Annotated in this window: 54 protein-coding genes (1 of these 54 only partly in view); 14 read left to right on the forward strand and 40 right to left on the reverse strand. The window is 67.8% G+C overall.

The window, feature by feature from the left end; translation table 11 throughout:
• Positions 1-1,059, forward strand: a 1,059-nt coding sequence (gene metE, locus PO768_RS02665; protein WP_272644785.1) for a 5-methyltetrahydropteroyltriglutamate--homocysteine S-methyltransferase, incomplete at its 5' end; no start/stop codon positions are given.
• Between the two features lie 10 nt (positions 1,060-1,069).
• Here the strand turns inward: metE and PO768_RS02670 are convergent.
• The 6 genes from PO768_RS02670 to PO768_RS02695 are packed head-to-tail and all read right to left on the reverse strand — an operon-like array spanning position 1,070 to position 7,913.
• Positions 1,070-1,528 (reverse strand): PaaI family thioesterase, encoded by a 459-nt coding sequence (locus tag PO768_RS02670; RefSeq protein WP_272644786.1) that lies wholly within the window; start codon positions 1,526-1,528, stop codon positions 1,070-1,072.
• 6 nt (positions 1,529-1,534) lie between these two features.
• Complete coding sequence (locus tag PO768_RS02675) at positions 1,535-2,326, reverse strand: SDR family oxidoreductase (protein ID WP_272644787.1); 792 nt, start codon at positions 2,324-2,326, stop codon at positions 1,535-1,537.
• A 31-nt stretch (positions 2,327-2,357) separates the two neighbouring features.
• The gene (locus PO768_RS02680) at positions 2,358-4,187 is read right to left on the reverse strand and encodes an acyl-CoA dehydrogenase (RefSeq protein ID WP_272644788.1); all 1,830 of its coding nucleotides are present in this window, start codon (positions 4,185-4,187) and stop codon (positions 2,358-2,360) included.
• A 13-nt stretch (positions 4,188-4,200) separates the two neighbouring features.
• Positions 4,201-4,623: a PaaI family thioesterase gene (locus tag PO768_RS02685; protein ID WP_272644789.1), complete on the reverse strand. Its 423-nt coding sequence runs from the start codon at positions 4,621-4,623 to the stop codon at positions 4,201-4,203.
• Complete coding sequence (locus PO768_RS02690) at positions 4,620-5,795, reverse strand: acetyl-CoA C-acyltransferase (protein ID WP_272644790.1); 1,176 nt, start codon at positions 5,793-5,795, stop codon at positions 4,620-4,622. The genes PO768_RS02685 and PO768_RS02690 overlap by 4 nt, the downstream gene beginning before the upstream one ends.
• A 24-nt stretch (positions 5,796-5,819) precedes the next feature.
• The gene (locus tag PO768_RS02695) at positions 5,820-7,913 is read right to left on the reverse strand and encodes a 3-hydroxyacyl-CoA dehydrogenase NAD-binding domain-containing protein (RefSeq protein ID WP_272644791.1); all 2,094 of its coding nucleotides are present in this window, start codon (positions 7,911-7,913) and stop codon (positions 5,820-5,822) included.
• 287 nt (positions 7,914-8,200) lie between these two features.
• Here PO768_RS02695 and PO768_RS02700 point away from each other — a divergent pair, with 287 nt between their 5' ends.
• Positions 8,201-8,614, forward strand: a complete 414-nt coding sequence (locus PO768_RS02700) for a hypothetical protein (RefSeq protein WP_262969785.1) — start codon at positions 8,201-8,203, stop codon at positions 8,612-8,614.
• 134 nt (positions 8,615-8,748) lie between these two features.
• A complete protein-coding gene (locus tag PO768_RS02705) occupies positions 8,749-11,211 on the forward strand; it encodes a PAS domain-containing hybrid sensor histidine kinase/response regulator (protein ID WP_272644792.1) in 2,463 nt (820 codons plus the stop codon).
• A 19-nt stretch (positions 11,212-11,230) separates the two neighbouring features.
• On the opposite strand, the gene PO768_RS02710 is transcribed toward PO768_RS02705, so the two are convergent.
• The 7 genes from PO768_RS02710 to PO768_RS02740 form a co-directional block, all read right to left on the reverse strand.
• Positions 11,231-12,772, reverse strand: a complete 1,542-nt coding sequence (locus PO768_RS02710; RefSeq protein ID WP_272644793.1) for a TonB family protein — start codon at positions 12,770-12,772, stop codon at positions 11,231-11,233.
• Between the two features lie 168 nt (positions 12,773-12,940).
• Positions 12,941-13,645 (reverse strand): ABC transporter ATP-binding protein, encoded by a 705-nt coding sequence (locus tag PO768_RS02715; RefSeq protein WP_269838854.1) that lies wholly within the window; start codon positions 13,643-13,645, stop codon positions 12,941-12,943.
• Positions 13,642-14,430, reverse strand: a complete 789-nt coding sequence (locus PO768_RS02720) for an ABC transporter ATP-binding protein (protein ID WP_432767395.1) — start codon at positions 14,428-14,430, stop codon at positions 13,642-13,644. The genes PO768_RS02715 and PO768_RS02720 overlap by 4 nt, the downstream gene beginning before the upstream one ends.
• Positions 14,427-15,737 (reverse strand): branched-chain amino acid ABC transporter permease, encoded by a 1,311-nt coding sequence (locus PO768_RS02725; protein ID WP_272644794.1) that lies wholly within the window; start codon positions 15,735-15,737, stop codon positions 14,427-14,429. Before PO768_RS02725 ends, PO768_RS02720 begins: the two co-directional genes overlap by 4 nt.
• A gap of 1 nt (position 15,738) precedes the next feature.
• Positions 15,739-16,689, reverse strand: a complete 951-nt coding sequence (locus PO768_RS02730; RefSeq protein ID WP_440402511.1) for a branched-chain amino acid ABC transporter permease — start codon at positions 16,687-16,689, stop codon at positions 15,739-15,741.
• 164 nt (positions 16,690-16,853) lie between these two features.
• Positions 16,854-18,095 carry a branched-chain amino acid ABC transporter substrate-binding protein gene (locus PO768_RS02735; RefSeq protein WP_137944582.1) on the reverse strand — a complete coding sequence of 414 codons (1,242 nt, stop codon included), beginning with the start codon at positions 18,093-18,095 and terminating at the stop codon, positions 16,854-16,856.
• 80 nt (positions 18,096-18,175) lie between these two features.
• The gene (locus tag PO768_RS02740; RefSeq protein ID WP_272644795.1) at positions 18,176-19,822 is read right to left on the reverse strand and encodes a 3-(methylthio)propionyl-CoA ligase; all 1,647 of its coding nucleotides are present in this window, start codon (positions 19,820-19,822) and stop codon (positions 18,176-18,178) included.
• A 219-nt stretch (positions 19,823-20,041) separates the two neighbouring features.
• Here PO768_RS02740 and PO768_RS02745 point away from each other — a divergent pair, with 219 nt between their 5' ends.
• From PO768_RS02745 to PO768_RS02765, 5 genes are all read left to right on the forward strand, one after another.
• The gene (locus PO768_RS02745; RefSeq protein ID WP_269838850.1) at positions 20,042-21,586 is read left to right on the forward strand and encodes a methyl-accepting chemotaxis protein; all 1,545 of its coding nucleotides are present in this window, start codon (positions 20,042-20,044) and stop codon (positions 21,584-21,586) included.
• Positions 21,587-21,642: 56 nt separating this feature from the next.
• Positions 21,643-22,056 carry a peptide-methionine (R)-S-oxide reductase MsrB gene (msrB, locus tag PO768_RS02750; protein WP_272644796.1) on the forward strand — a complete coding sequence of 138 codons (414 nt, stop codon included), beginning with the start codon at positions 21,643-21,645 and terminating at the stop codon, positions 22,054-22,056.
• Positions 22,053-22,316 carry a BolA family protein gene (locus tag PO768_RS02755; RefSeq protein ID WP_137944578.1) on the forward strand — a complete coding sequence of 88 codons (264 nt, stop codon included), beginning with the start codon at positions 22,053-22,055 and terminating at the stop codon, positions 22,314-22,316. Before msrB ends, PO768_RS02755 begins: the two co-directional genes overlap by 4 nt.
• A 55-nt stretch (positions 22,317-22,371) precedes the next feature.
• A complete protein-coding gene (locus PO768_RS02760) occupies positions 22,372-23,175 on the forward strand; it encodes a peptidylprolyl isomerase (RefSeq protein WP_137944627.1) in 804 nt (267 codons plus the stop codon).
• 79 nt (positions 23,176-23,254) lie between these two features.
• Positions 23,255-23,812, forward strand: a complete 558-nt coding sequence (locus PO768_RS02765; RefSeq protein ID WP_272644797.1) for a DUF2062 domain-containing protein — start codon at positions 23,255-23,257, stop codon at positions 23,810-23,812.
• On the opposite strand, the gene PO768_RS02770 is transcribed toward PO768_RS02765, so the two are convergent.
• The 4 genes from PO768_RS02770 to PO768_RS02785 form a co-directional block, all read right to left on the reverse strand.
• Positions 23,803-24,318 carry a protocatechuate 3,4-dioxygenase gene (locus PO768_RS02770; protein ID WP_272644798.1) on the reverse strand — a complete coding sequence of 172 codons (516 nt, stop codon included), beginning with the start codon at positions 24,316-24,318 and terminating at the stop codon, positions 23,803-23,805. The genes PO768_RS02765 and PO768_RS02770 overlap by 10 nt on opposite strands.
• A 17-nt stretch (positions 24,319-24,335) precedes the next feature.
• Entirely contained in the window at positions 24,336-25,028 is a 693-nt protein-coding gene (gene pcaH, locus PO768_RS02775) for a protocatechuate 3,4-dioxygenase subunit beta (protein ID WP_272644799.1), read from the reverse strand.
• Positions 25,029-25,050: 22 nt separating this feature from the next.
• Entirely contained in the window at positions 25,051-26,217 is a 1,167-nt protein-coding gene (gene pobA / locus PO768_RS02780; protein WP_272644840.1) for a 4-hydroxybenzoate 3-monooxygenase, read from the reverse strand.
• A gap of 92 nt (positions 26,218-26,309) precedes the next feature.
• Positions 26,310-26,996, reverse strand: a complete 687-nt coding sequence (locus PO768_RS02785) for an ABC transporter ATP-binding protein (protein ID WP_137944574.1) — start codon at positions 26,994-26,996, stop codon at positions 26,310-26,312.
• A gap of 15 nt (positions 26,997-27,011) precedes the next feature.
• Here PO768_RS02785 and PO768_RS02790 point away from each other — a divergent pair, with 15 nt between their 5' ends.
• The gene (locus tag PO768_RS02790; RefSeq protein ID WP_272644800.1) at positions 27,012-27,656 is read left to right on the forward strand and encodes an arylesterase; all 645 of its coding nucleotides are present in this window, start codon (positions 27,012-27,014) and stop codon (positions 27,654-27,656) included.
• A gap of 5 nt (positions 27,657-27,661) precedes the next feature.
• On the opposite strand, the gene PO768_RS02795 is transcribed toward PO768_RS02790, so the two are convergent.
• Together PO768_RS02795 and def are read right to left on the reverse strand one after the other, a co-directional pair.
• Positions 27,662-29,509 (reverse strand): DUF6600 domain-containing protein, encoded by a 1,848-nt coding sequence (locus tag PO768_RS02795; RefSeq protein WP_272644801.1) that lies wholly within the window; start codon positions 29,507-29,509, stop codon positions 27,662-27,664.
• Positions 29,510-29,593: 84 nt separating this feature from the next.
• A complete protein-coding gene (def, locus tag PO768_RS02800) occupies positions 29,594-30,130 on the reverse strand; it encodes a peptide deformylase (RefSeq protein ID WP_272644802.1) in 537 nt (178 codons plus the stop codon).
• A gap of 49 nt (positions 30,131-30,179) precedes the next feature.
• On the opposite strand from def, the gene PO768_RS02805 reads away from it, so the two are divergent.
• Positions 30,180-31,142 carry an MBL fold metallo-hydrolase gene (locus PO768_RS02805; RefSeq protein WP_272644803.1) on the forward strand — a complete coding sequence of 321 codons (963 nt, stop codon included), beginning with the start codon at positions 30,180-30,182 and terminating at the stop codon, positions 31,140-31,142.
• A gap of 12 nt (positions 31,143-31,154) precedes the next feature.
• Here the strand turns inward: PO768_RS02805 and PO768_RS02810 are convergent, their stop codons facing one another.
• From PO768_RS02810 to PO768_RS02860, 11 genes are all read right to left on the reverse strand, one after another.
• Positions 31,155-32,786: a GGDEF domain-containing protein gene (locus PO768_RS02810; protein WP_272644804.1), complete on the reverse strand. Its 1,632-nt coding sequence runs from the start codon at positions 32,784-32,786 to the stop codon at positions 31,155-31,157.
• Between the two features lie 24 nt (positions 32,787-32,810).
• The gene (gene ntrC, locus PO768_RS02815) at positions 32,811-34,274 is read right to left on the reverse strand and encodes a nitrogen regulation protein NR(I) (protein ID WP_137944568.1); all 1,464 of its coding nucleotides are present in this window, start codon (positions 34,272-34,274) and stop codon (positions 32,811-32,813) included.
• Positions 34,275-34,304: 30 nt separating this feature from the next.
• Positions 34,305-35,399, reverse strand: coding sequence for a nitrogen regulation protein NR(II) (gene glnL, locus PO768_RS02820; protein ID WP_272644805.1), 1,095 nt, complete (start codon positions 35,397-35,399; stop codon positions 34,305-34,307).
• 33 nt (positions 35,400-35,432) lie between these two features.
• Positions 35,433-35,930 carry a hypothetical protein gene (locus PO768_RS02825; RefSeq protein ID WP_262969797.1) on the reverse strand — a complete coding sequence of 166 codons (498 nt, stop codon included), beginning with the start codon at positions 35,928-35,930 and terminating at the stop codon, positions 35,433-35,435.
• A gap of 120 nt (positions 35,931-36,050) precedes the next feature.
• Positions 36,051-37,466 (reverse strand): type I glutamate--ammonia ligase, encoded by a 1,416-nt coding sequence (gene glnA, locus PO768_RS02830; RefSeq protein WP_262969798.1) that lies wholly within the window; start codon positions 37,464-37,466, stop codon positions 36,051-36,053.
• A 252-nt stretch (positions 37,467-37,718) separates the two neighbouring features.
• Positions 37,719-38,525 carry a competence/damage-inducible protein A gene (locus PO768_RS02835; protein ID WP_272644806.1) on the reverse strand — a complete coding sequence of 269 codons (807 nt, stop codon included), beginning with the start codon at positions 38,523-38,525 and terminating at the stop codon, positions 37,719-37,721.
• Positions 38,522-39,403, reverse strand: a complete 882-nt coding sequence (locus PO768_RS02840) for an EI24 domain-containing protein (protein WP_272644807.1) — start codon at positions 39,401-39,403, stop codon at positions 38,522-38,524. Before PO768_RS02840 ends, PO768_RS02835 begins: the two co-directional genes overlap by 4 nt.
• A 49-nt stretch (positions 39,404-39,452) precedes the next feature.
• Positions 39,453-40,415, reverse strand: coding sequence for a sterol desaturase family protein (locus tag PO768_RS02845; protein WP_272644808.1), 963 nt, complete (start codon positions 40,413-40,415; stop codon positions 39,453-39,455).
• Positions 40,415-41,212, reverse strand: a complete 798-nt coding sequence (locus PO768_RS02850) for a polysaccharide deacetylase family protein (RefSeq protein ID WP_272644809.1) — start codon at positions 41,210-41,212, stop codon at positions 40,415-40,417. The genes PO768_RS02845 and PO768_RS02850 overlap by 1 nt, the downstream gene beginning before the upstream one ends.
• Positions 41,209-42,171 (reverse strand): YncE family protein, encoded by a 963-nt coding sequence (locus PO768_RS02855; RefSeq protein WP_272644841.1) that lies wholly within the window; start codon positions 42,169-42,171, stop codon positions 41,209-41,211. The genes PO768_RS02850 and PO768_RS02855 overlap by 4 nt, the downstream gene beginning before the upstream one ends.
• Before the next feature lie 128 nt (positions 42,172-42,299).
• The gene (locus tag PO768_RS02860; protein ID WP_272644810.1) at positions 42,300-43,112 is read right to left on the reverse strand and encodes a TIGR00266 family protein; all 813 of its coding nucleotides are present in this window, start codon (positions 43,110-43,112) and stop codon (positions 42,300-42,302) included.
• A gap of 70 nt (positions 43,113-43,182) precedes the next feature.
• Between PO768_RS02860 and PO768_RS02865 the strand changes: the two genes are divergently transcribed.
• The gene (locus PO768_RS02865; protein ID WP_272644811.1) at positions 43,183-43,989 is read left to right on the forward strand and encodes an IclR family transcriptional regulator domain-containing protein; all 807 of its coding nucleotides are present in this window, start codon (positions 43,183-43,185) and stop codon (positions 43,987-43,989) included.
• Positions 43,990-44,070: 81 nt separating this feature from the next.
• Here the strand turns inward: PO768_RS02865 and phbB are convergent, their stop codons facing one another.
• The 3 genes from phbB to phaC form a co-directional block, all read right to left on the reverse strand.
• Positions 44,071-44,811, reverse strand: a complete 741-nt coding sequence (gene phbB, locus PO768_RS02870; RefSeq protein ID WP_262969803.1) for an acetoacetyl-CoA reductase — start codon at positions 44,809-44,811, stop codon at positions 44,071-44,073.
• Positions 44,812-44,945: 134 nt separating this feature from the next.
• Positions 44,946-46,127 carry an acetyl-CoA C-acetyltransferase gene (locus PO768_RS02875; protein ID WP_262969804.1) on the reverse strand — a complete coding sequence of 394 codons (1,182 nt, stop codon included), beginning with the start codon at positions 46,125-46,127 and terminating at the stop codon, positions 44,946-44,948.
• A 40-nt stretch (positions 46,128-46,167) separates the two neighbouring features.
• The gene (gene phaC, locus PO768_RS02880; protein WP_442953165.1) at positions 46,168-47,865 is read right to left on the reverse strand and encodes a class I poly(R)-hydroxyalkanoic acid synthase; all 1,698 of its coding nucleotides are present in this window, start codon (positions 47,863-47,865) and stop codon (positions 46,168-46,170) included.
• Between the two features lie 113 nt (positions 47,866-47,978).
• On the opposite strand from phaC, the gene PO768_RS02885 reads away from it, so the two are divergent.
• The gene (locus PO768_RS02885) at positions 47,979-48,251 is read left to right on the forward strand and encodes a hypothetical protein (RefSeq protein ID WP_262969805.1); all 273 of its coding nucleotides are present in this window, start codon (positions 47,979-47,981) and stop codon (positions 48,249-48,251) included.
• Here PO768_RS02885 and pgeF read toward each other — a convergent pair.
• Positions 48,180-48,950 carry a peptidoglycan editing factor PgeF gene (pgeF, locus tag PO768_RS02890; RefSeq protein ID WP_272644812.1) on the reverse strand — a complete coding sequence of 257 codons (771 nt, stop codon included), beginning with the start codon at positions 48,948-48,950 and terminating at the stop codon, positions 48,180-48,182. The genes PO768_RS02885 and pgeF overlap by 72 nt on opposite strands.
• The gene (gene maiA / locus PO768_RS02895; protein ID WP_272644813.1) at positions 48,947-49,582 is read right to left on the reverse strand and encodes a maleylacetoacetate isomerase; all 636 of its coding nucleotides are present in this window, start codon (positions 49,580-49,582) and stop codon (positions 48,947-48,949) included. Before maiA ends, pgeF begins: the two co-directional genes overlap by 4 nt.
• A 39-nt stretch (positions 49,583-49,621) precedes the next feature.
• Between maiA and PO768_RS02900 the strand changes: the two genes are divergently transcribed.
• Positions 49,622-50,182 (forward strand): NUDIX hydrolase, encoded by a 561-nt coding sequence (locus PO768_RS02900; RefSeq protein ID WP_272644814.1) that lies wholly within the window; start codon positions 49,622-49,624, stop codon positions 50,180-50,182.
• A gap of 2 nt (positions 50,183-50,184) precedes the next feature.
• Here the strand turns inward: PO768_RS02900 and PO768_RS02905 are convergent, their stop codons facing one another.
• From PO768_RS02905 to PO768_RS02920, 4 genes are read right to left on the reverse strand one after another with little or no spacing between them, the layout of a single operon-like run.
• A complete protein-coding gene (locus tag PO768_RS02905) occupies positions 50,185-50,502 on the reverse strand; it encodes a type II toxin-antitoxin system RelE/ParE family toxin (RefSeq protein ID WP_272644815.1) in 318 nt (105 codons plus the stop codon).
• Complete coding sequence (locus tag PO768_RS02910) at positions 50,502-50,774, reverse strand: YlcI/YnfO family protein (RefSeq protein ID WP_272644816.1); 273 nt, start codon at positions 50,772-50,774, stop codon at positions 50,502-50,504. The genes PO768_RS02905 and PO768_RS02910 overlap by 1 nt, the downstream gene beginning before the upstream one ends.
• A 44-nt stretch (positions 50,775-50,818) precedes the next feature.
• Positions 50,819-52,729 carry a bifunctional diguanylate cyclase/phosphodiesterase gene (locus tag PO768_RS02915; protein ID WP_171018388.1) on the reverse strand — a complete coding sequence of 637 codons (1,911 nt, stop codon included), beginning with the start codon at positions 52,727-52,729 and terminating at the stop codon, positions 50,819-50,821.
• Between the two features lie 25 nt (positions 52,730-52,754).
• Positions 52,755-53,414: a transglutaminase-like cysteine peptidase gene (locus tag PO768_RS02920; RefSeq protein WP_137944551.1), complete on the reverse strand. Its 660-nt coding sequence runs from the start codon at positions 53,412-53,414 to the stop codon at positions 52,755-52,757.
• 159 nt (positions 53,415-53,573) lie between these two features.
• Between PO768_RS02920 and PO768_RS02925 the strand changes: the two genes are divergently transcribed.
• A complete protein-coding gene (locus PO768_RS02925) occupies positions 53,574-54,440 on the forward strand; it encodes an HDOD domain-containing protein (protein WP_137944550.1) in 867 nt (288 codons plus the stop codon).
• A gap of 17 nt (positions 54,441-54,457) precedes the next feature.
• Here PO768_RS02925 and PO768_RS02930 read toward each other — a convergent pair whose 3' ends face one another.
• On the reverse strand, positions 54,458-54,858 hold the 3' portion of the coding sequence (locus PO768_RS02930; RefSeq protein WP_137944549.1) for a DUF6152 family protein. 64 nt of this gene lie beyond the right edge of the window; only the last 401 of its 465 coding nucleotides appear in the window; its start codon lies beyond the right edge, outside the window; the stop codon is at positions 54,458-54,460.

Consider the following 54,858-nt stretch of genomic DNA (forward strand, 5'->3'; position numbering starts at 1 on the left):
GACCGCCGCCGCTCGCCCTTCCCGGCCCGCCAGGCGGCGCAGCAGGCGCGCCTGAAGCTGCCGGCCTACCCGACCACGACGATAGGCTCCTTCCCTCAGACCGCCGCGATCCGCGCCGCCCGTGCGGCCTTCAAGCGCGGCGAGCTCGACGCGGCCGGCTACCGGCAGGCGATGCGCGCCGAGATCGCGCTGGCCGTGGCCCAGCAGGAAGCGCTGGGCATCGATGTGCTGGTGCATGGCGAGGCCGAGCGCAACGATATGGTCGAGTATTTCGGCGAGCAGCTCGAAGGCTTTGCCTTCACCGCCAATGGCTGGGTGCAGTCCTATGGCTCGCGCTGCGTCAAGCCGCCGCTGCTGTATGGCGATGTCGCTCGCCCCGAGGCGATGACGGTGGACTGGACCGTCTATGCGCAAGGCCTGACCCCCAAACCGATGAAGGGCATGCTGACCGGCCCGATCACCCTCCTGCAATGGTCTTTCGTGCGCGACGACCAGCCGCGCTCGAGCACCGCGCTGCAGATCGCGCTGGCGATCCGCGACGAGGTGGCCGATCTCGAGGCCGCCGGCATCGCCATCATCCAGATCGACGAACCGGCCATCCGCGAGGGCCTGCCGCTGCGCCGCGCCCAGTGGCGAGAGTATCTGGACTGGGCCGCGCGCGCCTTCCGCATCTCGGCCAGCGCGGTGCGCGACGAGACCCAGATCCACACCCATATGTGCTATTCGGAGTTCAACGACATCCTGCCCGAGATCGCCGCGATGGATGCCGATGTGATCACCATCGAGACCAGCCGTTCGGACATGGAGCTGCTGCGCGGCTTTGGCGACTTCAAGTACCCCAACGAGATCGGCCCCGGCGTCTACGACATCCACTCGCCGCGCGTGCCGTCCAGCGCCGAGATGCTCAGGCTGATGCGCAAGGCCGCCGAGGTGATCCCGGCCCGGCAGCTCTGGGTCAACCCGGACTGCGGGCTGAAGACCCGGGCCTGGCCCGAGACCGAGGCCGCGCTGCGGCGCATGGTCGAGGCCGCGATGACACTGCGCGCCGAGCTGGCCTGAGCGCGCGCGCTCAGCTGCGCTGCAGGGTCTTCAGGCTGCGGCCGCGCCCCGGCAAGGCCTTCAGGTATTTGAAGGTGCCGGTGGCATGGGCGCAGAGCTTGCCGTCCTCGCCCAGCACCGAGCCTTCGCAGAAGGCCATCGTGGTCGAGCGGTGCAAGAGCTTGCCGATCGCGCGCAGCTCGCCCTCGCCGGGGCGCATAAAGGAGGTCTTCATCTCGATGGTCACGACGCCGGGCCCGAAGCCCGGTTGATCGCGATGGATGCTGCGCGCCGCATGGGCCATCGCCACGTCCAGCAGGGTCATGATGACCCCGCCATGGGCCACCTCCCAGGAATTCAGGTGCGCCTCCTTCAGGTCCACCCGCAGCTCGGCCTCGCCCTCGCCCATGCTGTGCAGCTCCAGCCCCAGCTGCTCGACAAAGGGGATGTGAACGGGGAATTGCAGCGGCGGCGGGGGCTTCGTAGTCATCGTCGATCAGGTTCCGTGAATGGCCGAGACACCGCCATCGACCGCCAGGATCTGGCCGGTGATGTGCTTGCCGGCGCGCGAGGCGAACAGCAGGGCGGCGCCCTTCAGGTCTTCATCATCGCCGATGCGGCGCAAGGGGGCGTGCGCGGCCAGGGTCTCCTCGCCGATGCTGGCCAGCAGGCCCTTGGTCATCTTGCTGGGGAAGAAGCCCGGCGCGATCGCGTTGACCGTGATGCCGTAAGGGCCCCATTCGCCGGCCAGCGCGCGGGTGAAGTTGACTGCCGCGCCCTTGCTGGTGTTGTAGGCGATGGTCTTCATCACCGAGGAGTTGCCCGACAGGCCGGCAATCGACGCCACATTGATGATGCGGCCATAGCGACGCGGAATCATGCTCTGCCTCGCGGCCTCCTGGCTCATCACGAAGAGGCTGCGGATGTTCAGGTTCATCACCTTGTCCCAGGCCTCGACCGGATGCTCCTCGGCCGGCGCGCCCCAGCTGGCGCCGGCGTTGTTGACCAGGATGTCGATCTGACCGAGCCGCTCCATGGTCTGCGTGACGATGCCGCGCGCCTGGGCTTCGTCGGCCGCGTCGGCGGCGATCCAGCGGGCGTCGATGCCACGGTCCTGCAGCAGGGCCACGGCCTCCTCGAGATCGGCGGCCTTGCGCGAGCTCAGCACGATCTTGGCGCCGGCCTCGCCCAGGCTCTCGGCGATCTGCAGGCCCAGGCCGCGCGAGCCACCTGTCACCAGGGCCACCTGGCCGCTCAGATCAAACAGTTCTTGGATGCGTTGTGTCATTGCTTGTGTCTCCACCAGGGTATCGCTTGAATCAGAACCAGCTGTCCCGCATCTCGCGGCACAGCGCCTCGCGGCTGCCGACCACGCCCAGCCAGGCCTCGATCTTGGGCAGCTCGTAGGCGTAGAAGTAGCGTGCGGCGGCGCGCTTGCCCTGGGCAAAGTCCGAGGGGCCTGCGGCGCTGAGGCTCAGGTCCAGCCACAGCCAGGCCAGCACCACATGGCCGAAGGCCTGCAGATAGGGCGTGGCATTGGCCAGCGCCTCCTCCGGCACACCGCTAGCCCAGGCATTCTTGGTGGCGCGGCCCAGCTTGGCGAGCGCGGCCGCCAGCTGGTTGCCCTGCTCGGCCAGCGTGGGCTGCTGCACGGCGGCCTCGATGGTGCTGTTGATGCGCGCGGCCAGCGCCAGCAGAGCCGCGCCGCCATTCATCACCACCTTGCGGCCCAGCAGGTCCAGGCCCTGGATGCCATGCGTGCCCTCGTGGATCATGTTCAGGCGGTTGTCGCGCCAGTACTGCTCGACCGGGAAGTCGCGGGTGTAGCCATAGCCGCCCAAGACCTGGATGGCCAGCGAGTTCGCTTCCAGACACCATTCGCTGGGCCAGCTCTTGGCAATCGGGATCAGCACCTCCAGCAGTTGCTTGGCTTCGGCCGCCGTCTCGGCGTCGGCGGTGTGCTGCTCATCGACCAGGCGGGCGCACAGCAGCTCCAGCGCCAGCCCGCCCTCGACATAGCTCTTCTGCGCCAGCAGCATGCGCTTCACATCCGCATGCTCGATGATGGGTCGCTGCGGCGAGGCAGCGTCCTTGCCACCAGGGCCGATGGCACGCCCCTGCGGGCGCTGGCGGGCATAGTCGAGACTGGCTTCGTAGCCGGCATAGCCCAGCATCACCGCGCCCAGACCGACGCCGATACGGGCCTCGTTCATCATATGGAACATGCACTTCAAGCCTTCGCCGGGCTGGCCCACGAGATAGCCGATCGCGCCGGACTTGCCGCCCGGCTTGAACCGACCCTCGCCGAAGTTCAGCAGGCAGTTCGTCGTGCCGCGATAGCCGAGCTTGTGGTTCAGGCCGGCCAGCGCCACATCGTTGCGCTCACCGGTCAGCTCCGCGCGCTCGTTGACCAGGTGCTTCGGGACGATGAATAGCGAGATGCCGCGCGTGCCGGGCGTCGTCTTGCCATCCGGGCCGGGGATCTTGGCCAGCACCAGATGGATGATGTTCTCGGTGATCTCGTGCTCGCCGGCCGAGATCCACATCTTGTGGCCCTTGAGGCGGTAGCGCGGACCCAGCGGGTCCTGCTCGAAGCCATCACCATCGGGCTCGGCCCGGGTCGCCACATCGGACAGCGAGGAGCCGGCCTGCGGCTCGGAGAGGCACATGGTGCCGAACCAGCGGCCGGCAAACTCGTTCCTGGCGAAGACCTCGCGCTGCAGCGCCGTGCCATGCGCCATCAGCAGATTGGCATTGCCATTGGTCAGCATCGCATAGCCGCCCATCGCGACACTGGCCTTGCTGAAAAAGGCATTGGCCGCCATCTCGATCACGCAGGGCAGCTGCATGCCGCCGAGCTCGTAGTCCTGCGCCGCAGCCAGCATGCCGGACTCGATATAGGCCTGCATCGCCGCATGGGTGCTCTCCGGCAGCCGCACGCGCTCGCCATCGAAGTGCGGCTCCTGCGTGTCGGCCAGCCGGTTGAAGGGCGCGAACTTCTCGCGGGCGATCTTCTCGCAGGTGTCGAGCACCGCATCGAAGGTCTCGCGCGAGTGCTCGGCAAAGCGCTGACGCGCGCTCAGCTCCTGGACCTTGAGCCAGTCGTAGAGCAGGAACTCCAGGGTCTGGCCCAGCGCTTGACTCTTCATCGCGCCCTCCTCGCTAATTGGCCTGGGTCACGGCCATCGTGCCCGAGGCCTTGACGCAGAGTTGGCGCTGGCCGTCGGCCGCCACCGCATAGACCTCGGCCTCGGTGAACATGATCTGCCGGCCGGGCTTGAGCACCCAGGCCTCGCAGACCAGCTTGTCGCCACGCGCGCCACGCAGCAGATTGGTCTTGAACTCGGCCGTCAAGATCCAGTGGCCGGCCGGCGTCATGGTCTGCGCGGCCGCGCCCATGCTGTGGTCGGCCAGCGAGGCCAGCACGCCGGCATGGACCACGCCGGTGTGCTGCAGATGGCGCGGCGCCAGCAGCAGCTCGGTCGTGACCCGCCCCTGCTGCACCGCCACCGGCTCGACACCCAGGTCCACCATGAAGGGTGCGCTGCGGAAGAAGCCGCGCAGGGTATCGAGGTCGATGTTCACAGCACCTCGAACACGCCGGCCGCGCCCATGCCGCCACCGATGCACATGGTCACGCACACCTTCTTGGCGCCGCGGCGTTTGCCTTCGATCAGCGCATGGCCGGTCAGGCGCTGGCCCGAGACGCCGTAGGGATGGCCCACCGCGATCGCGCCGCCGTTGACATTCAGGCGGTCCATCGGGATGCCCAAGGTGTCGGCGCAGTACAGCACCTGTACCGCGAAGGCCTCGTTCAGTTCCCACAGATCGATATCGGCCACCGTCAGGCCCAGCTTCTTCAAGACCTTGGGCACCGCGAACACCGGGCCTATGCCCATCTCGTCGGGCTCGCAGCCGGCCACCGCAAAGCCGAGGAAGCGGCCCAGCGGTTTCAGGCCATGGCTCTCGGCGTACTGCTCGCTGACCCCCACGCAGGCGCCGGCGCCGTCGCTGAACTGGCTGGCATTGCCGGCCGAGATCAGGCCGCCCGGCAGGGCCGAGCGCAGGTCCTTGATGCCGTCATAAGTCGTGCCCTCGCGCAAGCCTTCGTCGGCCGAGATCGTCACTTCCTTGCTCATCAGGCCCATCACCTTGTCGGCCACGCCCATGGTCGTCGTGACGCTGATCATCTCGTCGGCGAACTTGCCCGCCGCCTGGGCGGCGCAGGCCTTCTGCTGGCTGGCCGCGCCGTACTGGTCCATGCGCTCGCGGCCGATGCCGTAGCGCTTGGCCACCTGCTCGGCGGTCTGCAACATGCTCCAGTAGATCTCCGGCTTGTGCTTGACCAGCCAGGTATCGGCATACATATGGCGGTTCGCCTCGTTCTGCACGCAGGAGATGCTCTCGACACCGCCGGCCACATAGACATCGCCTTCGCCGGCGATGACACGCTGCGCGGCCATCGCGATGGTCTGCAGACCGGAGGAACAGAAACGGTTGACGGTGACGCCCGACACCGTGATCGGCAGACCGGCGCGCAGCACGATCTGGCGCGCGATATTGCCGCCGGTCGCGCCCTCGGGCGTCGCGCAGCCCATCAGCACATCCTCGATGGCGCCGGCCTCGATGCCGGCACGCTCGACGGCGGCCTTGACGGCATGGCCGCCCAGGGTCGCGCCATGGGTCATATTGAAGGCGCCCTTCCAGCTCTTGGCCAGCGGCGTGCGTGCGGTGGAGACGATGACTGCTTTGCTCATGATTGCAACTCGCTAGGAAGGGGGTTAGGAGAAGGACTTGCCTTCGGCCACAAGACGGGCCAGCAGCGGCGCCGGCTCCCAGAACTTCGCGTCGTCCAGCGGGTTCTTGGCAAAGCGCTTCATCGCCTGCACGACATTGAACAGGCCCACGGTGTCGGCATAGCACATCGGGCCGCCGCGCCACAGCGGGAAGCCGTAGCCGGTCAGGTAGACCATGTCCACGTCCGAGGCGCGCTGGGCAATGCCCTCTTCCAGCAGATGGGCGGCCTCGTTGACCAGCGCGAAGACCAGGCGATGCACGATCTCCTCATCGCTGATCTGGCGCGGCACGATGCCCAACGCCGCGCGGTGCTTGTCCAGCATCTCGGCCACCACCGGTGACGGGATCGCGTCGCGCTTGCCCGTCTGGTAGTCATACCAGCCGGCCTGCGTCTTCTGGCCGTAGCGGCACAGCTCGCAGAGCAGATCGGCGCTCTTGGAGTAGCGCAGATGCGGCTTCTCCTGGTAGCGGCGCTTGCGGATGGCCCAGCCGATATCGTTGCCGGCCAGATCGCCCATGCGGAAGGGGCCCATCGCAAAGCCGAACTTCTCGGCCGCCTTGTCGACCTGGGCCGGCGAGCAGCCCTCATCGAGCAGGAAGCCGGCCTGGCGGCTGTACTGCTCGATCATGCGGTTACCGATGAAGCCGTCGCAGACGCCCGAGACCACGGCCGTCTTCTTGATCTTCTTGGCCAGCTGCATCACGGTGGCCAGCACATCCTTGGCCGTGGCCGCGCCGCGCACGACCTCCAGCAGCTTCATCACATTGGCCGGGCTGAAGAAGTGCATGCCCACGACATCTTGCGGGCGCTTGGTGAAGTTCGCGATCTTGTTGACGTCCAAGGTCGAGGTGTTCGAGGCCAGGATCGCACCGGGCTTCATCACCTCGTCGAGCTGCTTGAACACCGCCTCCTTGACACTCAACTCCTCGAACACCGCCTCGATGACCAGATCGGCGCTGCCGATGTCGGCGTAGTTCAAGGTGGTGCTCAGCAGGGCCATGCGCTGCTGGTACTTGTCTTCCTTCAGCTTGCCCTTCTTGACCTGGGCCTCGTAGTTCTTCTTGATCGTGGCCACGCCCCGATCCAGCGCTTCCTGCTTGGTCTCCAGGATGGTGACCGGGATGCCCGCGTTCAGGAAGTTCATCGAGATGCCGCCACCCATCGTGCCGGCACCGATCACCGCGACCTTCTCGATCTTGCGAGCGGGCGTGTCCTCGGGCACATCGGCGATCTTGCTGGCGGCGCGCTCGGCGAAGAAGGCGTGTCGCAAGGCCTTGGATTCCGGTGTCAGCATCAGCGCGGCAAAGCCCTCGCGCTCGGCCTTCATGCCGTCCTCGAATTTCATCTTGACCGAGGCCGCCACCGCTTCCAGGCAGCGCAGCGGCGCCGGGAAGTTCCGGCTCTGTCCGCCAACCATATTGCGGGCGAACTGGAAGTAGGCCTCCGGGTCGGCATGGCGGGCTTTCAGCTCGCGCACCTTGGGCAGCGGACGCTTGTCGGCCACCTCCTGCGCAAAGGCGATCGCGCCTTCAAGCAGATCGCCCTCGATGATCTTCTGGAACAGCTGCTGCCCCGGCACCTGGGCCAGCAGCTCGCTGGCGACCGGCTCGCCACTGACGATCATATTCAGCGCGGGCTCGACCCCCAGCGCGCGCGGCAGGCGCTGCGTACCGCCGGCACCGGGCAGCAGGCCCAGCTTCACTTCCGGCAGCGCGATCTTGGCACCCGGCGAGGCAACGCGGTAATGGCAGCCCAGCGACAACTCAAGGCCGCCGCCCATGCAGACCGTGTGGATCGCGGCCACCACCGGCTTGCTGCAGTTCTCGACCACGGCGATCAGGCTCAGCAGGTTGGGCTCGGCCAGCGCCTTGGGGCTGCCGAACTCCTTGATGTCGGCGCCGCCCGAAAAGGCCTTGCCGGCCCCGGTGATCACGATGGCCTGCACGGCCGCATCGTTCTCGGCCTGCTCGATGCCGGCGGCGGTGGCCTTGCGGGTGTCATAGCCCAATCCGTTGACCGGCGGGTTGCTCAAGGTGATCACGGCGACATTGCCGCGGACTTCGTAAGTAGCTGTCATGCTGACCTCTTGCTCGGGGTGATCGGGGCTGGAATACAAATAGAACGGTCGTTCGATTCTAGGCATGTGCCCCGACGATGATCTGTCCCTGTCGTGACAAAGTGCTTTGGGGGCTTGCCGCGCCTGTGCTTACAATGCAGGCCGACGCCATCGAAACATCGACGACGTCACCGCCGATTTACCAACTACTTGCGGGCGGACTACAAATGCGGCTAAAGCGTTGCGGCTCCGCTGCCCCGGGACCGGCAAACGCCGGTGACACCCATGGGCAGCGGAGTTTTTTCGTCATGCATGAACTGGCCAGCTTTGATCGCCTGATCGCTCGCTCCCATCCGAGCCTGAGCCCCTTGAACAAGCCCGCCGCGCGCCTGCTGCGCGACCCCGAGGGTCAGGTCGTGAGCACGCTCGCCAGCGGCCCGGATCTGGCTCGCCGCATTCTGTTCGCCGCCCATCGCGTCGCCGCCGGCGACTGGCTGGGCCTGCTGGCCGACGAGAACCGGGCCCGTGGCCTGCAGCAGGCCTGGCGTCTGGCCCTGCTGCGCGCCGAGCGCCACGGCCAGCCCCGCACCCTGCGCGATGGCGGCCCGCTGTGGCTCAGCCCCGCCCTGCCCGGCCGCCCCGGTCTGGCCCCGGCCCTGCTGCGCCAGCAGGCCGAGGCGCTGGCGCTGCGCCAGCTGTGGCAGCAGGGCTGGCGCTGGTAAGCAGCGCTAGGGTATGTCCCGGGCTGGATCGGCGCAAATTACAACACCGCCTCCGAGCCTGCGAACGGCATCGCCAGGGTAGATTCAGGCATGGGCGACCCATGCGTCGCTCGCGGACTGGATGAACGCTAGCGATGAATGGCACTGTACCCAGCGATGTGGATCTGGCCCTGCTCGATGCCGCCTATGCCCGCAAGCCCTTGAATGTCGGCATGACGCTGGCCGTCACGCTGGCGATGGGGCTGCTGCTGTGGCCGGTGCTGGCGCCCCAGGCGCTGCTTGCGGGCTGTGCGGCTTTGCTGGCGAGCTCGCTGTGGGGGCATCTGGAATGCAGCGCCTATCGTCGCGCGGCGCTGGGCCTGTCGAATCTGCGGCGCTGGCAGCGGCTGTTTGCGCTGCAATCGGCTGCAGCCGGGCTGGCCTGGTCGGTCGCGCCGGTGCTGACGATGGCGACACGGCCCGACGGGGACAGCCTGGCACTGTTCGTCGGCATTTTGCTGGGGGTCAGTGCGGTCGCGATGAATTCGATGGCCGGGCAGCGCGCGGGCATGTTCGCCTTCCTGCTCGGCACGCTGCTGCCGACCGGCCTCGTTGCCGGCCTGGCCGACGCGCCGGCCCAGCGGCTGGTGGCCCTGGTGCTGGCCAGCGCCCTGCTCGCGCTGCTGGTGGTCGGCCACCAGTCGCATCTGGCGCTGCGCCGCCTGATCGAGACCGGGATGCGGCTGCAGGCCAATCTGGACGCCTCGCACGATGCCGTCGTGGGCATGGACGACGGTGGCCGCATCACCGACTGGAATCGCCGCGCCGCCGAGCTGTTCGGCTGGACTTCAGTGGAAGCCATCGGGCGCATGCTGGACAGCACCATCATCCCCGAGCGCATGCGCGAAGCCCACAGGCAAGGCCTGGCACGCTATCTGGCCACGGGCGTGCCGCGTGTCATGCACAGGCGCGTCGAATTGCCGGCGCTGCACCGCGATGGCCGCGAGTTCCTCGTCGAGATCGCGCTGAGCCCGCTGGGCAGCGGGCCCGCCCGCAGCTTCACCGCCTTCCTCACCGACATCTCCGAACGCAAGGCTGCGCAGGAGAGGCTGGCGCTGTTCCGGCGGGTGTTCGATGCCAGCACCCAGATGATCAGCATCGTCGACGGCGAGGGCTACGCGGTCTATCAGAACCAGGCACACCAGGCCGGCCTGGGCTATCGCGACGAGGAGATCATCGGCCAACACTTCTCGCTGACGGTGGCTCCCGAGGCCCTGGCCGCCTTTCGTGCCGAGATCGGCGTGGCGATGCGCAACGGCCTCAGCTGGACGGGCCAGTTGCTGCTGCAGCGCAAGGACGGCAGCCGCTTCATCGCCAGCAAGCACATCGGCTTCATCAAGGACGAGCAGGGCCGCGTGCAGTACGCCTTTGACATCTTCTACGACTTCAGCCCGGAACTGGCCCGGCGCGAGGAACTGGCGGGCGCCAAGGAGACGGCCGAGCGCGCCAGCATGGCCAAGTCCGACTTTCTGTCGAGCATGAGCCACGAGCTGCGCACGCCGATGAACGCGATCCTCGGCTTCGCCCAGATCCTCCAGTACGATGGCTCGCTGCAAGCCAGGCAGCTTGATCAGGTGCAGGAGATCCTGCGGGCCGGCCGGCATCTGCTGGATCTGGTCAACGAGGTGCTGGACCTGGCCAAGATCGAGTCCGGCCATCTGCAACTGGCGCTGGAGCCGGTCCCGCTGGCCGCCGTGGTCGACGACTGCGTGCAGCTGATGCAAGCGCTGGCCGCGCCGCGCCATATCGAGCTGGAGGCCCAGCTGCCGCTTGACGCCGAGCTGCATGCCGATCGCACCCGCGTCAAGCAGATCCTGCTGAACCTGCTGTCGAACGCCATCAAGTACAACCGCGACGGCGGCAGCGTGCGGCTGACGGCCGAGCCGGCGCGCCGCAGGCGCTGGCGCATCAGCATCAGTGATACCGGGCGGGGTCTGTCGACGCAACAGATCGACCAGTTGTTCCAGCCCTTCAACCGCCTGGGCGCCGAGCAGGGCAGCATCGAAGGCACCGGCATCGGTCTGACCATCACGCGCCGGCTGACCGAGCTGATGGGCGGCAGCGTCGGCGTGCAGAGCACGCTCGGCGAGGGCTCGACCTTCTGGCTCGAGCTGCCAAGCCGCTCACGGCCGACGCCGGCCACCACAGAGCCGCCTGCGGCAGCGGCCATGCCCGCCGTGCCGCTGCCCAGCCACAGCGTGCTCTGCATCGATGACAACCCCGTCAATCTGCGCCTGCTGGAGCAGCTGCTGACGCTGCGGCCCCAGATCCAGGTGCTGACGACCAGCAGCCCCGCCCAAGGCCTGGCGCTAACCTCGGCGCAGCGACCGTCGCTGATACTGCTGGACATCCACATGCCCGAGATGGACGGCTATGCGGTGCTGGCCGCGCTGCGCGCCGACCCGGATCTTCAATCCATCCCGGTGGTCGCCGTCAGCGCCAGTGCGATGCCGCAGGACATCGAACGCGGGCGCGCCGCAGGCTTCAACGACTACCTGACCAAGCCGCTGGATCTGGGCAATTTTCTGCATGTCGTCGACCGCTGGCTGAGCCGATAGCCATCCCCGCCGGCGGCGATCAGTACAAGCGCACCGCCATATCGAAGCGCCAGGTCCGGCGGATCTCGATCACATCGAACTCGCGCGCCAGGGCCGGCGGGAAGGCCGGGTAATTGGCCTGGCTCTCGACGATGCGCCTGACGGCCGCGTCAATCGCCGGCACCCCGCTGGAGCGCACAAAGCTCACCGACTCCACCGAGCCATCGCTGCGGACGGCCACCGTCACCAGCGGCTCGGCATGCGGCTGCCTGGCCGCCTCGCGCACCAGCTCGAAGGTCTGGTTGAGTTCTATCTTGCGGCTCCAGGCCTCGGCATAGAGCACCAACTCCGCATTGGCATCGCTGCGCCCGAACAGCCGGCCGCGGCGGATGCTGCTGGCCGAGGGCGGCAGCCGCGCGGCGATGGCGTCGCGCCGGGCGGCCTCTTCGTCGAGCTGGCGGCCGATCGCCCGCAGCCGCTCTTCGCGCTGTGCTTCGGCCTGGGCCTTGGCCTGGGCAGCCGCCAGCCGCGCGGCGTCCTGGCGGGCCATCTCATCACGCGCCGCCTGCTCAGCCTCTTTCACAACCGCAGCCTGGCGTGCCGTCGCCTGGCGCTGAGCCTCGATGCGAGCGGACTCCTGCCTCAAGACCTCCTCCTGGCGCGCAGCCTCCTGCCGCGCCGCCTCTTGTCTGGCGGCCGCCTGCTGCTCGGCCTCCGCCCGCCGCGCCATGGCTTGCGCCTCGCGCTTCTGGGTCTCCAGGCGCTCAGCCTCCAGGCGAGCGGACTCTTGCCGCGCGGCGGCCTGCCGAATGGCTTCCTGGCGCAGGGCCTCGGCCCGCAGTGCGTCCTGCCGGGCTGCTTCCTGGCGAGCTGCTTCCTGGCGTGCCGCCTCCTGCCGCGCGGCTTCCAGCCTGGCCTCCAACTCCTGGGCCACTCGTCCCCCGACGCGATCCAGCACGGCCAACTCCGGTGCGCGCGTCGCGGCCATCGCGTCGACGGGCACCGGTGCCGCCATCGTGGTGGCCGCACGCAGCTCGCGGGTCTGCGGGCTGGAGGCACTGGGTGCCACCGCGATGGCCGGCAGCAGCGGCAGCGTCGCCGGCACGGCCGGCAAGGCCCAGGAGGTGTGATCAGGCCGCAGCGCGCGGATCACGTCGGGCGGTGCAAGAAGGGTCGGCGGGATCGGCTCGGCAGCGGCGGCAGGCTCATCGGGGCTGGGGTCGGCCACAGGCGGCTCCGCCGACATCATCGCTTCGGGCGCCATCAGCGACAGGCTGGCGACTTCCGCCACCGTCTGCTGTGGGGCCGGCGCGGGCAATTCGGGCGACGCCGGCTCAGGAGCTGCGGCAGGTTCAGGGGCCGGCTCCGCAGCTTCGGCCGGCGCAGCCACGGGCGCTGCCGCCTGCGGCGCCTGGGTCAGCACGACGCGCAAGTCCGGCGCCTCGGCGCGCCGCTCCTGCCAGGGGAAGACCAGACCCGGCAGCCCCGGCCCGTCAACGCCGGAGCTCAGGCTCAACAGCAGCGCATGGATCAGCAGGGAGAGCCCCAGCGCCGTCATCCGGCGCCTGCGTTCAGCCCTCATGCGCCGGGGCAGCCGGCGGCACCGGATGGCATGGCCCGGCGACCATGGCGGTAGCAAAGCAAGTCGTAGGCGGTCGGGGTCTGCATCCGCCCTATTGTCTTATCCAAAGCGCCTGAGATTGGCGGATCGGCGGGGTCAGGTCTTTCCCCAGGGCCGACGGCCGGAGCCTCACACCTCCAACCACTCCTTGCGGATATAGGCATTCCCGCGCAGATCCGCTGGTGTGCCCTCGAACACGATGCGGCCGTGGCCCATCACATAGCAGCGCTCGGAGATTTCCATTGCGATGGCCAGCTTCTGCTCGACCAGCAGCACGGCGATGCCGCGGCGCTTGAGTTCCTTCAGGTATTCGGCCACCAGTTCGACGATCTTGGGGGCCAGGCCTTCGGTAGGCTCGTCGATCATGATCAGGTCGGGGTCGCCCATCAGCGTGCGGCACAGCGTCAGCATCTGCTGCTCGCCGCCGGATAGCACGCCGGCCTCGGTGTGCTGGCGCTCCTTCAGGCGCGGAAACATGCCGTACATATCGTCGAAGCCCCAGCGCGGCGTTTTCGCGCCGGACTTCTGACCCAGCAGCAGGTTCTGGTGCACGGTCAGCTTAGGGAAGATGTCGCGGTTCTCGGGCACATAGCCTATGCCTTGATGGGCGATCTCATAGGCCTTTTTCCCCAGCAACTCCTTGCCGCCGAACTGGATCGAGCCCGTGCCGTCGACCTGGCCCATGATGGTCTTGACCGTGGTCGAGCGGCCCGAGCCGTTGCGGCCCAAGAGACTGACGATCTCGCCGGGGCGCACCTCCATGCTGACGCCGTGCAGCACATGGCTCTTGCCGTAGAAGGCGTGGACGTTGTCGAGTTTGAGCGCGCGGGTCATGCCGGCACTCCCGCGGCGGCCTGCTGCTCGGCCAGCACCGAACCCAGATAGGCCTCCTGAACCCGCGCGTTCGCGCGCACCGCCTCAGGCGTGTCGAAGGCGATCACCTCGCCATAGACCAGCACCGCGATCTTGTCGGCCAGGCCGAACACCACACCCATATCGTGCTCCACGGTCAGCAGCGTCTTGCCCTCGGTGACCTCGCGGATCAGCTGGATGAAGCGCTTGGTCTCGCTCTTACTCATGCCGGCGGTCGGCTCGTCGAGCAGCACCACCTCGGCGCCGCCGGCGATCGTGATGCCGATCTCCAGCGCGCGCGCCTCGGCATAGGTCAGATTGGTGGCCAGCACATCGCGCTTCTTGTCCAGCTTGATCATCTCCAGCACCCGGTCGGCACGGTCATTGGCATCGTCCAGATCGGCCAGGAATTTCCAGAAGGCATAGCGATAGCCCATGCTCCACAGCACCGCGCAGCGGATGTTCTCGAACACCGACAGCCGCGTGAACAGATTGGACACCTGGAAGCTGCGCGACAGGCCCAGGCGGCTGATCTCATAAGGCTTGCGGCCATCGATGCGGGCGCCGTTGAGCCGGATCTCGCCGCTGCTGGGCGCGAAGCGGCCGCTGATCAGATTGAACAGCGTGCTCTTGCCGGCACCGTTCGGACCGATGATGGCGATGCGCTCGCCGGGACGCACCTGCAGCTGCGCGCCACGGATGATCTCGCTCTTGCCGAAGCGCTTGTGCACATCCAGCAGCTCCAACGCGAATTCGCTCTTGCTCACAGGCTCTCCCGGCGCTTGATCTCTTTTTCGATCTCTTCCTGGGTCTGGTCCCATTCGCGCTTGAACTGCCGGCGCGACAGCTCAAACAGACCCAGGCCCACCAGCAGCAGCATCGCGGCGCCAAACCAGGCATCGATGCGCTCGCTGTTCAGGCTCACGCCCATGAAGCTCAGCTCCGGGCCCAACGCGGCATTGAGCTGCCAGTGATAGAGCATCTCCACCATCGCCGCCGCGCCGATCAGCATGGCCAGCGCGGTGCCGCCCAGGGCCAGATAGGAGGTCCAGAGCCGGCCCAGCTTGCCGAAGGCCGCGACGCGCAGATTCATCATGATCAGCGCCGCAAAGCCGCCCGGCGCATACATCACCATGAACAGGAAGATCAGGCCCAGATAGAGCAGCCAGGCCGAGGTCAGCTCGGACAGCAGCACGCCCGCCAGCACCATCAGCACCGCGCCGATGATGGGGCCGAAGAAGAAGGTGGCGCCGCCCAGAAAGGTGAACAGCAGATAGGCGCCCGAGCGCAGCGCCCCCACCACCTCGGCCGTGACGATCTCGAAATTGATCGCGCCCAGGCCGCCGGCAATCCCGGCGAAGAAACCCGAGATCATGAAGGCCAGAAAGCGCACCCACTGCGTGTCGTAGCCGATGAACTCGACACGCTCGGGGTTGTCGCGCACGGCGTTGAGCATGCGGCCCAGCGGTGTGCGGGTCAGCGCGAACAGCGCCGCGGTGCAGACAAAGCAGTAGACCGCGATCAGGTAGTAGACCTGGATCTGCGGCCCGAACGTGATGCCCATCACCGGCTTGCCGACCACGCGGTTGCCGCTGATGCCGCCCTCGCCGCCGAAGAACTCGGGCAGCATCAGCGACATCGACCAGATCAGCTCGCCCAGGCCCAGCGTGATCATCGCGAAGGGCGTGCCCGACTTCTTGGTCGAGACATAGCCGAACAGCGCCGCGAAGAACAGGCCCGCCAGCCCGCCGACCAGCGGGATCAGGCTGACCGGCACAGTCCAGGCGCCGGCCGAGACCTGGTTCAGCGTGTGGATGGCCAGAAAGGACCCCAGGCCGCTGTAGACCGCATGGCCGAAGCTCAGCATGCCACCCTGGCCCAGCAAGAGGTTGTAGGCCAGGCAGGCGATGATGCCTATGCCCATCTGCGACAGCATAGTGTGGGACAGGCCCGAGGTCCAGATCAGCGGCGACACCAGCAGCACCAGGGCATAAAGACCCCAGATGATCCAGCGGCCGACGTTGTAGGGCTTGAAGTGGTAGTGGGGGCCCGAGGCGCGTGTGCGTGTCGTCATCTCATTCGTCTCGCGTGCCCATCAAGCCCTTGGGGCGGAAGATCAGGATCAGCACCATCAGCAGATAAGGCAGGATGGGCGCCACCTGGGCCAGGCTCAGTTTCAGCACCGGGTAGCCCCAGGTGTCGGGGCCCAGCTTGAACAGTGTGGCCAGCGAGCCGTCGACGGTCAGCGGCAGGGTCTGCAGCAGGCCGATCAGGATGGATCCGACAAAGGCGCCGGCCAGCGAGCCAACCCCGCCGACCACCACGACCACGAAGATGATGGAGCCGACGATGACGGCCATCGAGGGCTCGGTGACGAAGGTGATGCCGCCGATCACGCCGGCCAGCGCCGCCAGCGCGCAGCCGCTGCCGAACACCAGCATGAAGACGCGCGGCACGTTGTGACCCAGCGCCTCGACCATCTCGGGATGCTTCAGCGCAGCCTGGATCACCAGGCCGATGCGGGTGCGGGTCAAGAGCAGCCACAGCGCCACCAGCATCGCCAGGGCCACCAGCATCATGAAGGCGCGGGTCAGCGGAAACTTGGAACAGATCACGCCGGCCGCGCTGCACACGCCGGCGCCGGCCTCGCCCAGCGCGAAGCTCAGGCCGCTGGCGGGGTTCTGGATGAAGGTGAAGGCCGGGCCCTGCAGCTCGGGCGGCGGCGAGAACGGCACCGCCGTGCGGCCCCAGATCAGCTGCACCAGCTCCAGGATCAGATAGGACAGGCCGAAGGTGATCAAAAGCTCGGGCACATGGCCGAACTTGTGCACCCGGCGCAGCGCCATGCGCTCGAAGCCCGCGCCGATCAGGCCCACCAGCAGCGGCGCCAGCAGCAGGGCCGGCCAGAAGCCCAAGAGGCCCACCAGGGTGTAGGCGATATAGGCACCCAGCATATAGAAGCTGGCATGGGCAAAGTTCAGCACGCCCATCATGCTGAAGATCAGCGTCAGGCCGGAGCTGAGCATGAACAGCAGCAGCCCGGAGGACAGGCCGTTCAGCAGATTGATCAGGAATTGGTCCACAGGATCTCGCCAATGCAGGGCATCTCAGGGCATCTCAGGAAAGGGGCCACCCCAAGGATGGCCCCGCCAGGATCGGCGCCAGAATCTGCGCCAAGCGCCACGCCTACTCAGGACGGCCGCTTCATCTCGCAGGAGGTCGGCGTGCTCGACACATAGGGCTCGAAGGTGCGCACCGGCACAAAGGTCATGCCGGTCTTCTCGGGGCTGTAGGTGTTCTTCGCATCGGTCTTCTGCCAGACCGACAGATACAGGGTCTGCTGCAGCTGGTGGTCGGTCTTGCGCATCTCGACCTCGCCATTGAAGCTCTTGGTCTTCATGCCCTCCAGCACCGCGGCCACCTTGACCGGATCGGTGCTCTTGGCCTTGGCGAAGGCCTCACCCAGCAGGGTGTAGATATGGATCACGCTGCCGGTGTAGAAGTCCGAGTTGAACTTGTCCTGGAACTCCTTTTGCCACTTGGACATCTGGCCGCCCATGTTGTAGTGGTTGTAGGAGATCTGGTAGACGCGGCCGGCCGAGCCGGTGCCCAAGGCCGTGGGTGTGCCGGTGACGCCGGCGTAGTAGGTGAAGAACTTGCCGTTGTAGCCGGCCTCGTTGGCGGCTTTGACCAGCAGGGCCAGGTCCGAGCCCCAGTTGCCGGTGATCACGGTGTCGGCGCCGCTGGCCTTGATCTTGGCCACATAGGGCGCGAAGTCACGCACCGCGGCCAGCGGGTGCAGGTCCTCGCCGGCGATCTTCACATCGGGGCGCTTGCGGGCCAGCATTTCCTTGGCGTAGCGCGCCACCTGGTGGCCGTGGGCATAGTTCTGGTTCAGCAGGAAGACGCTCTTGATATCGGGCTGGTCCTTCATGAAGGTGGTCATCGCCTCCATCTTCATCGAGGTGTCGGCGTCAGTGCGGAAATGCCAGTAGCTGCACTTGCTATTGGTCAGGTCGGGGTCGACGGCCGAGTGGTTCAGGTACAGCACCTCCTTGCCGGGATTGCGCTCGTTGTGCTTGTTGACCGCATCGATGATGGCCAGCGCCGCGCCCGAGCCATTGCCCTGGGTCACATAGCGCACGCCCTGGTCGATGGCGGACTTCAGCGCGTTCAGCGACTCGGCCGGGCTCAGCTTGTTGTCGATCGCGATGATCTCGAACTTGACGCCGGCCGGATTGCTGGCGTTGAACTTCTCGGCAAAGAACTGGAAGCTCTTGACCTGGTTCTGCCCCACCGGCGCCATCAGGCCGGACAAGGGATCGATCCAGGCAATCTTGACCGTCTCGCCCTTTTGCGCGAGCGCTGCGGAGCCGGCCAGCACCAGGGCGGCCGCTGCGGTGAACTTCAGGACGTGCTTGCTGCTGTACATCGTTGTCTCCTTTGTGGTTTGCAAGGCGTGTAGAGCTTAAGAGGCGGCGCGGGCAAAGCAGCCTGCGGTTTGCCCGGGGATCAGGCGCCGGGCAGTCGGTGGCTCTTGAACTGCTCGCGCAGCCTGAGCTTCTGTATCTTGCCGGTGGCGGTGTGCGGGATCTCGGCCACGAAAGCCACATCGTCGGGGATCTGCCATTTGGCGATGCGCCCCTCGAAGAAGGCCAGCAGTTCCTCGCGCGTGACTTGGGCGTCCGGCTTCTTGACCACCACCAGCAGCGGCCGCTCGTCCCACTTCGGATGGGCGCAGGCGATGGCCGCCGCCTCATGCACGGCCGGGTGGGCCATCGCGATGTTTTCGAGATCGATGGAGCTGATCCACTCGCCGCCGCTCTTGATGACGTCCTTGCTGCGGTCGGTGATCTGCATGAAGCCGTCGGCATCGATGGTCGCCACATCGCCGGTCGGGAACCAGCCGGGCTGGCCGTCCACCGTCACCAGCGGCGAGCGCGGCTCGCCGAAATAGCTGCTGATGACCCAGTGACCGCGCACCACCAGATTGCCCGAGCTCTGCGCGTCCCAGGGCAAGGCCTGACCCTCGTCGTTGATCACCGCCATATCGATCCCGTAGATCACCTTGCCCTGCTTCTCCAGGATGCGGCGCTGCTGCTCGGCCGGCAGCGCGAGCTGCCTGGAGGTCAGCTTGGACAGCGTGCCCAGCGGCGAGAGCTCGGTCATGCCCCAGGCGTGGATGACCTCGACGCCGAAGTCATCCATCAGGCTGGCCAGCATCGCCGGCGGGCAGGCCGAGCCCCCGATCACCGTGCGCTTGAAGCTGCTGAACTTCAGGCCATTGCTCTTCACATAGTTCAGCAAGCCCAGCCAGACCGTGGGCACACCGGCGCTGAAGGTCACACCTTCGGTCTCGAACAGCTCGTACAGCGATTTGCCATCCAGGTGCGGGCCGGGGAACACCAGCTTGGCGCCGACGATGGCGCTGCTGTAGGGCAGGCCCCAGGCGTTGACGTGGAACATCGGCACCACCGGCAGGATCACATCCTTGCTGGAGCAGTCCATCGCATCGGGCAGCGCCGAACCGTAGGCATGCAGCACGCTGGAGCGGTGGCTGTAGACGGCGCCCTTGGGGTGGCCGGTCGTGCCCGAGGTGTAGCAGATGCTGGAGGCGGTGTTCTCGTCGAACTCGGGCCAGCGGTAACTCCCGTCCTCGGCCTCGACCAGGTCTTCGTAGCACAGCAGGTTCGGAATGCTGCTGGCGGCCGGCATATGGGCGCGGTCGCTCATCAGCACATAGTGGCGGATGCCCGGCAGCTGGGCGCAGAGCTTCTCGACCAGGGGCAGAAAGCTCAGGTCGAAGCACAGCACCTGGTCATTGGCATCCTGGGCGATCCAGACGATCTGCTCGGGGAAGAGTCGCGGATTGATCGTGTGGCAGACCAGGCCGGAGCCCGAGCTGCCGTAATAGAGCTCCAGATGGCGGTAGCCGTTCCAGGCCAGCGTCGCGACCCGGTCGCCCGGCGCCAGCCCCAGCCGGCCCAGCGCCTGGGCGACCTGGCGCGAGCGCCGCTCGGCATCCCGCCAGGTGTAGCGGTGCAGATCGCCTTCACAGCGTTTGCTGACGATTTCGGTATCGCCCGAATGCCGCGCCGCATGTTGGATCAGCGACGAAATCAGCAAGGGCATGGTCATCATTTGACCCATCAGCGCCATCGGCGGTCTCCTGTCTTTGTGTGGCCTCGGCAGGCCTGTTCGAATCAGTTTAAACCTCGCATCCGACCGGCCATAGTCACCGGAGTTACACAGCCGGCACCGGTGGCCTAGGGGTATTCACCGGCGTTTCGTGAGCATCGCACGTCACCTGCCCTGCATGAGTTGGCAAATTGGGCGTGCATGCTCAGAATCGGTGCACGCCTTGATGCTGGAGTCCGCATGAACCTGAACAACCTCGGTCTTGCCCGCAAACTCTCCGGCGCCATCGCGCTGCTGCTGCTGGCCATGTTGCTGGTCGGAGGCCTGACCCTCTACCGCGGCCAGGTGATTGCCCGCGAGGCGAACACCGCGATCGACCAGGCCCAGGACCTGATACGCCAGTCGGTGCGCTGGCAGGGCATGACCCAGGTCGCGGTGACGCGCAGCATGGCCGCCTCGATCAGCGCCGACCCGGCCGTCGGCGAGCTCTTCAAGGAACCGATGGCCACCGACACCCCAAGGGTGCAGAAGCTGCGCGAGGAGATCACCAAGCAGGCCCAGACACCGGAGGATCAGGCCCAGCTGAAGATCATCGTCGGCCATGGCGGCGCGCTGCTGGCCGCCAGCAAGAAGGCGCGCGAGGCCGGCGCCGGCGGCAACCAGGCCGGCGCCCAGGCCATCATCCGCGACGAGTACGCGCCCGCCGTCGGCCGCTATCTGGGCGCCATCGAGGACTTCGTCAAGCTGCAGGAGCAAAAAGCCGAGCGGGCCGATGCACAGGCCGCGGCGGCACGCGCCGGCCTGCTGTGGATGGGTGGCATCGGCGCGCTGCTGGTGGTGGGCGTGGGCATGGCGATCGCATGGCTGCTGGTGCGCTCCATCGTCACGCCGCTGGCCGAGGCGGTCAAGGTGGCCGAGGCGGTGGCCGGCGGCGACCTCAGTTCGCGCATCGAGGTCAAGGGCACGAACGAGACCGGCCAGCTGCTGGGCGCACTCAAGCGCATGAACGACAGCCTGGTGAGCATCGTCGCCCAGGTGCGCGCCAGCAGCGACTCGATCGCCACCGGCACCGCCGAGATCGCCAGCGGCAATGCCGACCTCTCCCAGCGAACCGAGGAGCAGGCCGCCAATCTGGAGCAGACTGCCGCCTCGATGGAGGAGCTGACCGCCACCGTCAAGCAGAACGCCGAAACCGCCCGCACCGCCAACCAGTTGGCCACCAGCGCCTCGGGCGTCGCGGCTCAGGGCGGCTCGGTGGTCGGCCAGGTGGTCAGCACCATGGAGCAGATCAGCGCCGCCTCGCGCAAGATCAGCGACATCATCGGCGTGATCGACGGCATTGCCTTCCAGACCAATATCCTGGCGCTGAACGCGGCGGTCGAGGCGGCCCGCGCCGGCGAGCAGGGCCGCGGTTTCGCGGTGGTGGCCGGCGAGGTGCGCACGCTGGCCCAGCGCAGCGCGCAGGCGGCCAAGGAGATCAAGAGCCTGATCGGCGACAGCGTGGCCAAGGTCGAGGCCGGCAGCGCGCTGGCCGCCAATGCCGGCAAGACCATGGGCGACATCGTCGGCCAGGTCAAGCGCGTCACCGACCTGATCGCCGAGATCAGCGCCGCCAGCGCCGAGCAGAGCCAGGGCATTGACCAGGTCGGCGAAGCCGTGTCCCAGCTTGACCAGGTGACCCAGCAGAACGCCGCGCTGGTCGAGCAGAGCGCGGCGGCGGCCGAGAGCCTGAAGTACCAGGCCGCGCGCATGACCGAGGTCGTCTCGGTGTTCCGCCTGCAGTAAGGCCGCAAGACCCCGCAGCGGCGCGGGCACGGGCCGCTGGCTACACTGGAGCGACCATGAGCGATCACGACTACCCCATCAAGAAGACCGAGGCCGAGTGGCGCGAGCAGCTCGACGCCATGCAGTACCAGGTGGCCCGCCAGGCCGGCACCGAGCGCGCCTTCACCGGCAAGTACTGGGACCACTGGGAAGCCGGCAAGTACCAGTGCGTGGGCTGCGGCACGCCGCTGTTCGAGGCCGACACCAAGTTCGACGCCGGCTGCGGCTGGCCCAGCTATTACGCGCCGGTCAACAGCGAGGTGGTGGAGCGCATCGTCGACCGCAGCCACGGCATGGTGCGGGTCGAGGTGCGCTGCAACAACTGCGGCTCGCATCTGGGCCATGTCTTCCCCGACGGCCCCGAGCCGACCGGCGAGCGCTTTTGCATCAACTCGGCCTCGATAGACTTCCGCGCCGAGCCCACGCCATGAGCATGCTCGAAGAGATCGAACGCCGCCTGCGCGCGGCCCTGCAACCCAGCCTGCTGAGCTTGCGCGACGACAGTGCCCAGCATGCCGGCCATGCCGGTGCCCGCGAGGGCGGCCACTACCACGTCAGCATCGTCAGCGAGCGCTTCATCGGCCGCTCGCGGGTGGCCCGCCATCAGCTCGTATATCATTCCTTGGCTGAGTTGATGCAGCAAGGCATCCATGCACTGGCGATCGACGCCCGCGCACCGGACGAAAGCTGACTCTCCCGCACCCCGCGCCGTCAGGCGCATTTTTCTACCTTTGCTGCCCATGTCCATGAAGAAGTTTGTGCTCGCCGCCACTGTCGCGGCCCTGTCCGCTGCGCTCGTGCCCGTGACGGCCAGTGCGCAAAACGTCGCCACCGTCAATGGCAAGCCGGTGCCCAAGGCCCGCGTCGACCTGCTGATCAACCAGGTCACCAAGAGCGGCCAGCAGCAACGCACGCCCGAGCTGGAAGCCCAGGTCAAGGACGAAGTCGTGCTGCGCGAGATCTTCATCCAGGAGGCCGAGAAGCGCGGCATCCCGGCCAGCGCCGACTACAAGGCGCAGATGGAACTGGCCCGCCAGAGCATCCTGATCCGCGAGCTGTTCGCTGACTTCGGCAAGAAGAACGGCGTCACCGATGCCGAAGCCAAGGCCGAGTACGACAAGTTCAAGGCCCAGAACAGCGGCACCGAATACCGTGCCCGCCATATCCTGGTCGAGAAGGAAGAAGACGCCAAGGCCCTGATCGCGCAGATCAAGGGCGGCGCCAAGTTCGAAGAACTGGCCAGCAAGAACTCCAAGGATCCGGGCTCGGCGGCCAATGGCGGCGACCTCGATTTCGCCAACCCCGGCAGCTATGTGCCCGAGTTCAGCCAGGCGCTGACGGCCTTGAAGAAGGGCGAGATGACGCAGGAGCCGGTCAAGTCGCAGTTCGGCTTCCACATCATCAAGCTGGAAGACACCCGCGAGGCCCAGTTCCCGGCCTTCGACGACGTCAAGCCGCAGATCGTGCAGCGCCTGAGCCAGCAGAAGATCGCCAACTTCCAGCAAGAGCTGAAGACCAAGGCCAAGACCGACTACAAGTTCGCCAACTGAGTTGAGTTGAGCCTAAACCGCGCGACGCCCCCGGCGAGCGCGGTTTTTTTTCGTCTCTGGAAACGCCCAAGCGCAGCCCATGCCCGCCACCCGTCTTGCTCGCCGACTGCTGCCCCATCCCGACACCTTGGCCAAGACCCCGGGGCTGAAGTGGCTGGGCCACTACCTGTCGCCGCGGCCCTGGCTATGGGTTGCGCACCGCCGCCGTGTCGCGCTGGGCGTCGGTCTGGGCCTGGCCGTCGGTGTGATCCCGCTGCCCACGCAGATGGTGCTGGCGGCCGTCGTGGCGATCGCCTGCCGCGCCAATGTCGCGGCGGCGATTGCCGCCACCTGGCTGACCAATCCCTTCACCCTGGTGCCGATCTGGAGTCTGGCCATCCTGCTGGGCCGGATGACCTCGGGCCATGATGGACCGATCGCGACGCCGGCGATGCTGGAAATCGACTGGACCGCGCCCCTGAGCTGGGGCCCGGCCCTGCTGGGCTGGATCCAGGCGCTGGGCAAGCCGCTGCTGATCGGCCTGCCGTTGGCCGGCCTGCTGCTGGGCGCGCTGGCCTATCTGGCGGTCTATATCGGCTGGTGGGCGGTGATACGCGGCGAGCGCCTGCGGCGGCTGCGCCGCCGTGCTCAGCGGTAGTCGAAGAACACCGTCTCGCCCTCACCCTGCAGGCGGATGTCCCAGCGGTAATGTCCCGGCGCCGCGTCGGGCAGCGCCAGCAGGCTGGCGCGGCGCGCCTCGGGCACCTGGGCCAGCAGCGCCGAGTCGGCCAGACCGGCGGCATCGGCCAGGAAGACCGCGCTGAACTGGTGCTTCAGCAGGCCGCGCGCAAACACCGTGATATGAGCCGCCGGCTCGCCATGGCCGACGGCCGGGCTCAGCCGCAGCACGAATTCGCCCTGCTCGCCGGTGGCCACACGGCGAAAGCCCGGCAGCGGGCCGGCCTCGGCCACGCCCGGGGTCCAGGCCTCGATCCAGCCGTCATTGACGGGCTCGCCGGCGCCGTCGAGCAGGCGACCCGCGATCACCACGGCCACAGCCCCCGCCACAGCGCCCGGCTGGGCCGAGGCGGCCCAGTGCCAGGCCTCATGCGGGAACGGGCCTATGGTTTGCGAACTGGTCAGCAGGCAATCGTGGTCGGGCATAGCAAGCTCCTGGCGGCTCACAAGCCGAAGGGGGTGGCCGCGCTGCCGCGCAGCACGATGTCGAAGCGATAGCCCAGCATCTCGGCGCCGACCGTGTCCTCCATGCTGAAGCGGGCGATCAGGCGCTCGCGCGCTCCAGCATCGGCAATGCTCTGGAAGATCGGGTCGTGGTCGAATAACGGGTCGGCGGGGAAGTACATCTGCGTGACCAGGCGCTGGGCCATCACATTGCCGAACAGCGAGAAATGGATATGGGCCGGACGCCAGGCCTTGTCGTGATTGCCCCAGGGATAGGGCCCCGGCTTGATCGTGATGAAGCGGTAGCGGCCCTCCCCGTCCGTCATCAGCTTGCCCAGGCCGAAGAAGTTGGGGTCCAGCGGCGCGGCATGCTGGTCCTTCTTGTGCCAGTAGCGGCCCGCCGAATTGCATTGCCAGACCTCGATCAGCGAGTCGCGCACCGGCCGGCCATCCTCGTCCAGCACCCGGCCGCTCACGACGATCTTCTCGCCCAGCGGCGCGGCCGCGCCCTGGCGGGTCAGATCGGCATCGAGCGGGCCCAGCAGCGCGCGGGCCAGGGTCAGGCCTTGCGTCGTCACGGCCGGCGCGTCGATGCGCAAGGGCGGCTGCGCGGGCCCGCGGCTGCGCGTGGACTTGTAGGGCGGGTAGATCAGCGCGGGGTAGACGCCCGCCGGCACCGGCTTGAATTGCATCTGGCTCTCCTGGAGGTGCTCGTCAGAGCGGCAGGCCGACATAGTTCTCGGCGATCATGCCGCGGCCATGGGCCGATTCGATCAGATAGCTCAGCTCGGCCTCCTGCAGCCGGGCATCGAAGGCCGGCTGATTGGGGAAGCGGTGCAGCAGCGTGGTCATCCACCAGGAAAAGCGCTCGGCCTTCCAGATCCGCTGCAGGCAGCGCTGCGAGTAGTGATCGACACCCAGCTCGCTGCCACGGTAGAAATCGGCCAGCGCCTGCCACAGATAGGCCACATCGGAGGCCGCCAGGTTCAGGCCCTTGGCCCCGGTCGGCGGCACGATATGGGCGGCATCGCCGGCCAGGAAGAGGCGGCCGAAGCGCATCGGCTCGGCCACGAAGCTGCGCAGCGGCGCGATGCTCTTCTCCAGCGCCGGCCCGCTCACCAGGCGCGCCGCCTCGGCGGCCGGCAGGCGCCGACGCAGCTCGTCCCAAAAGGCCTGGTCCGACCATTGCTCGACCCGCGCCTGGCTGTCGCACTGCAGGTAGTAGCGGCTGCGCGTCGCGCTGCGCTGGCTGCACAGCGCAAAGCCACGCTCATGCCGCACATAGATCAGCTCGGGCGAGACCGGCGGCACGTCGGCCAGCACGCCCAGCCAGCCGAAGGGATAGACCTTCTCGTGGGTGGTCAGCAGCGCGGGCGGTACGCTGGCGCGGCAGATACCGTGAAAACCGTCGCAGCCGGCGATGAAGTCGCAGCGCAGCTCGCGGGCCCGGCCGTCCTGGACAAAGCGCACCCCCGGCTGCCGGCCGTCAAAGTCCAGCACCTCGACCTGCTGGGCCTCGTAGACGCTCTCCAGCCCGGCCTCCGCGCGCGCATCCATCAGATCGCGGGTCAGCTCGGTCTGGCCGTAAATCATCACCTGCTTGCCGGTCAGGGCCTGCAGATCGATGCGCTGCAGCCGGCCGTCTATGCACAGCTCGAAACCGCCATGCGGCAGGCCCTCGCGATGCAGGCGCTGGCCGACCCCGGCCTCGTCCAGCAAAGCCACCGTGCCCGGTTCCAGCACGCCGGCACGGATGCGCGACAGCACATGGGCGCGGCTGCGCTGTTCGATGATGATGTTGGCGATACCGGCCTTGGCCAGCAGCTGGCCGAGCAGCAGGCCGGCCGGGCCGGCGCCGATGATGGCGACCTGGGTGCGGATCGCGGCGGGAGGATTCACCATCGGCCAAGCGTAGCCGGCGCCGGCGCGCTTCTCAATGGACACAAACGCTGCAGGCTTGCACTAATCGAACATCAGACCGTGGCCAGGCGCCCCGCTTCGATGCGCAGCTGGCGCTGGCAGCGCGCCGCAATCGCCGGATCGTGCGTCACCAGCACCAAGGTGGTGCCGGCTTCGCGGTTCATCTCGAACATCAGCGCCATCACCGCCGCGCCGGTCGCGAAGTCCAGACTGCCGGTCGGCTCATCGGCCAGCAGCACGGCCGGGCGCTGCACAAAGGCCCGCGCCAGCGCCACCCGCTGCTGCTCGCCGCCGGACAGCACGCGCGGATAGTGCCCGAGCCGCTCACCGAGGCCGACCCGCTGCAGCATCTGCGTGGCCAGCGCCCGGGCCTCGCGCTCGCCGCGCAGCTCCAGCGGCAGCATCACATTTTCCAGCGCGGTCAGATTGCCCAGCAGCTGAAAGCTCTGGAACACGAAACCGATGTGCAGCGCGCGCTGGGCGGCGCGCTGGTCCTCGTCGAGCACGAACAGATCCTGGCCGGCCAGGCGCACCGTGCCGCTGCTGGGGGTGTCCAGGCCGGCGAGGATGGCCAGCAAGGTGCTCTTGCCCGAGCCCGAGGCGCCGACGATGGCCACCGACTCGCGCGCGGCCAGCGTGAACGAGATGTCATGCAGAATCGTCAGCACGCCGGTCGCGTCCTGCACCTGCTTGCCGACGTGGTCGACCTCAACAATCGCTGCGGAAATCACTTCAGACATAGGATTCGGATCGGGATGAAACGTCGTCAATGGATTCAACACTGTAGCCTGCCGGCCTTGCTGATCGCGGTGCCAGGTCTTGCGCAGACCGCGGCCGGCACGGCGCCGCGCCGCATCGTCGTGCTGGGCGACAGCCTGTCGGCCGAGTATGGCATTGCGCGCGGCAGCGGCTGGGTCGCGCTGCTGGAGCAAAAACTCAAGGACGAGAAACTGGCGGCCCAGGTGGTCAATGCCAGCATCAGCGGCGATACCAGCTCCGGCGGGCGTTCACGCCTGCCGGCCCTGCTGAGCCAGCACAAGCCTACGCACCTGATCATCGAGCTGGGCGGCAATGACGCGCTGCGCGGCCTGCCTTTGTCGATGACACGCGAGAACCTGCAGGCCATGGTGCGCGCCGGCAAGGCCGCCGGCGCCAAGGTGCTGCTGGTCGGCATGCAGGTGCCGCCGAACTACGGCGCCAGCTACGGGCGCGATTTCGCCGCGCTGTTCGAAGCGGTGGCGCGGGCCGAGAAGACCGCGCTGACGCCCTTTCTGCTGGCGGGCGTGGCCGACCGGCCGGACGCCGAGAGCTGGTTCCAGGGCGACCGCATCCACCCGCTGGCCAAGGCCCATCCGCTGATGCTGGGCCAGGTCTGGCGGGCCTTGCGACCGCTGCTCTGATCGACTCAGCGGGCCTGCTCGCCGCGCCGGCCCGGCCCACCGCCGTTCCATTCACCGCGCTCGCGCTGCGGGCCGCGATCCTTTGGTTGCTGCACCTGCGGCTGCTGCACCTGCGGCGGCCGCGCAGGCTCGGCCTCGCGCTGCGGCCGCTCGATGCCGCGCGGCGGGGCCGGGATGCCGATCTGGGGCTGCGGCCGCGGCTCGGCGCCACGCTCCTGGAAACGCCCGGGGACGCGCGGCTCGAAGCCGGGCGGCCGACCATGGAACTCGCGGGACGGCAGCGGCTCATCGGAGCGCCCCGCATTCGGATTCGGCGTCGGGCGCGGCGGCCCGACGCCATCAGCCGGTCGGCCGGGTCGGCTCGTCCAGCCCGGTCGCTCGAAGCGCTCGCCGCGCTCAGCCCGGTCGCCCCGATCGGGACGTTCGATGCGTTCAAAGCGTTCGTTGCGATCGATCCGATCGACCCGGTCAATGCGCTCGGGGCGGTCGGGGCGGTCGGGGCGCTCACGCGGCGGCCGGGGCTCGACGATGGCCTGGGGCGGGCGCACGCGCGGCACCTGCCACTGCGGCAGTTCGCCACGCCCCGGCACCTGGGTCACCGGCCGCAGCGGCCCCATCTGGCCGGGATTGAAGGGCGAAGGCCGGCCGCGGCCCTGCTCGGGCAGCAGGCTGACGGCGCCGGGCACATCGATATTGCGATGGCGGCGATGCTCGGGGCGGCCCTGCCAGCCATGGCCATGCTCGCGGTTGACCCGCTGCCAATAGCCCGGGCTGTGGCGATAACCGGGCAGATAGGCCTCGCGCGGCGCCAGCGGATACCAGCCATAGCGCGGCGGCGGCGGCCGGCCGCCGCCGATATGGATGCCGACGCTGAGCGCCGGCCCGCCGACCCAGGCCACCAGGGCCGGCGCATAGACCGGCCGTGCCACATAGGCGCCGGGCGCCCAGCACCAGCGCCCCCCGTGATGCACCCAGCGGCCATAGTGGAAGGGCGCGAAGCCCCAGGGCGCGGCATCGATCCAGCTCCAGCCCCAGGCGCGCGTCCAGCCCCAGCGTCCATAGCGATAAGGCGCCCAGTCGACCGCCACCACAGTGGGCGTCCACAGCGGGCCGTACTCGCTGCTCTGCTCCCAGCGGCCATGGCGGTCCAGTTCCTCGGCGCCGGTCATCTCGGGTGACACATAGCTGTTGGCCAAATGACGGCCCTCGGCCTCGCGCTGGGCCAGCAGCCAGTCGGCGAACTCGTCGCGCTGCAGGCGCTGGCGCTCGGTGCGCGGGCCGTCGGCCCACCAGAATTCGGCCTGCTCGTCGGCCTGCAGCCAGACCGGCGCGGCCTCGCGCGCGCGCGAATCAAAGCGCAGGCTGCCCTCCCAGTTCAGCGCGCGGCTGCCGCGCTCGAGCTGGTCGATGCGGTACAGGCCCTCGCGCTCGGCGCTGAAACGGCCCTCGCGCGTCAGCAGCTGGTAGTCGTTGACCTCTTCGCGGTTGCGCAGCCGCAGCGCCAGCGAGCCCTTGTCGAGCCGGAGTTCGACGCGGCCGTCATCGAGGCGGCTAAATTCCAGATCGCTGCCCTCGTCCAGCCACAAGCTGGTCGACCCGACCCGCAGACTGACGCGGCCGCCCCCATCGGTGCGCAGGCGGTCGCCCGGGCCTATGGTCTGGTTGCGCTCCAGCTGCACCCATTCCTTGTCTTCGGCATCGAACAGCCAGGCTTCGCCGCTGATCTCGGCGACACGACCGGCCCGCGCCGGCGGATCCTCATCGGCCCGGGCGGGGCTCAGCAAGGTGCTCAGCGCCAGGCAGAACAGCAGTGAGTAAAGTCGAGGGAAGCGGGGCAAGGCAGCGGCTTTCATGCTGGTCTCCAGATAGCCGCTCTATAACGCCAGCGGCCCGCGCGGCGCCGACCTGCTTACAAAACTTTGCTTGGCCGTCGGCGTTCAGTCGTCGGCGTTCGGGTCCAGCTCCGGGAACAGCACCGAGGTGTAGCCGAAGCGGCTGAAGTCCTTGATGCGCATCGGATAAAGCACGCCCAGCAGATGGTCGCACTCATGCTGGACCACACGGGCGTGGAAGCCCATGGCCTCGCGCTCTATGGGCCGGCCTTCGAGATCGAAGCCGCTGTAGCGAAGCTGGCTGTGGCGCGGCACGACACCGCGCAGGCCCGGCACCGACAGGCAGCCCTCCCAACCCTCCTCCATCGCGTCGGACAGCGGCGTGATGAGCGGATTGATCAGCACGGTCAGCGGCACCGGCGGCGCGTCCGGATAGCGCTCGTTGCGCTCGAAGCCGAAGATCACCAGCTGCAGGTCGACGCCGATCTGCGGCGCTGCCAGGCCGGCGCCGTTGGCGGCCTTCATCGTGTCCAGCATATCGGCCACCAGCTCACGCAGCGCCGGCGTGCCGAACTCGGTGACCGGTTTCGCCACCCGCAGCAGGCGCGGATCGCCCATCTTCAGTAGTTCTCTGACTGCCATCGTTGATCCTGTCGGGCTATCGTTGGACGGATTCTAAGGAGACAAGACCATGTCCGAGTTTGTGCAGGCCCTGGGCGATGGCATATACGCCATCGACACGGGCTTTCAGCGCGACCATTTCGACGCTGCCTATGTGCTGGTCGAGAACGGCCGCGCCACCTTCATTGACTGCGGCACCAACCACGCAGTGCCGCGCCTGCTGGCCGCGCTGCAGCAGCTGGGCCTGGGACCGGATGCGGTCGACTGGGTGATACCGACCCATGTGCATCTGGACCATGCCGGCGGTGCCGGCCTGCTGATGCAATCGTTACCGACCGCCAAGCTGCTGGTGCACCCGCGCGGCGTGCGCCATATGGTCGATCCGAGCGCGCTGTACGAGGGCGCGCTGGCGGTCTATGGCGATGAAGAGATGCAACGTTCCTATGGCCGGCTGGTCGGCGTGCCGGCCGAGCGCGTGATGGCCAGCGAGGACGGAATGAGGATCACCGTCGGCACAAGCGCACGGGAGCTGCTGCTGCTGGACACCCCCGGCCATGCGCGCCACCACCATTGCATCTGGGATGCGAGGAGCCAGGGCTGGTTCACCGGCGACACCTTTGGCCTGTCCTACCGCGAGTTCGACGCCGCGCTGGGCCCCTGGATCATGCCGACCAGCACGCCGGTGCAGTTCGATCCCGAGGCGCTGGAAACCTCGGTGGCCCGCCTGCTGAGCTATGCGCCGACGCAGATGTTCCTGACCCATTACAGCCGGGTCGGAGGCCATGCCGATGAGGTGCAGCGGCTCGCCGGCCTGCTGCTGACGCAGGCCCGCTCCATGGCCGAGACGGCGCGCAGCCTGCGCGGCCACCCGCTGCGCCACGAGGCGCTGAAGGACGCCTTGCTGACGCTCTACCTGCAGGGCCTGGCGGCGCATGGCTGCGCCTTGAGCCCGGCGCGCCAGACCGAGCTGCTGGCCATGGATGTGGAACTCAACGCCCAGGGTCTGGGCGTGTGGCTGGACAAGCAGGACTGAAGGGCGCGCGCCTCAGGCCTGAACGCGGTTGCGCCCCTGGGCCTTGGCCCGGTACAGCGCCGCATCGGCCCGGGTCAGCAGGGCCAGTCCGGCCTCGCCGGGTTCAAAAGCCGCCAGGCCGATCGACAGGGTGACCTGGGACAGACCGCCCGCCAGCTCATCCCAGACCATCGCGGCGATATCGGCACGCAGGGTCTCGGCCCAGGCCAGAGCCATCGGCAGGCTCGCGCCCGTCAACAGCACACAGAACTCCTCGCCGCCATAGCGTGCCGCGAAATAGCCCGCCGGGCCGGCCTGGGCCTGCAGGGCCTGGGCCAGGCGGCGCAGCACGACATCGCCGACCGGGTGGCCGAGCCGGTCGTTGATGGACTTGAAGTGGTCGATGTCCAGCAAGGCCAGCACCAGGCCCTGCGGCTGAGCGCAGACCTCGGCCAGGGCCAGCTCCAGATGGCGGCGGTTGGCCAGGCCGGTCAGGCCGTCGGTGCGGCTTTGCTGGGCCAGCTGCGCCAGCAGCCGGTCCTTGTCGGCCAGCGCGCGCTCCAGATCCTCGTGCAGGCCTTGCAGTTCCACATGGCGCAGCCGATGCAGCTCGGCCTGGTGTCGGGCACGCTCCAGCGCATGCTGGACCTGCAGCGCGGCCAGCCGCTGGGCGCCGCGCTCGTCGAACAAGGCCCGCTCCAGCGCCATATGGGATTGCAGGCTCGCAAAGGCCTGGGCATGCAGGCCGGCCCCTTGCTGAGCCAGGGCCAGGCCCAGCATATGGTCGGCTTCGGCGCGGCGCAGGCCCAGCTCGCGCGCATGCAGCAGCGCCTGCCGGTGGACCTCGCAGGCCTCGGCCCAGCGCCCCAGGCCGCGCAGGGCCAGGCCGCGCGCCGTGGCCAGCTGGGCCAGCACCGGGCCGGCCGGGGCCGGCAGCAGCGCCGCCAGCGGTTCCAGCACCGCCAGCGCCGCTTCGCAATGCCCGGCACTGGCCAGGGCCTCGGCCTCGTTGGCCCCCAGCACGCGCTGCAACAGCGCATCCTCGCCCGCCAGGCGCTTGGCCTCGCGATAGCGAGTCGCCGCCTCCTCGTAGCGCCCCAGATTCTTCAGATTGATGCCCATATTGTTGAGCACCGCCAGGCGCTTGCGGGTCTGGCCCAGCCGCGCATAGGCAGGCTCCAGCTCGGCGTAGAGCGCCAGGCCCTCCTCGGGCCGGTCCAGCCGCGAGACCAGCACCGCAATGCTGAGCCGCGCATTGAGCTCGTCCAGCCCATCGCCCAGGCGCAGGGCCAGCTGCAGCGCCGCCTCCGCATGGATCAGGGCACTGTCGTAGCTGCCCAGCTGCTCATGGTTGACCGAGAGCGCGCGCTCGACCTGGCAACGGGCTTGCAAATGCTCGGGCGCAGCCCCCGCGGACTCGGCCAGCAAGTCGCGGGCGCGGTAGAGATCGCCCAGCCCGTCCAGCGGCCGCGCCCCATGGGCGCGGGCCAGGCCGCGCAAGCGCAAGAGCTGCGCTCGCGGCAAGCCGGCGTGGTCCGGGCAGTTGGACAGCAGGCCGTCGAGCTCGGCCAGCGCGGCGGCCGGCCGCTCGGCGACCAGACTCTCTAGCCGGCTGAGCTCGGCGGCGGGTGGCGGCACCCAGGGCGGGGACAAGGCATTCAGCATGGGCCGGCATTGTCGCCGCGCCGCTCAGGCATCCAGCCCCAGCTCCTGGATCTTGCGCGTGATGGTGTTGCGGCCTATGCCCAGTTTCTGCGCCGCCTCGATGCGGCGGCCGCGCGTCACATCGAGCGCGGTCAAGATCAGGCTGGCCTCGAAGCGGCGGGTCAGCGCGTCCCAGACCTCGGGCTCGCCATTGGCCAGCAGGCGCCGCGCCTCGCGCGCCATCTCGGCCACCCAGGCATCGGGCCCGGTCGCCAGGGCCGGCAGCGGCGCGACGGCCGCTTCACCGAGCGCGGCCGGCACGGCCGTGCCCGCTGCGGCGGTCAGCAGCGTGGAGCCTGCCTGCATCAGCTCCTGCGGCAGGTCCTTGGGCTCGACCACCTGGGTCGGTGCCATCACGCTGAGCCAGTGGCAGACGTTTTCCAGCTGGCGCACATTGCCGGGGAAGTCGAAGCCGACCAGCCGGGCCAGCGCCGCCTCGGACAGGCGCTTGGGCTCGACACCCAGCTCGGTGGCGCTGCGCTGCAGGAAATAGCGCGCCAGCACCGGGATGTCCTCGCGGCGCTCGCGCAGCGCCGGCAGGCGCAGGCGGATCACATTCAGGCGGTGGAACAGATCCTCGCGGAAGGCGCCCTGGCGCACCCGGTCTTCCAGATTCTGGTGGGTGGCGGCGATCACGCGCACATTGCTGCGCAGCGGGCTGTGGCCGCCGACGCGGTAGAACTGGCCGTCGGACAGCACGCGCAGCAAGCGGGTCTGCAGATCCAGCGGCATGTCGCCGATCTCGTCCAGGAACAAGGTGCCGCCGTCAGCCTGCTCGAAACGGCCGCGCCGGGTTGCCTGAGCGCCGGTGAAGGCACCCCGCTCATGGCCGAACAGCTCGCTCTCCAACAGGTCCTTGGGGATCGCCGCGGTATTGATCGCAACAAACGGGCCCTCGGCACGCGGGCTGTGCTTGTGCAGCGCGCGGGCGACCAGCTCCTTGCCCGAGCCGGACTCGCCGGTGATCAGCACCGTCACATGGCTCTGGCTCAGGCGGCCGATCGCGCGGAACACATCCTGCATCGCCGGCGCCTGGCCCAGCATCTCGGGCACTTGCGCCGCAGCCTCTTCGGCCACCGCCTCGCGCAGGCTCTCCTCCTGGGCGCGGCGGATCAACTCGACGGCGCGGCTCAGGTCGAAGGGCTTGGGCAGGTACTCGAAGGCGCCGCCCTGGAAGGCCGAGACCGCGCTGTCCAGATCGGAGTAGGCCGTCATGATGATGACCGGCAGGCCGGGCAGCTTGGCCTTGACCTTGGCCAGCAGATCCAGGCCCGAACCGCCGGGCATGCGGATGTCGGAGACCAGCACCTGCGGGCTGTCCTCATCGAGCGCCGCGAGCAGATCGCGGGCATTGCTGAAGCTGCGCACCGGCAGGCCCTCGCGGCTCAGCGCTTTTTCCAGCACGAAACGGATGGAATGGTCGTCGTCAACAATCCAGATGGATTTCATCTAAGGCTCCCCTTTGTCCCGAGCTGGTATTCAGGGCAAAGGCAGGGTCAATCGAAAATCTGTCCGGCCCGGTTCGCTGTCGCAGTCAATCATCCCCTGATGCTGCTGAGCGATGGTTTGTGACAGCGTCAGCCCCAAGCCCGTGCCTCCGTCCCGCCCGGAGACCAGGGGGTAGAAGATGCGATCTCGGATCTCAGCCGGCACACCAGGGCCGTTGTCCTGCACATGCAATTCCAATGCCAAGCGCCAGCGTTGCTTACCAATCGTCACCTGTCGCGCCACCCGCGTCTGCAGATTGATCACGGCCGGGCCTTCAGCAATGCGGGCATGGCAGGCCTGAGCGGCGTTCTGCACGATGTTCAGCACCGCCTGGATCAGCTGCTCGCGGTCGCCGCGGAAATCGGGCAGCGAGGTGTCATAGTCGCGCCGCACCTCCAGCCCGCGCGGGTATTCGGCCAGTATCACCGAGCGCACCCGCTCGCAGACCTCGTGGATATTGACATCGACCACCACCTGGGCGCGCCGGTGCGGCGCCAGCAGGCGGTCGACCAGGGCCTGCAGCCGGTCGGCCTCATGAACGATGACCTGGGTGTACTCATTGAGCTCGGGGCCAAGGTCGGTGGGCTGCAGCTCCAGCGCCAAGAGCTGGGCCGCACCGCGGATGCCGCCCAGCGGGTTCTTGATCTCGTGGGCCAGGTTGCGTATGAGCTCCTTGGTAGCCTGCACCTGGTCCAGCGTGCGCTCCTCGCGGTCCTGGCGGGCCTGCTGGGCGTTCTCGATCAGCTCGACCAGCACGCGCTCCGGGCTGTCGGTCTGGCTGACGATCACATGCACCGGCAGCAGATCCTCATGCGGGCGCGGGCCGCGCCGTAGCAGCGCATCGAAGCGGCTGCTGGAGAAGGCGTTCAGCGCCACCGCCTCGACCGTCTCGCTGAGCCGGGTCGCGTCGGCAAACCAGTCAAACAGATTGACGCCCTGCACCGTGCGGCGCGAGAGCCGCATCACGGTCTCGAAGGCGGTATTGGCGAACAGGCATTCGCCATCGGGCCGCACCACGGCCACCATGGTGGCCAGCATGTCGAAGGCCTCGAAGCCCGAGGCGGGGCGGGATGAGTGCTGAGTCATGGTCCTGTGGCTCGCGCGGCCAGACCAGCGCACTCAAGGCAGCTTGCTGATCTCGCGCTTGAGCGCCTGTATATCGTTTTCCTGTCGGGTGATGCTGGTCTTGAGCTCGGCCACCCGGTCCAGATACTTCTGGAAATTGCGTTCGTCGCCGCGCCGTTCGGGCTGGCCGCCCTGGTACTCGCGCTGCAAGGCCGCGAGCCGCTCCTCGCTTTCACGCAGCTCGGTCTCGAGCACCTTGCGGCGCTCGCCGTCGCGGCTGCGTTGCTGGGCCGGGTCAACGCGGCCATCGCCACTCCTGGGCTCGGCGCTGGCGCCGGGCGCGGTCGGTGCGGGCGCGCGCGGGCGCTGCCCCTGCAGCACCGTGATCGGCGTGCCCTCGATCGAGCGGCAGCCCTTGTCCTGCGCCTCCTTGGGCGTCAGCGCGTCGGTGTAGAGCACCGGCGGGCCGGGACAGCGGTAGACCACGGACTGGGCCTGGGCGGCGGCGCCGCAGGTCAGACCGATGAACAGCAAGGCGGAGCGATAGAGCATGGCGCGATTGTGGCTCATGCCGGGCGCGGGTTTCACAAAGCACAAGGGACGGCCACGGCCGTCCCTTGTTCGCTGACCCGGGCAGCGTCGCGTGGGGTGCACGCTCGCCGCCCATGGACATCACAGCGAGTAGTACATGTCGTACTCGACCGGGTGCGTGGCCATGCGGAAGCGGGTCACTTCCTGCATCTTCAGGTCGATATAGGCATCGATGAAGGAGTCGGTGAACACGCCGCCCTTGGTCAGGAAGGCACGGTCCTTGTCCAGATACTCGAGCGCCTGATCCAGGCTGTGGCAGACGGTCGGGATCTTCGCGTCTTCTTCCGGCGGCAGATGGTAGAGATCCTTGGTGGCGGCTTCGCCCGGGTGGATCTTGTTCTCGACGCCGTCCAGGCCGGCCATCATCAGTGCGGCAAAGCACAGATAGGGGTTGGCCGAAGGATCGGGGAAGCGCGCCTCGATGCGGCGGCCCTTGGGGTTCGCGACATAGGGGATGCGGATCGAGGCCGAGCGGTTCTTGGCCGAGTAGGCCAGCTTCACAGGGGCTTCGAAGCCGGGGACCAGGCGCTTGTAGCTGTTGGTGCCGGGGTTGGTGATCGCGTTCAGCGCGCGGGCATGCTTGATGATGCCGCCGATATAGAACAGCGCGAACTCGCTCAGGCCGGCATAGCCGTCGCCGGCGAACAGGTTCTTGCCGTCCTTCCAGATCGACTGGTGCACATGCATGCCGGAGCCGTTGTCGCCGACGATGGGCTTGGGCATGAAGGTCGCGGTCTTGCCATAGGCATGGGCGACATTGGTGATCACGTACTTCTGCAGCTGCAGCCAGTCGGCGCGCTTGGTCAGCGTGCTGAACTTGGTACCGATTTCCATCTGGCCGGCGTTGGCCACTTCATGGTGGTGCACCTCGACCGGGATGCCCAGTTGCTCGAGGATCAGGCACATTTCCGAGCGCATGTCCTGGCCGGCGTCGACCGGGGGCACCGGGAAGTAGCCGCCCTTGACGGTGGGACGGTAGCCGGTGTTGCCGTGCTCGTATTCCTTGCCGGTGTTCCAGGCGGCTTCTTCGGATTCGATCTTGTAGAAGCAGCCGGACATGTCATTGCCCCAGCGGATCGAGTCGAAGATGAAGAACTCGGGCTCGGGGCCGAAGTAGGCGGTATCGCCCAGGCCGGAGGACTTCAGATAGGCTTCGGCGCGCTTGGCCAGCGAACGCGGGTCGCGCTCATAGGCCTTGCCGTCGGCCGGGTCGACCACGTCGCAGGACAGGATAAGCGTCGGCTCTTCGAAGAAGGGATCGATATTGGCGGTGTCCGGATCGGGCATCAGCAGCATGTCGGAGGCTTCGATGCCCTTCCAGCCGGCGATCGACGAACCGTCGAAGGCGTGACCGGAGACAAACTTGTCCTCATCGAAATGCGACACGGGCACAGACACATGCTGCTCTTTGCCACGGGTGTCGGTGAAGCGGAAGTCAACGAACTTGACTTCGTTGTCCTTCACCATCTGGATCACATCGGCGACGGTCTTGGCCATCAATCACTCCTAGCTAGCGGAAAGCTTTGTACAGGTGGTACGGGTATCGAACGAATTCGGCGAGCGCCTCGGCGCGTGCGTTTCTAACTAAGCAGTTTGCGTGCCAAGTCGGTGAGCAGCGAGCGCCAGCTCGGTGCATCACCGAGTGGCCGGGGCATTATCGGCCGGCCCAGCGCTGACGCCCTTGAGGACACACCGCCGGTCGGGCGACAGGCGCGCACCAAGCACCAAAACAGAGCAAGCCCGCACCGACTATCGCACCATTTCAGTGCTTATCACAGCACCAAATTGGATCAGCCCCTGCTTCAGCGCGGCATAGGCCTGTACCAGCCGCTCGGGCTCCTGCTCCGGGCCGGCCTTGACGCCCAGCTCGATATGCCGGCCCCACTGCGGATGGTCGACGCTGGGCAGGCTGAAGACCTTGATGCCGGCAAAGTCGGCCTCGATGCGCTCCATCAGCGGGGTCAGCGCCGCCTCCATCGCGCCCTGCACGATCAGCGAGCGTTCGCTGATGCCGCTGGCGCGGTGCAGATCGGCGTGACGCTGATCCAGCACCCACTCCATCATCGGGTGTGCCATCACCGGGAAGCCGGGCACGAAGTAGACCGTGCCGACATAAAAGCCCGGAATCTTGTTGAAGGGGTTGGGGATGATGGCCGCCCCCGCCGGGAACACGCCCATCTGGAAGCGGCGCAGGCTGTCGGGATGCTCGGGGTCGGCGCTCGTGCCCTGCTCGGCCGCCATCTCGCTGATGCGCTGCCAGATCAGCTCCCTGGCCTCGGGGTGCAGGACCAGTTCGCGACCCAGGGCCGCAGCGGCCGCCTGGCGGCTGTGGTCATCGGGCGTGGCGCCGATGCCACCGCACGACACCACCAGATCGCCGCTGGCGAAGGCGCGGGCCAGGCTGGCCGTCAGGCGCTCGCGGTCGTCGCCGACATACTCGGCCCAGGACAGCGAGAGGCCGCGCGCGGCCAGGATCTCGATGAACTTGGCCAGGTGCTTGTCCTGGCGCTTGCCGGACAGGATTTCGTCACCAACGATGATCAGACCGATATTCATAGGGCGGGCGGCAGCAGGGTGGGCGGGGATGGCAATTCTTCCAGCACGGGCGGCGCTTCAGGGACGACGACGGTACGGGCTCGCAACTCGGCCAGCGCGTTCAGCGCGTAATGGGCGAACCACAGCGTCGAGAACGCGAAGATCAAGGTGTAGAGCCAGACCGTCAGCAGCACCAGGAAGGGCGCCAGCACCACGGCCATCATGCTGACCGCCCAGATCAGCGAGGGCGCGGCGCCCAGATAGCCGCTGATCACGCCCATGCTCAGCAGCGGCAGGCGGTGCTCGCGCATCAGCTGCTTGCGCTCCTCGGCCGAGGCATGCTCGGCCAGCACATCGAAGGCGAACACGCGGTAGGTCAGCCAGCCCCAGATCAACGGCGGCAGCACCAGCACCAGCGGCGGGATCAGCCAGAAGGGCATGCTCAGGAACAGCAGCAGCAGCGCGCCGGCCGAGCACAGCAGCGACCACAGCAGGCCCTGCCACCAGGCCGAGCCGCGCTTGCGCTCCAGGGTGGGGAAGCGCCGCTCGGCCACCAGGGTCACGATGGACGGCGTCATCAACAGCGCCACCAGCAGCAGGCTGAAGATCAGCACCACCGGCACCGCCATCACGATCACCAAAAGCGGTGCGACCACGCTGCGAAAGCCCTCGCCCCCCATGCTGTCCAGCCAGCGCAGCAGGCTCTCGATCAGCAGCCAGGATTCCAGCGTGCCGCGCACGCCGGCGACCGCCGCCTCCCAGAAGAAATAGGCCAGGCCCACGGTGGTGCTCGCCGCGATCAGCAGCGGCAGCAGCGACAGCGCGATCACGCGCGGATGCAGGCAATAGGCGGCGGCGCGCCAGAAGGCATCACCAAGGCGGCCCATCGTGTTGACCATCGTCATCCCTCTTCTGTTGGCAATGGGCGCCAAGCATACCCGGGCGGTTTCAGCCGCGCCCCAGAAGGCGCTTGAGCCCCAGCCATTGCTGGGCCCAGCAGCCGCGCCCGTAGTCGCGCCCGCCCTCCTCGACCAGCTGGTCGCGAATGCCGGTGGGGTCATAGCGCAGCTGGAAGTCGGCGGTGCCGAACAGCTGATCCCAGACCGGCAGCAGCACCGCGAAATTGCAGCCGCCCAGCGTGCCCCGGCCGGCCGACTCATGGCCGATGCCGATCGCGTGATGGCGGCGGTGAAAGCGCGGGCTCACCAGCAGCCGCTCCAGCACCGGCCCGAACCACAGCCGCACATTGGCATGCTGCAGGCTCTCCAGCAGCTGCGACAACGCCACCAGCGCGACGAACTGACCCGGCTCCACGCCGATGAAGCGGGCCAGCAGCACAAAGGCCGAGTCGATCAGCACATCGTCGAGCAGATGGTTGCGGTTATCGCTCCACAAGCTCATCTGGCGCTGGCTGTGGTGCAGCGCATGCAGCTGCCACCACCAGCCGAACTGATGCTGGGCGCGGTGCAGCCAGTAGTTGACGAAGTCGAACACCAGCAGATAGAGGCAGAAGCTGACCCAGGGGATGTCGCTGACGCCGGGCCAGACCGCATCGAGCTGGAAGCTCGGCACACCGGCCATGCGCAGCGTGCCGGCCAGCGCGTCCCACAGCGGGTCGATCGCGAAGAACATCGCGACCCTGAACAGGCCCAGGCGATGGATCAAGGTGTAGATCACATCGACCCGCCGCGCCGCGCGGTCGGTCTGCGCCTCGACCGGCCGCCAACGCTCCAGCGCGCGCAGCAGGGTCAGCATCACGACGATCTGCGCCAGCCCCACCAGCAGCCAGCCGGTCGCCGCATAGCCGTCTTCCAGCAGATCGCCGAAGCCCAGCCCGAACAGCAGCGGCTGGACCCAGTGCTCGAACAGCAGCTGCTGGGCCAGCCCGAAGGTGTCGACCAGCCAGTCCATCAAGGCCTCTTGGCAGTCTGCGCCGCCATCAGCGGGGCATAGCGGGGATGCTCGCGCAGCGGCGCGAAGCAGAAGCCGCGCTGCTTGAGCCCCAGCACCAGCGGCTCCAGCACCGCCGGCGCCCAGGCCTCCTGGCGCGACCAGATGCCCAGATGGGCCAGCAGGATGTCGCCGGGCCGGATCTCGCGCAGCGCCTTGGCCAGCAGCTGCGCATTCGGATAGCGGTCGCTGGGCAGCTCGTCGCCCAGGAAACCGGCCGCGCTCCAGCCCACATGCTCGAAACCGCAGGCCTTGGCCGCCGCCAGCAGGGCCGGCGAGGTCTTGCCGCCGGGGGCGCGGAACAGCGGCGCCATCGGCCGCCCCGTCATCTCGGCAAAGCGCCGCGCCGGCTGTTTCAACGCCTCGCAGTACTGCGCAGCCGTCAGCTCGCGCACCCGGGGCGTCTGCTGCCCGGCCACGGTACGGAAGCGAAAGCGTGCCTCGCCCTTCAGCGGCGCCAGGTCCTTCAGCCAGATGTCGTGGTCCCAGGTGTGGGAGCCGAAGTCATGACCCTCGGCGGCACGCGCGCGCCACCAGGGCGCCCATTGCGCGTCCAGGCTGGCACCGCCGTCCAGCGTCGGCTCGTTGGCGAGGAAGAAGCTCAGCCGCAGCTCGTGCTTCTTGATCAGCGAGGCCAGCAGCGGTGCGACACCCATATGGCCGGTATCGAAAGTCAGATAGACCGGCTTCTCGCCGCTCTGGCAGGCCTGGGCCGGCAGCGCCGCCAGCAGCAGGAGCCCCAGCCATTGGATCTTCATTGCCGGGGCGCGTGATCCAGGGTCCAGACGCCATGCGGCGAGCGGCCCACCTTGACCTGGCGCAGCACCTGGCGACGCTCGATATCGACCAGGGTCAGCTTGCGCGCCCAGCGCGAGGTGAACAGCAGGGTCTTGCCGTCGGCCGACACATCCATATCGTCCGGCCCGCCCGGGCCGGGCAGCTCGCCGACCACGCTGAAATCGGCCAGTGCGATCTTGCTGATGGTGTTGGCCGCGCGGTTGCTGACCAGCACATGGCGGCCATCGCCCAGCGCGCGGAAGGAATGGGCGCCCTTGCCGGTCACGATGCGGCGCACCAGCTGCGGCTGAGGGCCGCTGACCTTGTAGACCTCGACCAGCATATCGCCGGTCAGCGCTACCAGCAGGTGCTTGTCGTCCGGCGTCAGATAGACATCGGCCGGCATCTTGCCGACCTTGATCTTCCAGCGCGGCGTCTGCGTCGCCAGGTCGATGGCCAGCAGCTCGTCGCTGCCCTGCAGGCTCACATAGACCACGCGGCTGCGGCTGTCGATAGCGAGATGGCTGGGGATCTTAGGCGCCTCGATGCGCTTGACCAGCTGCAGCGGCGCCGCCGCATTGCTCGGCAGCCAGCGGTACAGCGCCACATGGTCGAGCCGGTTCGCGGTCGTGACCAGCCACTTCATGTCCGGCGAGAAACGCAGGTGGTAGGGGTCGGGAATGTCGCGCAGCACACGCTGCACCTCGGCCGTACGCGGGTCGACAAAGGTCAGCGAATCGCCCAGCGCATTGGCCACCACCAGGGACTTCTCGTCCGGGCTCAGATAGAGATGATGCGGCTCCTTGCCGGTGGGGATGCGCTTGATCTGGGTGAAGCTGACCGGGTCGATCACGCTGATGTCCGCGTCCAGCGAATTGAGCACAAAGATCGGCTTGCTGCCGGTGCTGGCCTGCACCCCGGCAGCCATGAGCACAAGCATCAAGGCGGCCGCAGCGCGCGGCCAGAAAGGGGTTCGCATCGAGAGTCCTTGGATAGCGTTCGCCCGCAGCCGAAAAAACAAAAGGCAGTGCGAGCACTGCCTTGAGTGTAGGACCGGGAAACGAAGGCTTATTCGTCGTCACCACCCAAAAGACCGCCCAATAGACCGGCTCCAGCCACGCCGGTCAGCAAGGACCCTTCCTCACGGCGACCGCCGTTCTGCGGCGCGGCAGCGAAGATGCGCGAGGCCAGGCGCGAGAAGGGCAGGCTTTGCAGCCAGACCTCGCCGGGGCCGCTGAGCTTGGCCAGGAACAGGCCCTCGCCACCGAACAGCGCCGTCTTGATCTTGCCGACGTACTGGATCTCGAAGTTGACGCTGGGTGTGTAGGCCACGACGCAGCCGGTGTCCACCATCAGGGTCTGGCCCGGCGCCAGCGTACGGCGCAGGCAGGTGCCGCCAGCATGGACAAAGGCCAGGCCGTCGCCCTCGAGCTTCTGCATGATGAAGCCCTCGCCGCCGAAAAAGCCGGTGCTGAGTTTTTGCTGGATCGCGATGCCCAGCGAGACGCCGCGCGCCGCGCACAGAAAGGCGTCCTTCTGGCAGATCAGCGTGCCGCCCATCTTGCTCAGATCCATCGGCAGGATCTTGCCCGGATAGGGGGCGGCAAAGGCGACGCGCTGCTTGGCGCCGGCGTTGTTGGTGTAGATGGTGGTGAACAGCGAGTCGCCGGTCACCAGGCGCTTGCCGGCGCCCAGCAGCTTGCCGAAGAAACCGCCCTGCTGGGCGGAGCCGTCGCCGAACACCGTGTCCATCGCGATGCCGGCGTCCATGAACATCATGCTGCCGGCCTCACCGATCGCGGCCTCGCCCGGGTCGAGCTCGACCTCGACGAACTGCATCTCGCTGCCCTTGATCTCGTAATCCACCACATCCATTGCCATTGCCAACTCCTGAAAACAGAACAAAACGGGCGAGATCGTAACCAAACTTGCCATGCCTATACTGCGCCCCATGACGGAAGCCCCCACCGCCGCCGCCTTGCCGGACCTCAAGCCCGGCGACAGCTATGTGCAATCCTTCGCCCGCGGACTGTCTGTGATCCGCGCCTTCAGCGCCGAGGCACCGCGCCAGACCCTCACCGAGGTGGCCAAGCGCTGCGGCCTGACCCGCGCCGGCGCGCGCCGCATCCTGCTGACCCTGGAGACCCTGGGCTATGTGCGCAGCGACGGCCGCCTGTTTTCGCTGACGCCCAAGATCCTCGACCTGGGCTTTGCCTATCTGTCCTCGCAGCCGCTGTGGCAGTTTGCCGAGCCGGTGATGCAGAACCTGGTGGCCGATCTGAAGGAAAGCTGCTCGGCCGCCGTGCTGGAGGGTCAGGACATCGTCTATGTGCTGCGGGTGCCGGCGCGCAAGATCATGAGCATCAATCTGGGCCTGGGCAGCCGGCTGCCGGCCTGGTGCACCTCGATGGGGCGGGTGTTGCTGGCCTCGATGAGCGCCGAGGATCTCGAGGCGCATCTGAGCGGCGTGCAGCTGCAGGCCCATACCGGCCGCACCGTGATGCATCTGGACGAGTTGCGCGAGCGCATCGCCGCCGCGCGCGAACAGGGCTGGTGTCTGGTGAATCAGGAACTCGAAGAAGGCCTGGTGTCGCTGGCCGCGCCCATCGTCGACCGCAGCGGCCGCGCCATCGCGGCGCTCAACGTCAGCGGCCAGGTCAACCGCACGCCGCCCGACACCATGCTGGCGAGCTGCCTGCCCCGGCTGCTGGAGGCGGCGCAGGGGATTTCGAGGTTGTTGCAGTTGCGGGCGGGGTGATTTCCCCGGCCGAGCCGCGCGAGACGCGGCTCGGCGTTCGATGGGCGTCGCCGAGTCCTCAGGACTCGGCTTGGTCCCATCTCACCCCATATGCAATCCACCGTTGCAGCTGAAGTCGGCACCGGTGGTGAAACCGGAGTCTTCGCCAGCCAGCCAGGCGACGATGGCGGCAATTTCTTCCGGCGTGCCCAGGCGCTTGATCGGAATCGTCGCGACGATCTTCTCCAGCACCTCGGGCTTGATGGCCTTGACCATATCGGTGCCGATATAGCCCGGGCTGACGGTGTTGACCGTCACGCCCTTGCTGGCCACTTCCTGCGCCAGTGCCATCGTGAAGCCGTGCATGCCGGCCTTGGCCGCCGAGTAGTTGGTCTGGCCGAACTGGCCCTTCTCGCCGTTGACCGAGGAGATATTGATGATGCGGCCCCAGCCCTTGTCCAGCATGCCCTCGATCACCTGCTTGGTGACATTGAACATGCTGTCCAGATTGGTGTTCATCACCGCGTCCCAATCGGCCTTGCTCATCTTGCGGAACATGCCGTCGCGGGTGATGCCCGCGTTGTTGACCAGCACATCGACCGTGCCGTGCTCGGCCTTGACCTTGTCGAAGGCGGCGACCGTGGAATCCCAGTCACCGACATTGCCGACCGAGGCATAGAACTTGTAGCCCAGCGCGGCCTGCTCGGTCAGCCATTTGTCGTAATCCCGGCTCGGGCCGCAACCGGCGATCACGGTAAAGCCTTCCTTGTGAAGGCGCTGGCACATCGCGGTGCCGATGCCACCCATGCCGCCGGTCACGTAGGCCACTTTTTTATCGCTCATATGAATCTCCTTCACGCCTTCCTTCGGCGCCGCGTCCTACGCGCCCGGAAAGGCCTTGTCTCTGCTTCGAAGAAGACGCGTCCCTAGGCTCCGCCAAGCCCCGTCCAGGGTCAAGCGGGTTCGCCCTTACTCATTCAGCGCTCGACGGTCAGCGCCACACCCATGCCGCCGCCGATGCACAGCGAGGCGATGCCTTTCTTCGCATCGCGCCGCTGCATCTCGTGCAGCAAGGTCACCAGGATGCGGGCGCCGGAGGCGCCGATCGGATGGCCCAGCGCGATCGCACCGCCGTTGACATTGACCTTGCCGGTGTCCCAGCCCATCTCCTGATGAACGGCGCAGGCCTGGGCCGCGAAGGCCTCGTTGATCTCCAGCAGGTCCAGGTCCTGCGGCTTCCAGCCGGCGCGGGCCAGCGCCTTCTGCGCGGCCGGCACCGGGCCCATGCCCATCACGGCCGGGTCCAGACCGGCGCTGGCATAGGAGGCGATGCGGGCCAGCGGGGTCAGGCCCAGCGCGGCAGCCTTCTTGGCACTCATGATCACCAGGCCGGCGGCGCCGTCGTTCAGGCCCGAGGCATTGCCGGCGGTCACGCTGCCGGCCTTGTCGAAGGCGGGGCGCAGGCCGGCCAGCGCTTCGGCATTGCTCTTGCGGTTGATGAACTCGTCGGCGTCGAACACCAGTGCATCGCCCTTCTTCTGCGGAATCAGCACCGGCACGATCTCGTCCTTGAAGCGGCCGGCGTCCTGCGCGGCGGCGGCCTTCTGCTGCGAGCCCAGCGCCAGCGCGTCCTGCTGCTCGCGGCTGATGCCGTGGGCCTTGGCGACGTTCTCGGCCGTGATGCCCATGTGGTACTGGTTGTAGACGTCCCACAGGCCGTCGACGATCATGGTGTCGATCAGCTTCCAGTCACCCATGCGCTGGCCCTCGCGCGAGCCGGGCAGCACATGCGGCGCCAGGCTCATGCTCTCCTGGCCACCGGCGATGACGATCTCGCTGTCGCCATCACGGATCGCCTGCGCGGCCAGCATCACGGCCTTCAGGCCCGAGCCGCAGACCTTGTTGATCGTGAAGGCCGGCACGCCGTGCGGCAGGCCGGCCTTGATGACGGTCTGGCGCGCGGGGTTCTGGCCCGAGCCGGCGGTCAGCACCTGGCCCAGGATCAGCTCGCTGATCTGGCCGGCCTCCAGCTTGGCGCGGCGCAGCAGGTCCTTGACCACCGCCGCACCCAGATCCGGCGCCGCGGTCTTGGCCAGGCTGCCGCCGAACTTGCCGATGGCGGTACGGGCCGCGGCGACGATCACGATGTCTTCAGTCATTGTCTTCTCCGGTGAAAGTGAGGATGAGGCCTGTGTTCGATCAGGCTTTTTGTTTGACGTAGCGGCCGGGCGCCGGCTCGATGGCCTTGTAGCCCTTGCCGCCGGGGGTCTTGGGCGCGGCCTTCTTGGCGCCGGCATGGCCGGCCAGCCAGGCCGCCCAGTCGGGCCACCAGCTGCCGGCATGCTCGACCGCCGTCTCCATCCACTGCTCGGCAGTGGCCGGCAGGGCCGCTGTCTTGCCTATCCAGTGGCTGCGCTTTTTCTTGGCCGGCGGGTTGATCACACCGGCGATATGGCCCGAAGCGCCCAGCACGAAGCGCTTCTTGCCCTTGAGCACCTGGGTGCTGCGGTAGGCGCTGTCCCAGGGCACGATATGGTCCTCGCGCGAGCCGTAGATATAGACCGGCGCCTCGATCAGGCCGAGGTCCAGCTTTTCGCCGCAGACGCTCAGCCGGCCCGGAATGCGCAGCTCGTTTTGCAGATAGGTGTGGCGCAGATACCAGCAATACATCGGGCCGGGCAGATTGGTCGAGTCGCCGTTCCAGTACAGCAGATCAAAGGGCGGCGGCGCCTCGCCCTTCAGGTAGTTGCCCACCACATAGTTCCAGACCAGGTCGTTGGGGCGCAGAAAGCTGAAGGTGGTGGCCAGCTCCTGACCCTTCAGCAGCCCCGGGCCCTTGGGTGAGGCCGGGCCTATGGTCATCTCGCGCAGCTGCACCGAGCCCTCGTCGACAAACAGATCAAGGATGCCGTTGCTGGAAAAGTCGATCAAGGTAGTCAGCAGGGTCACGCTGGCCGCCGGCTGCTCGCCGCGGGCGGCCAGCACCGCCAGCGCGGTCGACAAAATCGTGCCGCCGACACAGAAGCCCAGCGTATCGGTGGTCTCGGCGCCGCTGATCTCCTGCACCACCGAGATCGCCTTGATCGCAGCCTGCTCGATATAGTCGTCCCAGGTCCAGCTCTTGCAACTCTCGTCTGGGTTGCGCCAGCTGACCACGAAAACCCGATGGCCCTGCTCCACCGCATAGCGGATCAGCGAGTTCTCGGGTTGCAGATCGAGGATGTAGTACTTGTTGATGCAGGGCGGCACCATCAGGAGCGGTCGCTCGAACACCTGGGCCGTCAGCGGCTTGTATTCCAGCAGCTGGAAGAACTCGTTCTCGAACACCACGCTGCCCTCACTGGTGGCCACATTGCGGCCCACCTCGAAGGCGCTCTCGTCGGTCTGCGACAGGTGGCCGCGCTGCACATCCCCCCACAGCTGCTGCATGCCCTTGGCGATACTCTCGCCCTTGCTGTCCAGCGCCAGGCGCAGCGCCTCGGGATTGAGCGCCAGATAGTTGCTGGGCGAGGCGGCGTCCACCCATTGCTGGACGGCGAAGCGGATGCGCGCCTTGGTCTTCTCGTCACCCTCGACCTTGTCGGCCATCTGCTGCAAGGTGCGGGCGTTCAGCAGATAAAGCTGGGCGACGAAGCTGCCGGCCGGGTTGGCGCTCCAGGCCTCGCCAGCAAAGCGCCGGTCCGCCGGTGCGGGCAGCTTGGCGCCGTGCAGCGAGGCGTTCCAGAGCTCGGTGGCCTGCTTCAGATAGTCGGCCTGCAGACCACTGAGGGCCTCCATCGGGATCTGCAGACCCGCCACCGTCTTCCACATCTCGCCGAGGCCGGCCGCCATATCGGCAGGGGCGAAGGCATTGACATCCGGGCCTGGGGCCTCGGCAGGGCTGGGCTTGCGCTTCATGTGTCTCCTCTGGGGCCGGAGTGGCCCTGTTCGTCTCGACTCAGGCAAGAAGCTTGCCACAGCCGGGCGTACCCATGTTGTACCCTTGTCAACTTACCTTCTGATGACTTGCCATGTATCTGGTTGCAATCGCCTGGCTCTATGTTGCGTTGATGATGGCCCTGGCCGAGGCCACCAGCAGCCAGGGCACGGTGCTGGGTGCCATCGTCACCTTTGTGCTCTACGGCGCACTGCCGATCAGCATCGTGATGTATCTGCTGGGCACGCCGGCAAGGCGCGCGGCGCGGCGCCGGGCCGAGGCCGCCGAGCCCCCCTCAGCCGAGCAGCCGGATCACGGCGGCCATGCGACCGTCGAGCCGGCTGCGGCGGAAGGAGAAAAACCGTGAGGCATCGCCATGGGTGCACCAGTGCCCGCCGCTGATGTGCATCAGGCCCGCCGCCTGCAGACGCCGCCGCGCCAGCGCCACCAGATCGGCGCGCCAGCGCGGCTCGCCCTGCTCATTGGCCTGATAGCGGAACAGCGCCGGATCGAGGTCTGAGGGCGTCGCGCCAAAGGCCTGCAGCACATCCTCGCCGACCTCGAAGGCCGCCGGGCCGATGCAAGCCCCCATCCAGGCATGGATCTGCTGCGGCGCGCAGTGGGCCTCCTCGCAAAGCGCGGCCACGGTGTTCTCCAGCACGCCGGCCGAGAGCCCGCGCCAGCCGGCATGGGCACCACCGACGCCACCGGGCGCCGCAAAAAGCACCGGCAGACAGTCGGCCGCCTGGATCGCGAGACCCAGGCCCGGCATCGTGCTGACGATGGCATCGGCCTGCATCCGCTGTGCGGCCGGCTGCGCGTGCTCGGGCCGCAAGCGCAGCACCGCCGCGCCGTGCACCTGCCAGACAAAGCGCGCCGGGGCGCCCAGCGCCTGTTCGATCAGGCCCTTGTTGTGCGCCACCGCCGCCGGATCGTCACCGACCGACAGCCCCACATTCATGCTGGCGCAAGCGCCCTGGCTGACACCGCCGGCGCGCGTGGTCATGAAGGCCCGCACATGATCCACACCCCAGTCGGGCCGCAGCCAGTCCTCGTGAATCGTCATGCCTGAGCGTCCGGGCAGGCCGAGGGTTCTGTCTTGGCAAAAGCCTCATGCGCCATGCAGTTGGCATGGATACGCATCACCTCGGGCACATGGTCGAGCTTGCAGTCGAAGCGCTGGGCATTGAAGATCTGCGGCACCAGCACGCAGTCGGCCAGGCCCGGTGTGTCACCATGGCAGAACTGTCCGGCGCCTTGCTGCAAGCGCCGCTCGACCACGGCCAGCCCGCTCTCGATCCAGTGGCGCATCCAGCGGCTCTTCTGGTCCTCGTCCAGGCCCATGTCCCTGACCAGGTAGCGCAGCACGCGCAGATTGTTCAGCGGATGGATCTCGCAGGCGATGTCCTGGGCCAGCGCCCGCACCCGGGCACGGCCCAGGGCGTCGGGCGGCAGCAGCGGCGGCTCGGGGTGGGTCTCGTCCAGGTATTCGATGATGGCCAGCGACTGGCTCAGCAGCGCGTCGCCATCCTTGAGCAGCGGCACCAGGCCGGACACCGAGGCGCTGGCATAGGGTTCCTGCTGTTGCTCGTTCCTGACCAGATGGACCGCGCGGTAGTCATAGTCCAGGCCTTTGATCGCCAGCGCGATGCGCACGCGCCAGGAGGCCGAGGAGCGGAAGTAGTTGAAGAGTTCCATGGGCGGATGATGCCATTGCGCCCGGCTACACTGAAACGCATGTGGCTTCCCCGACGCTTCAAACATTGCCCCAGCTGCGGCCAGGCGGTCGAGTACCGCGTGCCCGCCGACGACAACCGCGAGCGCGCCACTTGCACGGCCTGCGCCACCGTGCACTACGAGAACCCGATCAATGTGGTCGGCACCCTGCCCGTCTGGGGCGAGGGGCCGGACGGACAGGTGCTGCTGTGCAAGCGCGCGATCGAACCGCGCTACGGTCTGTGGACCCTGCCGGCCGGTTTTCTGGAGCTGGGCGAGACGGCCGCCGAGGGCGCCTTGCGCGAGACCGATGAGGAAGCCGGCGCGCAGATCGAGTTGCAGCCGCTCTACAGCCTGATGAATGTGGTCTCGGTCGGCCAGATCCATCTCTACTACCGCGCCCGCCTGCTCTCGCCCGAATTCAATCCCGGCCCCGAGACGCTGGAGGCCCGGCTGTTCCATGAGCATGAGGTGCCCTGGGACGCACTGGCCTTTCGCACCGTGCGCGAGACGTTGCGGCGCTTCTTCGAAGACCGCCGGCTGGGCCGGCCCTTTGCGCTGCACAGCGCCGATATCGGCTGAGATCAGTAGTAGTCATCTTCGCGCTGATGCCGCACGGCCAGGATATTGACGCGGCTCTGAGCGTCGATCTCGTACAGCAAGACATAGCCGGCGCTGTGCAGGGGAACGATCAACTCGCGCAGAAAGGGGCTCTGATCGGCCTTGCGGTAGATGAAGGGCGCACGGCCGAGCTGGGTCTGCGCTGCGGCGGCAATCGCATCGATCACACGCTGGGCAGCGTCGAAGTCTTCAAGCGTCTGCGCACGATCCAGCAAAAAGGCATACAGGCGCTGCAGATCCGCTCGGGCCGCCGCCGTGAAGCGGACCTCGAATCCCGGCATCAGCCCAATACCTTCTTGCGCCGCTCATCGAGCATGCCCTGCAGTTCGGCGACGACGGAGTCGGCCGAGTGGTACTCGCCGCTGCGCCTGGCCTCCTCGCCGGACCGCAGGCCTCGTGCGATGAACTCGTCCTGCGCGCGGCGGCGATGGATGGCCTCGCGCACCGAGGTCTCGATCAGGCCGGTCAGCGTCTCGCCCTCCCGCAGCACGCTCTCGGCAGCGTCGCGCAGTTCGGGCTCGACGCGCAAGGAGGGGAATGTGGCGGTTTTCATGATGGCGCGTTGCAGTTGCGACGCGCCAGTCTAGCAAAACCGGTTCAAGTCTGCGCCGTCGCCCAGGGCCCGGTCACGCCATCGAGCTCGCAGTCCCACAGCGCCTGCACATCCATGCCGTCGACCACCCCCTCGGCATAGACCTTCAGCGCCAGGCTGCGCAGCATGATGACCATGCCGCGCACAAAGGCGGCGCGGGCGGCGTCGCCGGACACACCGGCCACCACGGCGGCATCCAGCTTCACATAGTCCAGCCCGGCCTGATAGAGCCGGTCCACCTGGGCCAGCCCGGCACCGGCATGCTCCAGCCCCAGCTTGACGCCCAGCGGGCGCAGCTGGCGGCCCATCTCCTGCAGAAGCTCGAAATGCTGGATGGCCGCGCCCTCGGCCAGCTCCAGCCCCAGCTTGCGGGCCGCCTGCGGCGACTGGAAGACCTGCTCGCGCAGGCGCGCGACGAAGCCGCCGTCCAGCAGCGAGCTCGGCGCGACATTGACGCAGCGCGCCCGGCCATCCAGCACGATGGCCTCCAGCGCCAGCGCCACCGCCTGCAGATCGATCTCGGCCGTCAGCCGGCTGCGCACTGCCAGCGGCAGCCAGCGCGCCGCGCTCTCGAACGGGCCGTCGGCCACCAGGCGCAGCTGCAGCGGGCATTCCAGATGCAAGACCTGACCCTGCTTGTCCAGCACCGGGTACTCGGCCAGCCGGCCGCGGCGCTCGCGCAAGGCCTCCGAGATCTGCGCACGCCAGGCGCGCTCGCCCTGGATCTGCGCCTCGGCCGACGGCGCCAGCACCTCGACGACAAAGCCCGGCCGGCCCTCGGCCCGCGCCAGCGCCGCGTCGGCGGCGCCAAACCAGTCGCTGGACGGGCGCTCGCGCGCCAGCTCGACGGCACCCAGCGCCACCTGCACCCCGGCGCCGAAAGCCGGCAGGCTGGCCTGCAAGGCATCGGCCAGCGCCTTGGCGGTATCGCCGACGACATCGGGGGCCGGCAGCCAGAGCGCGAAATCGGCCCCGTTCAGCCGCCCGGCCAGGCAGCCCTTGACGCGCTCCGGATAGACCTGCACCGCATGCGCCATCGCCACCAGCAACTGGTCCACCGCCGCCCGGCCCAGACGCTGGTTCAGGCCGGCCAGATCGCGCAGCCGCAGCAGCACCAGGCCGGCCCTGACCGGGCCTTCGTCGCGGGTCAGCGCCGAGTCCAGCTCGGCCAGGAAATGGGTGCGCGTGCTCATGCCGGTCAGCGCGTCGCAATGGGCTTGCACACGCAAGACCTCGAGCTGACTGGACTGGGCCTCGAACATCTGCCGGACCCGCTCCACCATGGTGTTCATCGCCCGGCTCAGGCGCCGCAGCTCGGGCTCGCGGGGCTCGTCGACCTGGGTGTACTGGCCGGCCACCAGGGCCTCGGCCTGGGTCACGGCGTTGTCCAGCGGCCGGCGGATGCGTCCCAGCACCCAGAACGCGGCCAGGCCGGCCAGCAGGCCGACACCGGCCATCAGCCCCATCATGCGCAGGCTGGCGCGCCACAACTCGTCATGGGCATAGGCCGACTGGCTGCGCACTTCGACCGAGCCCACCGCGTTCCAGCCATTCGAGACCTTGGCCACACCGGGCTGCGTGTCGATCGGCGTCAGCGCGACGAACCAGGCCGGCGCCTTGCTGCTGCGGCCGGGCGCGGTGCGCTCGAAGGCCACGCTGCCGTCCGCAGCCAGCCAGCGCAGGCTCTGGTAGTGACCGGTGTCGAACTGGGCCGAGACCAGCAGCGACATCAGCTGGGCGTCCCCCCCCTGCTGTGACAAGGCCAGCGCCAGTGCGGCGGCGTTGTCGCTGTTCTTCAACTGCAGCTGGGTTTGCAGCAGGGCCCGCATGCCGATGGCGGACACCGCCATGCTGCCCAGCACCGACGCCAGCACCACACCCAGGACCAGGAACCAGACTTGACGAATCAGCGACATGGCCGCATCCATTTTGTTTGCATCATTAGAACCCCTCCGCCCTGATCTTCGCCAAGGCGTCCCTCCAGATCGACAAGCGTGCGACGGCGCTGCCCGAGCTGGCGCTGCCCACCCCCTGCCACAGGCCTTCGCTGTTGAAGCTGAACACCGGCGCCAGATCGGCGCGCTGCGAGGCCGGTCGCACCTCGGTCTGCAGATTGTCCAGAATCAGCGGCTCGGCCTCGGGCTGGGCATAGTAGGCCAGCACCATATGGGCCTGCGGTCGACCGTCCAGCATCGCCCGCACATAGACCAGGCGCAGCCGCGCCTCCGGCACGCCGGCGGCCAGCAGGCTGAAATACTTGGCGATCGCATAGTCCTCGCAGTCGCCCTGGCCGCGGTCCAGGGTCTCCAGCGGGCTGGCCCAGTAATCGGGCCTGGCCCAGATGTCGCGGTCCTCGCGAAAGGCGATGCGCTGGTTGAAGAAGTCGTTGATGGGCTTGAGCCGCAGGCCCTCGTCGAGGCTGCCACTGCGCTCGACCAGCTGCTGCAGCTCGCGGGCGGCCGCCAGCGTGCGCGGACCGAAGCGCGCCGCGCCGGCCAGCACGCGTTCGGCCTCCCAGGCCTGCAGCCCGGGCGTCGGACTCAGCGCCAGGCAAGCAGCCAGCAGCGCCCCTGCAAAGACCGCCAAGCGGTATTCCTGCATGGGAGCGCGCCGACGGTGGAGGTTCTGGGCTTTGGCCTGGGCCATACTTCGTTGCACTTTACCGTGCGCCCTCGCCTGCGCCGCCACCTGCGGCCGTGCAGCCCGGATAATCAGCGGCAACAATCCTCGGCAGACGCGCTTGTTGCGCGTCTTGCGCTTATGAATTCCCAATCGATACGTCAAGAACTGGACAGCGCCCGCCGCAATGGCCCGCTGCGCCAGATCCATATTCCGCCCTGTCCGGAGCTGCTGCAGCGGCTGCAGGCCGCGATGGCCCATGCCGAACCCGACCTCAACGAGGTGGCCCGGATCGCGGCCAGCGATGTCGCGATGTCGGCCACCCTGCTCAAGCGCGCCAACAGCCCGGTCTACAAGGAGCCTGGCGGTCTGCCCTGCACCACCGTAGGGCAAGCAATGAACCGCATCGGACTCGACGAGACCGCGGCGGTGATGACGGGCTTTCTGCTGCGCAACACCATCCCGGTCAACAGCCCTCATCTGCTGCGCTTCTGGGAGCGCTCCAGCAAGCGCGCGGTCGCGATGGCCTTCATCGCCCGCCAGCTGGCCGGGCTGTCGCCCGATATGGCCCACACCTACGGGCTGTTCTGCCATGTAGGCATGCCGGTGCTGCTGCAAAGCGTGCGCGGCTATGGCTCGACCATGGTGGAGGCGGCCGCCCGCATCGACCGCCCCTATATCGCCACCGAGAACGCCAACCACAAGACCGACCATGCGGTGGTCGGCGCGCTGGTGATACGGGCCTGGAATATGGCGCCGGAGCTGATGTCGGCGATCCGGCTGCACCATGACTTCGAGTCACTGGGCCACGCCGGCATCGACCCCGACGTCCATACCCTGGTGGCGGCCGGCCTGGTGGCCGAGCACCTGATGCGCCGCCACGAGGCCCTGCCCGAAGACCTGGACTGGGCCGTCAACCATGCCGCCGCGCTCGACTGGCTGCAGATCGGCCTGGACGAGGTCGAGCAATGGGACGAGCTGCTGCGGCCGCTGCTGGACGAGGCTTAAACCTAGACCCTGAACGCTCAGGCCGGCGAGGAGCGCAGGCCGTAGACCTTGTCGCCGAGGAACAGATACTCGGCGCGCAGGATCGCCTCGCCCTTCTCGCCGCTGAAGGTGAAGCCCAGCACACCCACGGTCGCGCCGGGCTTGATCTCCTCGACCCCCCAGGCCGCCAGCCGGGTCAGCGGCGCCAGCTCAATCTGCCATTGGCGGTCGCGCCGGGTCGGCAGCTGGGCTTTGGCGAGCAGGGCCGGGCCGTCCACCGCCGCGCTTTGTCTGGGCAGCACGCGCTGCTTCAGATCGGCCGGCAGCAGCGGCTTCTCGGGCAGCTCCAGCACCAGCTCGCCATGCGGATTGCGCCACATCACCTGGGTCGCGCGGCCTTCGAGATAAAGCGGGCGCTCCTGGTCGAAGCTGCTCCAGC

Source organism: Paucibacter sp. XJ19-41 (assembly GCF_028462495.1).
Lineage (GTDB): Bacteria > Pseudomonadota > Gammaproteobacteria > Burkholderiales > Burkholderiaceae_C > Roseateles_E.

Coding starts and splice junctions, on each gene's coding strand:
- PO768_RS02855 (WP_272644841.1), bottom strand. CDS start 42,171: ATGCTTGTGCTCATGGCTGCCGGGGTGCAGGCCAGCACCGGCAGCAAG.
- PO768_RS02905 (WP_272644815.1), bottom strand. CDS start 50,502: ATGCCGGGATTCGAGGTCCGCTTCACGGCGGCGGCCCGAGCGGATCTG.
- PO768_RS02785 (WP_137944574.1), bottom strand. CDS start 26,996: ATGTCTGAAGTGATTTCCGCAGCGATTGTTGAGGTCGACCACGTCGGC.
- PO768_RS02835 (WP_272644806.1), bottom strand. CDS start 38,525: ATGAATATCGGTCTGATCATCGTTGGTGACGAAATCCTGTCCGGCAAG.
- PO768_RS02850 (WP_272644809.1), bottom strand. CDS start 41,212: ATGAAGATCCAATGGCTGGGGCTCCTGCTGCTGGCGGCGCTGCCGGCC.
- PO768_RS02805 (WP_272644803.1), top strand. CDS start 30,180: ATGTCCGAGTTTGTGCAGGCCCTGGGCGATGGCATATACGCCATCGAC.
- def (WP_272644802.1), bottom strand. CDS start 30,130: ATGGCAGTCAGAGAACTACTGAAGATGGGCGATCCGCGCCTGCTGCGG.
- PO768_RS02670 (WP_272644786.1), bottom strand. CDS start 1,528: ATGACTACGAAGCCCCCGCCGCCGCTGCAATTCCCCGTTCACATCCCC.
- PO768_RS02920 (WP_137944551.1), bottom strand. CDS start 53,414: ATGCAGGAATACCGCTTGGCGGTCTTTGCAGGGGCGCTGCTGGCTGCT.
- PO768_RS02915 (WP_171018388.1), bottom strand. CDS start 52,729: ATGTCGCTGATTCGTCAAGTCTGGTTCCTGGTCCTGGGTGTGGTGCTG.
- maiA (WP_272644813.1), bottom strand. CDS start 49,582: ATGGAACTCTTCAACTACTTCCGCTCCTCGGCCTCCTGGCGCGTGCGC.
- PO768_RS02755 (WP_137944578.1), top strand. CDS start 22,053: ATGAGCATGCTCGAAGAGATCGAACGCCGCCTGCGCGCGGCCCTGCAA.
- PO768_RS02715 (WP_269838854.1), bottom strand. CDS start 13,645: ATGACCCGCGCGCTCAAACTCGACAACGTCCACGCCTTCTACGGCAAG.
- pcaH (WP_272644799.1), bottom strand. CDS start 25,028: ATGCAATTCAAGCCGGTGCCGGCGGGCGTCTACCCCGCGCTGATCTAC.
- glnL (WP_272644805.1), bottom strand. CDS start 35,399: ATGACTCAGCACTCATCCCGCCCCGCCTCGGGCTTCGAGGCCTTCGAC.
- PO768_RS02700 (WP_262969785.1), top strand. CDS start 8,201: ATGCATGAACTGGCCAGCTTTGATCGCCTGATCGCTCGCTCCCATCCG.
- PO768_RS02840 (WP_272644807.1), bottom strand. CDS start 39,403: ATGGTCAACACGATGGGCCGCCTTGGTGATGCCTTCTGGCGCGCCGCC.
- PO768_RS02690 (WP_272644790.1), bottom strand. CDS start 5,795: ATGAGCAAAGCAGTCATCGTCTCCACCGCACGCACGCCGCTGGCCAAG.
- PO768_RS02730 (WP_440402511.1), bottom strand. CDS start 16,689: ATGCTCAGCTCCGGCCTGACGCTGATCTTCAGCATGATGGGCGTGCTG.
- PO768_RS02770 (WP_272644798.1), bottom strand. CDS start 24,318: ATGCCCGACCACGATTGCCTGCTGACCAGTTCGCAAACCATAGGCCCG.
- PO768_RS02705 (WP_272644792.1), top strand. CDS start 8,749: ATGAATGGCACTGTACCCAGCGATGTGGATCTGGCCCTGCTCGATGCC.
- PO768_RS02725 (WP_272644794.1), bottom strand. CDS start 15,737: ATGACGACACGCACACGCGCCTCGGGCCCCCACTACCACTTCAAGCCC.
- ntrC (WP_137944568.1), bottom strand. CDS start 34,274: ATGAAATCCATCTGGATTGTTGACGACGACCATTCCATCCGTTTCGTG.
- pgeF (WP_272644812.1), bottom strand. CDS start 48,950: ATGACGATTCACGAGGACTGGCTGCGGCCCGACTGGGGTGTGGATCAT.
- PO768_RS02695 (WP_272644791.1), bottom strand. CDS start 7,913: ATGACAGCTACTTACGAAGTCCGCGGCAATGTCGCCGTGATCACCTTG.
- PO768_RS02765 (WP_272644797.1), top strand. CDS start 23,255: ATGCCCGCCACCCGTCTTGCTCGCCGACTGCTGCCCCATCCCGACACC.
- PO768_RS02860 (WP_272644810.1), bottom strand. CDS start 43,112: ATGGCAATGGATGTGGTGGATTACGAGATCAAGGGCAGCGAGATGCAG.
- phaC (WP_442953165.1), bottom strand. CDS start 47,865: ATGAAGCGCAAGCCCAGCCCTGCCGAGGCCCCAGGCCCGGATGTCAAT.
- PO768_RS02680 (WP_272644788.1), bottom strand. CDS start 4,187: ATGAAGAGTCAAGCGCTGGGCCAGACCCTGGAGTTCCTGCTCTACGAC.
- PO768_RS02675 (WP_272644787.1), bottom strand. CDS start 2,326: ATGACACAACGCATCCAAGAACTGTTTGATCTGAGCGGCCAGGTGGCC.
- PO768_RS02885 (WP_262969805.1), top strand. CDS start 47,979: ATGTATCTGGTTGCAATCGCCTGGCTCTATGTTGCGTTGATGATGGCC.
- PO768_RS02825 (WP_262969797.1), bottom strand. CDS start 35,930: ATGCTCTATCGCTCCGCCTTGCTGTTCATCGGTCTGACCTGCGGCGCC.
- PO768_RS02910 (WP_272644816.1), bottom strand. CDS start 50,774: ATGAAAACCGCCACATTCCCCTCCTTGCGCGTCGAGCCCGAACTGCGC.
- PO768_RS02865 (WP_272644811.1), top strand. CDS start 43,183: ATGACGGAAGCCCCCACCGCCGCCGCCTTGCCGGACCTCAAGCCCGGC.
- PO768_RS02790 (WP_272644800.1), top strand. CDS start 27,012: ATGAAACGTCGTCAATGGATTCAACACTGTAGCCTGCCGGCCTTGCTG.
- PO768_RS02900 (WP_272644814.1), top strand. CDS start 49,622: ATGTGGCTTCCCCGACGCTTCAAACATTGCCCCAGCTGCGGCCAGGCG.
- PO768_RS02845 (WP_272644808.1), bottom strand. CDS start 40,415: ATGGACTGGCTGGTCGACACCTTCGGGCTGGCCCAGCAGCTGCTGTTC.
- PO768_RS02925 (WP_137944550.1), top strand. CDS start 53,574: ATGAATTCCCAATCGATACGTCAAGAACTGGACAGCGCCCGCCGCAAT.
- PO768_RS02810 (WP_272644804.1), bottom strand. CDS start 32,786: ATGCTGAATGCCTTGTCCCCGCCCTGGGTGCCGCCACCCGCCGCCGAG.
- msrB (WP_272644796.1), top strand. CDS start 21,643: ATGAGCGATCACGACTACCCCATCAAGAAGACCGAGGCCGAGTGGCGC.
- glnA (WP_262969798.1), bottom strand. CDS start 37,466: ATGGCCAAGACCGTCGCCGATGTGATCCAGATGGTGAAGGACAACGAA.
- PO768_RS02710 (WP_272644793.1), bottom strand. CDS start 12,772: ATGAGGGCTGAACGCAGGCGCCGGATGACGGCGCTGGGGCTCTCCCTG.
- PO768_RS02795 (WP_272644801.1), bottom strand. CDS start 29,509: ATGAAAGCCGCTGCCTTGCCCCGCTTCCCTCGACTTTACTCACTGCTG.
- phbB (WP_262969803.1), bottom strand. CDS start 44,811: ATGAGCGATAAAAAAGTGGCCTACGTGACCGGCGGCATGGGTGGCATC.
- PO768_RS02735 (WP_137944582.1), bottom strand. CDS start 18,095: ATGTACAGCAGCAAGCACGTCCTGAAGTTCACCGCAGCGGCCGCCCTG.
- PO768_RS02745 (WP_269838850.1), top strand. CDS start 20,042: ATGAACCTGAACAACCTCGGTCTTGCCCGCAAACTCTCCGGCGCCATC.
- PO768_RS02875 (WP_262969804.1), bottom strand. CDS start 46,127: ATGACTGAAGACATCGTGATCGTCGCCGCGGCCCGTACCGCCATCGGC.
- PO768_RS02740 (WP_272644795.1), bottom strand. CDS start 19,822: ATGGCGCTGATGGGTCAAATGATGACCATGCCCTTGCTGATTTCGTCG.
- PO768_RS02760 (WP_137944627.1), top strand. CDS start 22,372: ATGAAGAAGTTTGTGCTCGCCGCCACTGTCGCGGCCCTGTCCGCTGCG.